Below are 57671 nucleotides of genomic sequence, written 5' to 3'. Positions count from 1 at the left end.
TTGCCCTGGCTGAGTTCTCCGCGGGCGAAGTCGAGGTTGGCCTCCGCGGCGGCCAGCTCCGCGGGCGCGCAGCGCAGGGCACCGCCACGGCGGGCGCGCTCCACGTCGGCGGTGAGCACCTCCGTGTCAGCGCGGATCTTGTTGCCGCTGACGCAGGAGAGGGAGGCGAGGAGCAGGGTGAAAAGCGCGGACTGGGTCAGACGCTTCATCGGAGAGCGCTCGGGCGTCACGGGTTCTGGGGGCGGCCCTGGGAGTCGCCGCTGTTGGCCGCGGACATGGCCTTCTCCCGCGCCTCGTTGGCGAAGCGCGAGGCCTTCACGGCGAAGTCCACACCGGCCTGGTAATCCGAATAGCCGACCTCCTCCCGCGCCTTCTGCAGGTAGAGGTTGGCGGCCGTCCACTCGTAGGGGGCTTCCTTCTCCGCCCCCGCGGTGCGCGCGGCCTGGATCTGCACTTCTGCGTCGAGGATGTTGGACGTGGACTTCACGGGGCCACATGCGGTCAGCACGCCCGCGAACGCCAACAGGAGCGACTGCTTCGTCATCACGGGGGCCTCGGTCGACAGAGCGGAGACAGACTGGTCGCCGGTCGTATCAATCGCCTCCGGGGGGGTCAAGAATCGGGCGGTTGGCGTGAAGCAGGGGGCCGGGCGGAGGGGTGGACTTTGACGGCGGGGGCCGTGCTTGCCATCGTTCCGCCCCTGTGCGTCCACCGTCCGTCCGTGCCCTGCTCGTCGTGCTGCTGTTGCCCCTGACCGGCCTCGCTGGCCCTGGGGCCGCGTCCAAGAAGGCCCAGGGCCGCGCGGAGGCGGACACCGTGCTCGCCCAGGTGGCCAACGGTGCCCCCGTGCCTCCCGCCACGTCGCGCCTGCGCTTCCTGCGCCAGGAGGCCTACGCCGCCGAGGAGATTGGCCCGCTCTTGCGCACCACGTACGAGGAGCGCACCCGCCGCAACCTCGTGGCGCTGCTGGCGTCGCTGGGCGCGCGCACGGGTGAGTCCACGCTGGCGAAGCTGGCGTCGGATGGCGACAGCACCGTGCGCATGTACGCGGCACAGGGGCTGGCCCGGCTGGGCAGCCGCAACACCGCCGCCGTGCTGCCGCTCCTCCAGGACAAGAGCAGCGGCGTGCGCCGCGAGGCCGCGCGGGCCCTGGGCGCGTCCAAGAACCCGAAGATGGGCAAGCCGCTGATGGCCGCCGCCAAGGACGAGCAGGAGCTGGAGGTCCGCGCGGCGCTGCTGGAGGCCGCGGGCGCCACCGGTGACGCGAAGCAGAAGGCCGCGCTCAAGACGTACCTGGACAGCGATTCGGAGAGCACGCGCTTCGCCGCGGCCCGGGGCCTGTGCCGGCTGGGCGCCCCGGAGGGCTTCGCCTTCGCGCAGAAGCTCCTGGGCAACACGGACAAGTTCGTGCGCCGCCAGGGGCTGGTGCTCTTCGAGGGCGTGCCGGCGAAGAAGGCCAGCCCCGTGCTGTCGCCGCTCTTGAATGACGCGGACCGCACCCTGGCCGCCACCGCCGCGCGCCTGCTGCACCAGGGCGGCGATGCCGCGTCGCTGGACTGGCTGGTGCTCGCGTCGTGGAACGCCAAGGGTGAGGAGAAGCTCGTCTACGAGAAGGAGCTGGAGACGCTCCAGCTCGCGGACGACCGCCGCAAGGCCATCCTGCGCAAGGCCGGGGTGGCGCCGTGAGCATGTGGGGTGTGTGCGCGCTCGCGCTCCTGTCCCAGGCTCCCGTGAAGCAGGCCCCGACTCCGGTGCCCCCTGCGCGCGCGGTGCCCACGTCGGCGCAACCGGCGGTGGCTCTGCCCGTGCGGGAGAACGGCTGGAGCGTGCTTACACCCGAGCAGCGCGCGGCCCTCATCTCCGACAAGGCCGAGTCCCCGCTGGCGGAGCGCCTGCTGGGCATGAGCGAGAAGTTCCTCAACACGCCCTATGTCCTGTCGCCGCTGGGCGAAGGGCAGGGCGTGGACCCCGACCCCACCTTCCGCCTGGACGCGGTGGACTGCCTCACCTTCGTGGAGGAGTCGCTGGCCCTGGGCCTGGCGCGCGGCGAGCCGGAGGTGCCGGCGCTGCTGGAGCGGATCCGCTACGCGAGCACGCCCACCTACGAGGACCGCAACCACCTGATGGAAGCGCAGTGGCTGCCCAACAACATCAAGAAGGGCCTGCTGGTGGACGTGACGCGCAGGTACGCGAAGGCGGACACCGTCTCCGTCACCAAGACGCTCACCGCGCGCACCTGGCAGTCGAAGTCGTCCATGGCGCTGCAGCTGCCCAGCGAACGCCAGCCCGTGGGCACCTTCACCCTGGACATGATTCCGTTGGACAAGGTGCTCGAGCACGCGCGTGGCGTGGCCTCCGGCACCATCCTCGTCGTGATGCGCGAGGACCTGCCGCTGAAGGCCACGCGCATCACCCACCTGGGCTTCGTGGTGCAGAAGAAGAAGCGCACGTACCTGCGCCACGCGTCCAGGGGCGGCTACAACCGCGTGGTGGACGAGGACCTGGAGACGTTCCTCGCCCGCAACGCGCGCTACGACAAGTGGAGGGTGACGGGCGTAAGCCTCTTCGAGGCCCGGCGTCCGCCCGCCACGCTCGCGTCCCAGCCCGCGCCCGCTCAAGGCAGCGCGGACGTGGGCTCGCCCTGACGGCGGTGGGCCGCTAGTACGCCGGGGGTGCGCTGTTGTCGGTCGACGCCTGGCGAGCCCGCTCGTCCTCGAGCTCCTCTTCCTCCGCCGCGCGGCCGGCCTCGTCCCCGTAGACGCGCGTCTGGATTCTATCCTCCTCCAGGAGCAGCGCGGCGCGGACCTGCTCGGTGTCCGGTACCAGGAGTTCCCACCAGGGCAGCAGGTTGCCCGTGGTCAGCTCGTCCACCACGCCCGAGCGGCCGGGGCGCACGATGAGCGGGATGCGGTGCTCGTCCAGCACGTCCACGAAGACCTGGGCCGTCACGGGATCGTCCGCGACGCCCGCCCTCACGAAGCGGCGTTGATCCAGCTCATGAGGCAGGGGCAGCCCCCGCTCGTGCATCTCCTCCGCGGACACGAGCGGTGGGTGGTTGGGGCAATCCGTGCAGTCCACGACACTGTCTTGATACTCCGAGCCACACCGTGCGCAGTACCTCATGGGGCCCTCCTGGGCGATGGCTGGAATGTTAGGAACGGCTCGCGCGGATGGCAGGCTGTGCGCCGCGCGAATTTCCGTCAGTGCCGTGCCGCGTCTCCCAGCTCGCCCACCATGCGGCTCAGGCGCTCCACGTCGATGGGCTTGCGCAACACGGCATCGCAGTAGTCCGCGCCCTCCACCTGCGCGTAGCCGGAGACCAGGACGACGCGGGCCCTGGGCTCGCGCTCCTTCACCTGCTGCGCCAGCTCCGTGCCGTTCATTCCGGGCAGGGATTCATCTGTCACGACGACGTCGGGGTGTGTGGCCTCGAACGCCTTCAGGCCCGCCACCCCGTCCGACGCGGTGGTGACCTCGAAGTCGTCCTCCAGGAGCTCCGCCAGGAGCTCGCGGCTGTCCCCGTCGTCCTCGACCAGCAGGACCTTGATTCGCTCGCCATCCATGCGACTAGAGCAACCCGGTGCCGCGCGGGATTCGTCCATCGTGTCCCGGGCGCGGTGACGTCCGGCTGGCTGCTTCGGGGGAGGGCAGGCGGGAAGGCTTGCGAAAGCCCCTCACGGGCGGGCGGGGGACTGCCCATGTTTGTGCCCGGAGGTGAATCCATGAAGGTGCAGCTGCGGGGAGTACATCTGGGGCTGACGGACAACCTGAAGCAGTACGTGGACACGCATCTGGTGGCGCATATCGAACGGTTCGCCGAGGACGAGGCGTCGGAGATCGAAATCGCGCTCGTGGACATCAACGGGCCCAAGGGAGGCGTGGACAAGGAGTGCCGGGTCACGGTGCGCATGCCTGGAATGGAATCCGTGCACGTGACGGAGACGTCGGAGACGTTGTTCCAGGCCATCGACGCAACGCGTGACCGCCTGGAGAAGGCCATCAAGCGCGCGCTGGAGCGCCGCCGCCAGGTCAAGACGAACGGCCTGCCGTACGACCTGAACGCGGACGCGACGAACTACTAGGCGGCCGGTTGTAGCGGGTGTGACAGAACGAAGGGCCCGGGAATTCCGGATGCCAGTCAGGCATACGGCCCCCGGGTTCCTTCGGGCCAGTTCCTTGCTGGGGTCGAACGGTGGACGCTATAAGCGGACCCCTCACCCCTGGGCTAAAGGACGGCGATGGTCCGCCTCAAGTTCCTGCTGTTCGCACTCCTGGTCCTCGGACTGGGCCTGGCTCACCTCCCGACGCTGTCGGCGCCTCAGCGTGCGCGCGCGGTGGAAGGTGCGTCACTCCAGGCCGCGTCGGGTACCGGCGAGGTCGCGCGTCGCGTGGATGCACGTCGCGCGGAAGTGCAATCCCTGGCGCTCAAGCTCGCCGGCAGCCCCCAGATGGCCGCCGCCGTGCGCGCGCTGACTCCCGCGCCCGCTCCGAAGTCTCCGCGCGACCGCTACGGTTCGAAGGACGCGGACGAGACGGCCGGATTGTTGCCGCTCACCGCGGAGCGCTTCGGCGCGCTGCGCACCGCCGCGGAAGCCGGTCTGCCCAAGGAGCTCCAGGGCGCGGTGGTGGCGGTCGTGGCCGGCGACGTGGTCTTCCACGCGCGCGCGGGCGCCGAGCCTTCCTCGGACACCGCGGCGTTGGATGTCGCGGCGCTCGCCAAGGCGGGCACGTCCGTGGTGGACGCCTTCGGGGCGCCGCATGTGTTCACGTCCGTGCCGCTCGCGTGGAGCGGTGAGGGGACTCCTGCTCCGGCGGTGACGCTGGTGGTGGGCGTGCCCCTGGCCGCGGATGCCGCGCTGCAGGGTGCGCTGGATGCGTCCGGCGCGGCCGCGGTGGGGCTCGTGCAGGGCGGCGACAAGGTGGTGGGTGGCGTTGGCGCGGAGAAGGCGCGGCTGGAGGGCTCGCTGCCCCGGCTGACGGTGGGGGCGAAGGACACGGTGCTGGAGTCGGGTTCGCTCCAGGCGCTGGGCCCGGTGCAACTGCCCGCCTTCACGAGTGGCGACGCGATGGGCGGCCAGGCGCCGCTGTTCGTGGGCTCGCGCCAGGCGCTGACGGGCACTCCGTATGAAGTCGTGGTCCTCGCGGGCACGGCGGCGACGCTGGCTCCGCTGGCCGCGTACCAGCACACCGCGCTGCTCGCGCTCGCGGGCCTGTTCGTGCTGAGCCTGGTGTGGACGGCGCTGATGGGCGGGAGCAAGAAGGACTCCGGCGAGGAGACCGTGTCGGGCGGTTCGGACACGCTGGGCTGGGGCGCGGCGATGGCCGCGCAGCAGTCCGCGCCCGCCGCGCAGCCCGTGGCCAACACGTCGCCGCCGGCTCCGGCCGCCGTGGCGCCCGTGGCCGCTGCTGCCGCGGATCCGTTCGGGTCGGCCGCTCACTCGGAGCCCCTGTCCAACCCGTTCGGGTCGGCCGCTCACTCGGAGCCCCTGTCCAATCCGTTCGCCTCGGTCGCTCCGCCGGCCGCTGCTGCCGCGGATCCGTTCGGGGACGCGTTCCCCTTCCCGGGCACTCCGGCTCCGGCCGCGGATCCGTTCGCGATGCCGCCTCCGGCCGCCGCTCCGTTCGCGATGCCGCCTCCGGCCGCCGCTCCGCTGGCGGATCCGTTCGCCGGGGTGGAGTCGTTCCCGTTCCCGTCTCCGCCCGCGGCCTATCCGCCGCCGGCCGCGGAGTCGTTCGCGCCGCCTCCGGCGTACGCGCATGGCGGCGCGATGCCCTTCGATCAGCCGGTCCCGTCGGCCGAGCCCCTTGCTCCGGCGGCGCCGCGCCACGCCGCGTTCGCCTTCGAGGATCAGCCCACGGCGGCGTACTCGCTCCAGCAGGCGGCCAATCCGTTCGCGCTGGCGGCGGCGCAGTCCTCGGATCCGGAGTCCCCGGAGACGACGCGCGTGGCGGCGATTCCGCGCGAACTGCTCCAGGCCAGCACCCGGCCCACGTCGGAGGCCATCCCGATGCCGGCTCCGCGCTCCAACGCGGTGCCGCTGCCCATGCCGGGCGTCAACGGCGCGGCGGCCGCGGCGCTGTCGGAGGAGCAGCACTTCCAGGACGTCTTCCGCGAGTTCGTCACCACGCGCGAGCGCTGCGGTGAGCAGGCGGACGGCCTGACGTACGACAAGTTCGTGCAGAAGCTGCGCAAGAACAAGGAGCAGCTCGTCACGAAGTACGCGTGCAAGACGGTGCGCTTCCAGGTCTACGTGAAGGAGGGCAAGGCCGCCCTCAAGGCGACGCCCGTCAAGGACTGACGGCCGCGCTCCACCGTGTGGTGCCCGAAGGCCCGGGACCTCTTTCACGAGGTGCCGGGCCTTCTTGCGTGGGGGGCTCAGCTCGCGCGGGGGAGCACGACGCTGAAGCGGGCGCCCTGGCCCGGCTCTCCGCCGACTTCCAGGCGGCCGCCGTGCTCCTGGAGGATGCGCGCGGCGATGGCGAGCCCCAGGCCGGTGCCGCCGTCCTTGGTGGTGAAGTAGGGCTCGAAGATGCGGGCGCGGTGCTCCAGGGGGATGCCGGGGCCTTCGTCCTCCACCTCGACGATGGCGTCCGCGTCGGTGCCCTTCACTCGCACGCGCAGCGCGCCGCCCTTGCCCGTCATCGCTTCTTCCGCGTTCTTCACCAGGTTGACGAGCACCTGGGTGAGTTGGTCGCGGTCCGCGCGGGCCACCACGCCCGTCTGGAGCGTGGGGACCATCTGGATGCCTTCGGGGGGCGCGGCGTACAGCGACAGGACGCTCTGGGTCAGCTCGCCCAGGTCCACCGGGGCGAGCTGGGGCTTGGGCAGGCGCGCGAAGCGGCTGAACTCGTCCACGATGCGCCGCAGCCGCTCCACCTCCTCCAGCACCACTCGCGCGCTCTCCTTGAAGAGGTTGGGGAAGCTGGGGTGGCGCGCCTCGTGCGCGGCCATCAGCGTCTCCAGCGACATGCGGATGGGCGTGAGGGGGTTCTTGATTTCGTGCGCCAGCCTCCGGGCGACCTCCTGCCACGCGGCGATGCGCTCGGTGGCCATCAGGCGCTCGGTGGTGTTCTTCAGCTCGGACGTCATGTGGTTGAACGTCCGGACGAGCTCGCCCACCTCTCCGGTGGCGCGGGCCGTCACCTGGACGTCCAGCGCGCCTTCCGCCACGCGGCGGGCGCCGGAGGTGAGGGCCTCCACGGGGCGCGTCATCCAGCGCGACACCAGCAGGCCCAGGAGCGCCGCGAAGCCCAGGCCCAGGCCGGCGAGGAGGAGGAACGCGCGCATGACGCCCTCCTCGGCTTCGCGTGCCGCGGCGCGGCTGAAGGTGAGGCGCACGGAGGCCGCGTTGCCCAGCGGCAGTAGCTGCTCCACGGTGGGCGGGGCCGCGCTGCCGGCGTGCGCGACCTGGGCGCCGCCGGACAGGAGCGTCACGTCGGATTGGGTGAGGCGGGCCAGGTGCTGGGCCAGGCCGTCGTCCAGCACCACGCCGCCCACGGCCCACAGGCGCACGTCGCCGTAGTCCACGGGGCGCGCGGTGACGAGCGCGGGGACCTGGCGCAAGCCCGCGTCACCCCGCACGTCCACGCGCACGGTCACGGGCCTGGGGGACTTCTCCTTCGTCACGGCGAAGAGGGCGGGGTCCGGGTCGCCGCGCCGGGCGGGCAGGTGGCCGGAGGACAGCACGGTGCCGTTGCGGTCGAAGAGCGTGAGCACGGTGAGGCCGCGGCTCTTCATCAGGCCCTCGGCGGTGTTGGCCTGGATGACGCGCAGGGGGGCGGTGCGCGCGTCGCGCACGAGGTCCTCCATGGCGGGGCTCTCCACCAGTTCCTCGACGGCGCGGCGCGCGTTGGCGGCGGAGCGCTCCAGGGACTCCTGCGCGGAGGCGGTGGCGGCCGTCATTCGCGCGTCGAGCTCGCGCGACAGCGTGTCGCGCAGGCGCGTCAGCGTCAGGGGAACGACGACCGCCAGCGGCACCAGCGCGAGCAGGGCGAAGGCGAGCGCGAGCCGGGTCCTCAGGCGCATGCGGGCCGGTCCTTCCTGGGGGCTGCCGCGTGGGTGGGACTCACGGCCGGCCTCCGCCGCCAGAGGCCTCGACGGGGGCGAGCCAGGCGCCTTCGAGCACGGGCAGGCCCTGGGCATCCAGCACCAGCCCCGTCACCTCTGGCGCGACGCGCAGGGCGAGTCCCTGGGCGTACAGCGGGATGAGGGGCACGGAGGGCGCGAGCGCCAGGGCTCGTTCGCGGCTTCGCGCATCCCGGGCTCCGGCGTCCGTCAGGGCTCCGATGGGCGGCAGCTCCACGCCGAGCAGGTCGCGGCGCCCGCCGGCTTCGAGCACCACCGCCAGCGCGGGGCCGGGAACGGGCGGCAGCAGGAACGCGCTCAGCATCAGCTCGAAGTCGCCCTTCGCCTGACGGCTTCGCAGCGCGGCGCGCGACTGGGGCTCCAGCGCGACGGTGTAGCCCTGGTCGTGCAGCTTCACCTGGATGCGTTCGGCCACGGCGCGTTGATCCGCCAGCGCGGCGTCATAGACGAGCGTCACCTTGCGGGTCGCGCCTGCCGGCGGTGCATTGGGCCGGGGCCTGGGGCCCTGGGGCATCAACGCGGGCGGCAGCAGGTTCGCCATGGGCACCGCGGGGCCCTTCACGAACAGGCGCGTGAGGTCCTCGCGGTCGATGGCGCTCTCCACCGCCTGGCGGAAGTCCGCGGGCACCTTCCGGGGCGAGTACGCCAGATAGGTCGCGTACAGCGCGGCGCCCGTGAGGGTGTTGTCGTCGGGCGGCGTGCCCAGCTCCACCTGCACCTGCCGAGCGGACCACAGCCGCGCGAGGCCTCGTTCATCCGTGGCGGTGAGCGCCAGCCGGTCCAGGTACGGACGGCCTTCGGGCCACGCGACTTGGGCCTCCAGCACGCCCCGGCCCACGGCACTGAACGGTCCCGACGCGGGCGACGGCGGCGTCGCGAGGGCAGGGTGGCACAGCGAGCGCTCCAGGTCGGGCCACGGAAACGCCAGCGCCAGGTCCAGCGTGGCGCCGGTGGACGTCACCTGACGGCCATCGCCGCGCAGGGGATACAGGAGCGCGCGGTACGGAGACTGCGACTCCGTGGAGGACAGTCGTGTCCACGCGCGGGCCACGGCGGTCGCGCTGGCCGCGGAGGGCATCGTCACGCGCAGGGCCTGCGGTACGGGGCGCGACAGCTCGCGCGCCAGCGTCGGGTGTACCTGTCCGCCGGTGTCCACGCGGCATACGGACCGGGTCAGCAGGCCCAGCAGCGCAGCCTCCATCGGCGTGTCCGCGAGCGCGGGCTCACCGATTTCAGGGGGCCCCGCGTGCGCCACCCGCAGCTCACCGCCGTAGCGCGGACGACTGGCCGCCAGTGCCGGAGTGGAAGACAGAAGCACGAGGCCCGCGAGTGCGGAGCGGATCTTCACGGTGCACCCTGGCGCAGGAGGAACAGCTCGCTCGTGCCGTCCGGCTTCCACGAACCCACGATGACTTCGCGGCGCTTGTCGCCATCGAGGTCCGCCGTCACCACGTACAGCGCCCGGCCCGGCGGGAGCGCTCCCTGCCACAGGGGCTCGTGCGCCATCGGCGCGTCGGAGTTCAACGACAGCACCCGCAGCACGTCTGGCGACGGCTGGAGCTGCGGTGACGTGGTGAGCAGCTCCGGCACCCCGTCCCCATCCAGGTCTCCCAGCGCGCTGCCCGCGCCCAGCCCGGACACCTTCAACGGCGCGGACGCGGGACGCGTGTAGAGCGACGCCGTGCTGTCCGCGTGCACGAACAGCATGCGCGGCGCCGCGAAGCTCGCCGTACCGAAGGGCGCGGGCACCGTGAGGCTTCGCCCGTCCGCCAGCCGGACCTCGGGCGCGAACACCGTCTGTCCCGGCACGAACGTCCCGCGCTCCGCTGTCCCCAGCGGCGCTGCGTCCAACGTCCCCGACGGACGCAGCGTTCCCTTTGCCTTGTCCAGCACCAGCACCTCGCCGCGCGCATACCGCGTGCTCCAGGCCGCCAGTCGAGGCGGCCCCGTCAGCACCGCCAGCGCTCCGAAGGGCTCGCGCGTCGTCGCCGTAGCCGCCGCCCCTTCCAGCTCCCGCCGCGCGAGCACCCGCCCGTCCGCGCCGAACACCACCACCTCGTGCTCGGTGAGCGCGGCCACTTCATCGCGGCCATCGCCATCCAGGTCGCCCGCGGCCAGCGCCGCAAGCGGCGTCTCCAGCCTCGCGAACACCGCGCCCAGCAGTCGCACCGGCCGCCGCTGCTGCGGTCCCGGACCCGTCACTCCCGACGACGGCGTCCCCACCGCCGCCAACGCCAGCACCGCGGCATCGGCCTCCACGCCCTCGGCCACGGCGGCGGCGGGCTTCGGTGGACGCGTGGGCGTGCGGCCGGACCAGAAGTTCACCCACGTGCCCAGCACGTCACCCCGCGCCACCAACTCGCCGCCCTCCACGTCCAGCGTGAGCCGCGCCAACGAGCGGGCTCCCTGTTCGCGGGCGGCGGCTTCGGCGCGCTCGGGCGGAACGTCCAGCACCACCGGCCCCAGGTTCATCGCGGAGAGCCGTGCGGCGAGCAGCGTCCCGAAGGCCCGGCGCAACTCCGGAGAGCTTCCGGACAGGGAGAGGGCCACGGGCGCCTCCGCAGATGCACCGCGGATGGCGTCGGCCACGGCCAGGGCCAGCCGGGCGGAGGCAGGGGGCGCGCTTTCGTCCGACTCCGCTTGGGCGGGCAGGGCGAACGCGAGCGCGAGGACCAGCGGAAGGAGCGAGCGACTCACAGCCCCCTTTTGCCACCTTCCTCCAGGAAGTAGTTGTCCGGCGTCACCTGTCCGGGCGGCGGGGCCTCGGCGGTGGGCTGGGTGCCCTCCAGGTAGGGCTCCATCCGGCCCGGAACGGCGTTGCCCGCGAGCAGCCCGGTGACGGGGTCGATGCGCACCTGGGTGACGCCCGGAGGCACCTCGAAGTCGCGCGCGGGCAGGCCCTCCTCCGCCACGCGCATGAAGTTGAGCCACAGGGGCAGCGCGGCCCGGCCGCCCGTCTCGCTGCTGCCGAGGGGCGAGTTGTCATCGAAGCCCACCCACGCGCTGGCCACCCAGTCCATCGTGTAGCCGTTGAACCACGTGTCCTTGGACTCGTTGGTGGTGCCCGTCTTGCCCGCGGCGGGCCGGTTCAGCTCCCGCACCGCGCGCGCCGAGCCGTCCTCCACCACGCTGCGCATCAGCGACGTCGTGAGGTACGCCACCGCCGGGGGCAGCGTCTCCTCGAAGGCCGGCTGGTGCTCCTCCAGCACCGTGCCCTTCGCGTCGCGCACGCGCAGGAGCGTCAGCGGCTCCGCGTAGCGGCCGTTGGCCTGGAGCGTGGCGTACGCGTTGACGGCCTCCAGCATCGTCACCTCACCGGTGCCCAGGGCCAGCGTGAGGTTCTCCGGCAGCGCGGAGCGGATGCCCGCCCGGCGCGCGAAGTCGATGGCGGTCGCGGGAGTGACGGACTCGATGAGCCGCACGGACACCGTGTTCTTCGACTTGCTCAGAGCCGTGCGCAGCGTCATGGGACCTTCGAAGCGCCCGTCGAAGTTCTTGGGCCGCCACGTCTTGCCCGTGTACGGGTCGCGGATGGACTCCGGCGCGTCGTTCACCGTGGAGAGCGGGGTGAAGCGGCCACTGGCCAGCGCCGCGCCGTAGATGAAGGGCTTGAACGACGAACCCGGCTGCCGCTTCGCCTGCGTGGCGCGATTGAACGACGAGCGCTCCGCGTCATAGCCGCCCACCATGGCCACCACGTTGCGGTTGGCCGGGTTGATGACCACGAGCCCGCCCTGCACCACGGGCACCTGATCCAACGTGGCCTCCACGAAGGCCGGCGCTGGAGGAGCCTTGAGCACGCGCACGAACACCAGCTCCCCGGGAGTGAACACGTCCGAGATGTCCTTGGGCGCCTTCTTGCCCTTCTGCCGCGCCCAGGTGGTGGAATCGAAGGACACCTCCGCGGTGCGGCCCACCAGGTCCACGCGCGCCACGTTTCGCTTCGTGTCCACCTCCGTCACATAGCCGGTGAGGCGCAGCCCCTCCTCCATCGGCTTGAGGATGACCTGGCCCACGCGTGCACGCTCCGGCGACTGGGCCTCCTCTTCCTCCGAGTCCGTGTCCGCGGCCAGGGCAGCGGGGCGCTGCTCCTCGGCGCCTTCCACCTCCTGCGCGGTGGGCGTCTTCGCCGGAGCCGGGGCGGCGAGAGGCTGCGCCAGCGGCGCCAGGTCCGCGACGTAGCCCTGGTCCTTCTGCCGACGGCCGGCCTCCTCGATGCGCTGGACGATGAGCTCGCGGTAGCGCTTCCACTGCGCCTCCTCCAGCTTGCCCTGCGCGCCCCGGTAGCCCTGGCGCCGGTCCACGGCTTCCAGGCCGTCACGCACGGCCTGCTCGGCGGTGGTCTGGAGCTTGGGCACGAGCGCGATGTCCACGCGCAGGCCGCCCTCCATCACCGTCTTCTCGCCGTAGCGTTCAATCAGCGTGCGGCGGATTTCTTCCGCGTAGTAGGCGCCCGCGCTGACCGTCTTGCGCGGCGCGAGCACGATGGGCTTCTCCTTCTCCGCGTCCACCACCGCGCGCGGCACGAAGCCCTGGCCCGCCATCTGCTCCAGCACGTAGCGCTGGCGCGCCTTGGCTCGGGTGATGTTCGCCACCGGGTTGATGCGGTGGGGAGACTGCACGGTGCCCGCGAGCACGGCGGCCTCGCCCACGGTGAGGTCCTTGGCGTGCTTGCCGAAGTAGTAGAGCGCCGCCTCTTCCAGCCCGTAGCGGCGCTGCCCGAAGTACACGCCGTTGATGTAGAGGCTGAGGATCTGATCCTTCGTGAGCGCCTGCTCCAGGCGCGGGGTGAGGATCCACTCGCGAATCTTCCGGCCCAGGCTGCGCTCGGGAGTGAGCAGCATGTTCTTCACGACCTGCTGGGTGAGCGTGGACGCGCCGGACTTGCGGCTGCCGGGGATGAGGTTCTTCACGCCCGCGCGCAGGATGCCGAAGGGGTCCAGGCCCTCGTGTTTGTAGAAGTCCGCGTCCTCTGCGGCGAGGAACGCGTTGCGCACGTGCGGGGGCAGGTCCTCCATGCGGACGAGCGTGCGGCGCTCCAGCGCGTACTCCGCGCAAAGCGAGCCGTCCGCGCACGTCACCTTCGTCACCTGCGGCGGCTTGTAGTTGCGCAGCGACTCCACGGAGGGCAGGTCGCGGCTGAAGTAGACGTACGTGCCCACGCACACGCCGATGACGAGCACCAGCCCGACGGCGCCCAGCACCAGGAGCCGCTTCGTCCAACGCCACAGCGCGGCGCCGAAGCCGCCCTTCTTGGGCGGCGGGGCTCCGGTCGGGGCCGGGGAGAGGGGCTCGGGAGAAGGAGGCATCGGTCGGGCCGGAGTCATGACGCTCGTGAATGCGGGGATGAAGGACTGGAGGTTAGACCGGGGGGCGGGCGGGGAGAACCCGCCTGGGCCATCCCCCCGGGAACGGCGCTGTTTCCTGGTCGCCCGCCCTACGGCGCGACGGGCGGGAGCGGCTCCGGCAGGGCAGGACCCGCCGGGTCGGCGCGGGCGACGCGGCCCACCCGCTCCGCGTTGACGCGGGCCTGCACGTAGCGGGGCGACAGGCGGGTGGCGGCGGCGTAGGCGGCGCGGGCCTCCTCCATCCGGCCCAGACGCTCGCAGGCGACGCCCAGGTTGTTCTGCACGTAGGCCACGTGCGGCAGGAGGCTGGCGGCCTGGGTGAGGACCTCCACGGCGCGCGCGTTGTCGTTGGCGCGCAGGTAGGCGAAGCCCAGGTTGTTGAGCGCGTGGCCGTGCTCGGGGTCCAGGTGCACCGCCTGCTGGAAGCGCAGGATGGCGGAGGTGAGCTCATGGGCGCCCAGGTGCGCGCGGCCGAGCACCTGGTACACCTCCGCGTCCTCCGGGTCGCGCAGGAGCGCCTCCTCGCCCACGCGGACGGCGTCCGGGAAGCGGCCCTCCGACACCAGCAACCGCGCCTGCTGCACCAGCGCCCCCGCGTCAAAAGGCTCCGCCTGGCCCAGCCGGGCGTACGCGTCGATGGCGAGCTTCATGTCCCCGGCAACCCGGGCCGTGCGCGCCAACTGCGCCAGGGCGTCCGTGGCGCCCGGGTCGTCGTGCAGCGCGCGGCGCAGCTCCGTCACGGCGCCAGACAGGTCCCCCAGGTCGCGCAGGCCCAGGGCGCGGGCCACGTGGTCCACCCGGCGGGCGTGCGTGTGCGGCAGCGCCAGGGCGTCACCGGAGACGGGGGCGTCGGCGGAGGGCTCCATCGGGGCGGTTTCGTCCACGAGGCGCGGGGCGGCCATCATCGAGAGCTCGTGGCCCGGGGCCTCCAGAGGCAGAGTGGGAGCGGCGGCGACAGGGGCCTGTCCGGCGCGGGCCTCCATGGCGTGGGAGAGCCAGGGCTTGAGCAGGCGGGGCAGGGGGACGTCCTCCCAGGCGGCGAGCCCCAGGGCGGCGAGCGCGGCGGGGATGAGGGCCTTGCGAAGCGCGGGCGGCACGGTGAAGCGCCGGAAGGAGGCGGTGCGACGGGGCCGGCTGCGCGTCTTCGGGTTCATGGCACTCCCCTATTGCGACCGGTGTGCCAACGGATTTCCCCTCGGGAGGCCGGCGGGTGTGTCCCTGGGGCCACAGGCGCGAGGGGAAAAGCGTGGCAGGGGCGTGGGCCGCGTGCGACGGTCCGCGCCGCATGCGAATCGCGACCTGGAACGTGAACTCGGTGAGGGCTCGGCAGCAGCGGTTGGTCAACTGGCTGAAGAGCGCCCAACCCGACGTGCTGTGCCTGCAGGAACTCAAGTGCACCGACGCGGACTTCCCCTTCGACGTGGTGAAGGAGGCGGGCTACTTCGCCGCGGTGCACGGGCAGAAGACGTACAACGGCGTGGCCATCCTGGCGAAGACGGAGCCCACGGACGTCATCCGGGGCCTGTCGGACGGGGTGGATGACACGCACGCGCGCTTCATCAGCGCGACGGTGAACGGCATCCGCGTGGTGAGCGCGTACGCGCCCAATGGGCAGCAGGTGGACTCGCCCGCGTACGTCTACAAGCTGGAGTGGTACCGGCGGCTGCGGAACTACCTGGACACGCGCCACAAGCCGGACGACCTGGTGGTGATGGGCGGGGACTGGAACATCGCGCCGGACCCCATCGACGTGTACGACGTGGCGCAGTGGGAAGGGCAGACGCTCTTCACGTTGCGCGAGCGGGACGCGCTCCAGCAGGTGTGTGCCTTTGGCCTGACGGACGCGTTCCGCAAGCTCTACCCGGACGTTCAGAAGTTCTCCTGGTGGGACTACCGGATGCTGATGTTCCCCAAGAACAAGGGCGTGCGAATCGACCACCTGTTCCTCACGGCGCCGCTGGTGCCCCGGCTCACGGCGTGTGACGTGGACCGCGAGGAGCGCAAGGGGCAGCAGCCGTCGGACCACGCGCCGGTGTGGCTGGAGTTGAAGGACTGAGTAGAGTCAGAGGCATGTCCGTCCTCCGACTTGGAAGACCCTGGAGATGAAGTTCTCCGCGTGGGTCCTGTGCCTGTTCCTGGCAGGGTGCGCCTCGGCGCCGGTGCCCGCGCTGGAGCCGTGGAGCAGCGCGGAGCACTCCGACGGGGATGACCCCTGCGAGAGCGCTGACCGGTGCGTGACGCTGGTCTGCGCCGACGGTCTGTGCGGGCTGTATCGCTGCGAGGACGCGGGTGCCCTGCTGGCTCGCGGCGGAATCCGCCCTCCAGTGGCGTCGGCTGCGCCCGGCTCCGGGCCTCGGCGCCACTGGGGCAGTGCCCAGCCGCTTCCGGGCGACCGGGAGGCCATCTTCGTCATCCGTTGGTACAACCACCCGGCGCCAACGCCGACTGATGGGCGGAAGCCTTCAGGCTCGGGATGGGTTCGACATCATCTCTATCCGCAGGAAGCCCTCCTCGCGACGTTCTTCAAGCGTCGAGCGAACATCAACGTGCATGACTTCACGATGGTGATCCCGCGTGCTGAACATGTGAGGTTGCACGGCGTAGGAGGACGGGGTGGCCCCTGGAATCAGACGTGGCGCGACTTCGCCGAGACACACCGGAACGCATCCCCGAAGGAAATCCAGGACCAGCTGGCCCGGATGATCGTCGACTTCAACATCACGGGACCCATCGTTCCCTACTATTTCATGCGTTGAGTCCCAGGAGGACTGCGTGAAGTTCTTCAGGCTTCGCCCCGCGGAAGGCCCTCGCTTCACCGGCTTCCTGGATGGTGTTCATCAGTGGGGGCTTCCTGGTGGGCTCTGCCCGGTATGCGAGGCCAGTCCCGGAGGCCTGGGCGAGGCCTATCCATCCGTGGACCTTTCGGGCTGGACGCATCGGCGGGAGCTCGCGGAAGCAAGGCAGGTACCCCTTGAGGAATATGAACGCCTGCGTGAGTTGCTGAGGCCTCACACTCCGCCCGGTGCCCTCCTCCTGCCAGATGCGGAGTTCGGCATCCTCCGAGCGAAAGCCTCGGGCCGATGGGGCGCACTGCATCTACCGTACGCGTGGTTGCTGGTGATGCAACGCGAGGCACTTGTGCGGGTGCGCGAAGCAGGGTTCGACCTCCTCGCGAGCGACATGGACCTGCACTTTCGAGGCAAGGCTCCGGCCGTGGAGTTGGTGGAAATCGAGCTGCATCCTCGGGGCCGCCTCCACGACAGCTGCTTCCCCGGCGGACGTGAGCGCCCGTGTCAACGGTGTGGACGTCAGGGGGGCCGCTTGCCGGATGAACCCGTGCTGGATGGGAGCACCCTGCCCACCGACATGGACCTGTTCCGCCTCAGTGACTACACCACGGTCATCATCGCCAACGAGCGGTTCGTGGACGCCGTGACTCGGCTCGAGCTGGAGGGTGTCGTGTTCAAGGAACTGCCAGTGCTCTGAGCGGAGGCCCCACGCTCATCCACTTGTTCCTCACGGCTCCGCTGGTTCCAAGGACTGAGTAGAGTCAGAGGCATGTCCGTCCTCCGACTTGAATGCACGAAGTGCGACCAGACGTTTACGCCGGGCAAGGTGTGGAACCTGTGCACGGCGTGTCAGGCGCCGCTGTTCGCGCGCTACGACCTGGAGCGCGCGGCGAAGACGTTGCGCAAGGAAGCGCTGCCCGGACGTGAGCGCTCCATGTGGCGCTACCACGAGGTGCTGCCGGTGGATGACCCGGCGCAGCGCCTGACGTTGGGGGAGGGCTTCACGCCGCTGCTCCCCACGCCCCGGTTGGGCTCACGGATGGGGTTGAAGCACGTCCTGGTGAAGGACGAGAGCGGCAACCCGACGGGCTCCTTCAAGGCGCGGGGCCTGTCCGCCGCGGTGTCCATGGCGAAGGCGCTGGGCGCGAAGGCGGTGTGTCTGCCCTCCGCTGGGAACGCGGGCAGCGCGCTGGCGGCGTACGCGGCGCGGGGCGGGCTGGAGGCGCACGTCTTCGTGCCGAAGGACATCGCGTCGCTGTTCCTGATGGAGACGCGGGCGTACGGGGCGCACGTGGAGACGGTGGACGGACTCATCTCCGACGCGGGCCGGGTGTGCGCGGGGCTGGCGAAGGAGCATGGCTGGTACGAGTGCGCCACGCTGAAGGAGCCCTACCGGGTCGAGGGCAAGAAGACGATGGGCTACGAGCTGGCGGAGCAGCTCGGGTGGACGCTGCCGGACGTCATCCTCTATCCGACGGGTGGAGGCACGGGGCTCATCGGGATGTGGAAGGCCTTCGAGGAGATGGAGGCGATGGGGCTCATCGGCTCGAAGCGGCCGCGCATGGTGGCGGTGCAGGCGGAAGGCTGCGCGCCCATCGTGAAGGCTTACGCGGAAGGCAAGCCGGACGCGCCCATGTGGCAGGGCGCGACGACGCACGCGCACGGCCTGCGGGTGCCCAAGGCGCTGGGGGACTTCCTCATCCTGCGCGCGGTGAAGGACAGCCACGGCACGGCGGTGTCGGTGACGGAGGAGGAGATCGTCCAGGGCACGAAGGACGCAGCCGCGGCGGAAGGGCTGTTCATGGCGCCGGAGGGTGGCGCGTGCGTGGCGGCGCTCAAGAAGCTTCAGGCCGCCGGGGACGTGAAGCCGGAGGAGACGGTGGTCGTGTTCAACACGGGCACGGGCTTCAAGTACGTGGAGAACATGGCGCCCCTGTGGTGAGCGCCGGGTTTCTGGATGGCTGGGATTCAAGAATGAGAATCCAAGAACCTGGTTGGCGCGGCGCGAGATGAACATGTGTCGCGAGGCGTTGGCGCGGTGTGTTGAATGAAAGCCGGATGTATTGCTTGTCTTTGTGAAGGCAGTTCGTACGATGGGTGAATGCACTTCGTTCAGATCGAGATGGGCAACGAGCGCCTGGCCGAGAACGTGAAGTACTCGGTGTTGGACAACAAGCTGGCCCGGTTTGTGACCATCGTGGGCAGCACCCGGAGCTTCACCGTTGAAAATGGCATCAAAGACACGAAGGCCTTCGTGGTGACCTTCCAGACGGAGAAGCTGGAGGAGATCAAGACGATGATGACGGACCCGACGCTCAGGGTCGCGTCGATGGCGGCCTGGGAAATGTCGGCCTGAGGTGAGCAGACCCCTGGGGCCGCCGCCGCGTCCGCCCGGAATGCCGCCTCCGCCAGAAGTCCCGGAGGTCGAACCGGTGGGCTCGGCGCACATGAAGCCGGACGGCACGCTGGAGCTCCGGATGTCCGCACGCGGTCCCGGGGCCATCGCGGGAGAAGCGCTGTTCATCCTCAAGCCGGATCATCCCCGCTACGCCGGGGTGCTCGACCACCTGGGCCCGATTGAGCCCGGTGGTTACGCGAGGGTGATGCCGTTTCCCCCGGGCGTGTTCTGACTGGGGATTGATATGAAGGCGCTCGATGCGAGCGAGCGCCTTCGTATTGTTCGTGCTGCTGACGTCCTTCCTTGGGGGCTGCGCATCCGCCCCCTTGCCCGCCCTGGAGGATTGGGGCGCGGCGGAGGACGACGCCTGCGAGGGGCACGACCGGTGCGTGGCGCTGGTCTGTGCCGACGACCTCTGTGGGCTCTACCACTGCGAGGACACCGGTGTGTTGCTAGCGCGAGGAGGCATCCGGCCTCCCGTGTCATCAGCGGCACCCGGTTCAGGTCCCCGGCGCAATTGGGGCAGTGCCCAGCCGCTTCCGGGTGACCGCGAAGCCATCTTCGTCATCCGCTGGTACAACCATCCCGCGCCTCCTCCTCCACCGGATGGCAGGAGGCCTTCAGGCTCCGGATGGGTCAAGCATCATCTCTACCCGCAGGAGCCGGGTCTCGCGATCTTCTTTAAACGGCAGGGCGGTATCAACGTGCATGACTTCACGATGATCATCCCCCGCGCGGAGCACGTGCGGCTGCATGGCGTGGGGGGGCATGGCGGCCCCTGGAATCAGGCGTGGCGCGACTTCGCTCGCAGCAACACGCGGGCCACCCCGAAGGAAATCCAGGATCAGTTGGCTCGGATGATCGTTGACTTCAACATCATGGGTCCCATTGTTCCCTACTACAGGCTTCAATAGGTGCCGGGAGGACGCGTGAAGTTCTTTGAGGTGCACCCAGCGGAAGGTCCGCGCTTCACTGGTTACATCAATGGTGTGCACCGATGGGGGCTTCCGGGGGGACTCTGCCCGGTCTGCCATGCGAGCCCGGGTGGACTGGGAGAGGCGTATCCGTCCGTTGATCTCTCGGGCTGGGCCCATCGTCAGGAACTCGTGGAGGCCCGGCAGGTTCCGCTCGAAGAGTATGAGCGATTGCGTGAGCTGGTTCGGTCCCAGGTTCCCTTCGACGCCCCGTTGTTCCCAGGTGCTGAGTTCGGGCTCCTCACAGGAAAGGCCTCCGGCAAATGGGGAGCGATCCATCTGCCAGAACCATGGACCCTCGTGATGCGGCGTGACGCACTGGAGCTCATGCGCGAAGAGGGCATCGCGCTTCGTGCCAGCAAGATGGACCTGCGGTTCCTGGGCCGGGCGGAAGTGGAGTTGCTGGAGATCGAAGTGCATCCCCGTGGCCGAGTGCACGACAGTTGTTTCCCTGAAGGACGAGAACGTCCGTGCGAACGGTGCGGACGTCAGGGAGGCAGCTATCCGAATGAGCCCATCCTGGACGGACACACCTTGCCCAGGGATCAGGACCTGTTCCGGCTGACGGACTACACGACCATCCTCTTCGCCACGGAGCGCTTCGTGGAGGTTGCCGAGCGCCTTGGCCTCGAAGGCGTCGTGTTCAAGGAGATACCCGTCCTCTGACCTACGGAGCCACGTCCAGTCGCGTCCAATCCGCGGCGACCTGGAGCTCCAGCACACCGTCTTCAAAACGGTGTGACAGGGCTCCGGTCACCTTCCGCACGGACGTCAACCCATACACCCGGAGGGTCTCCTCCGTCCGGGCTCGCGCGAGCGTCCCTGTCTCGCTCCGCTCCAACTGAAACACCCCCGCCGTGACTCCGCCGCGCAGCTCCGTGAGCCGTGACTCTCCGTAGCCGTCTCCCGCGTCCTCGTAGAGCCGGCCGTATATCTCCACCGCTGCGTGCACGTGCCACTCCAGGTGCTTCCAGTTCGCGTCCGTGGTGTGCATCGCGGGCCGTGTAAGCGCCACCGCGCCTCCCGCGCGCAGCCACACCGGCACCGTGTCCAGCGGCCCATCCGCGATGACGTGCTGTCCTCCCTCGCGCACCTCCCCCGTCCACTCCAGTCCTGGCCACTCCAGCCATTCCCCCGCTGGCAGATACGCCAGCCGCTTCGTCTGTCCAGGCCGCACCACCGGCGCCACCAGCAGGTCCCTTCCGAACAGGAACTGATCGAACGCACCCGCCGCCTCCGCGTCCCCGGGCGCCTCCATCAACAGCGGCCTCAGCGGCGCGATCCCCGTCTCCGACGCTTCGTGCATTAGCGTGTACAGCGTGGGCAGGAGCCGGTACCGCCGCTCCAGCGCCGCTCGCGCCAGCGTCAGGTAGGGCTCTCCGAACCGCCACGGCTCCTGCGGCGACGTTCCCTTGCCCGCGTGATTGCGCATCAGCGGGTAGAACGTACCCGTCTGCATCCAGCGCACCAGCAGCTCGCCGTTCGCCCGGCCGATGAAGCCCGGGATGTCCACCCCCGTCAGCGCCACCGCCGCCAGGCCCAATCCCATCAACATGGGAAGTGATGTCTCCAGCTGCGTCCAGTGGCTGGAGTTGTCCCCCGTCCACACCGCCGAGTAGCGCTGGATGCCCGCGAACCCCGCCCGCGTCAGCAGGAACGGCCGGGACTCTGGACGCAACTCGCGCAAGCCTTCGAACGCGCCCTTCGCCATGCCCAGCGCGTAGACGTTGTGCACCTCCAGGTGCCGCTTCTCCCCGTGGCGCGCGTCGTACGGCAGCGTCTTGCCCTCCACCTGGCCAATGCCTTCCGCGCGCTCGCTCGTCAGCGTGAGGATGCCCACGTCCGGCTGCACCCCGAAGCACGATGGCTCGTTCATGTCGTTCCAGAACCCCGCCACGCCCATCGCCACGAAGTCGCGATGCAGGCCTCCCCACCAGCGCTGCACCTCCGGCCGCGTCAGGTCTGGGAACACCGCGGGCTTGGGCCACACCTCGCCCACCAGCACGCCGCCCCGGTCGTAGCGCACCAGGTAGTCGCGCGCCTTCGCGTCCTCGTACACGTTCCAGCCCGGCTCCAGCTTCAAGGCCGGGTCGATGATGGGCACCAGCCGCACGCCCTGCGCCGCCGCCTCGCGCACCAGGCCGGCAGGGTCCGGGTAGCGTGCGCTGTCCCAGGTCCAGACCTTGTACCCATCCATGTAATCGATATCGAGATACACGCAGTCCAGCGGCAGGTTCCGCTGCCGGTAGCCCTGGATGACGCCCCGGATGTCCTCCGCGTTCTCGTAGCCCCAGCGGCTCTGCTGCGCGCCCAGGCTCCACAGCGGGGGCAGGGGAGGCCGCCCCGTCAGCGCCGCGTACCTTCCCACCACGTCCGCGGGCATGGGCCCCGCGAAGAGGTAGCAGTCCAGCTCCGGCCCCCACGACTCCCATGCCACCCTCGACGCGTCCGCCAGCGCCACGTCCACCTCCGAGCGCCAGGACTCGTCCAGGAAGAACCCCCACGCCACGCCGTCGCGCAGGCCCACGAAGAACGGGATGGACTGGTAGAGCGGATCCGTGTCCGGATGGTGCGGCACCACGTCCGTGTTCCAGAACGTGAAGTGCATGCCGCGCTTGTCCAGCGGGCCCACCTTCTCGCCGAACCCCAGGTAGCGCTCTCCCTCCGGCGCCCGCAGCTTCATCCGCGCGCGGTGACGGCTCATCGGATACGCGGCCTGCACCTCACCGGACACGTCCACGCAGCGCGCCAGCTCCCGCCCCTTCGCGTCCTGGAAGCGCCACGTCCCCGACTCCGTATCCACCTCCAGCGACACGCCCTCCGCCGTCACCCGCGTGCGCTCGCCGTCGCGCTCGACCTTCAAGGGGTGGCCCCCTTCGGCGATGACGGACCAGGATCGCTTGCCGGGCAGCTCGGGATGGAGGAAGCCGATCTCCGACGACACCGGCGCGTGCCTCAGCCGCAGCGCTCCGGGCAGCGGACACGACACCTCCAGGACGGCATGCCGGCCGGACAGGCGCAGCCGGTGGGGTTCGACGTGGGCGTCAGTGACGTGCATGCCTCTCAATCTAGGGAGCGCGCGCGGCCTGCACCCGCCTTTCCTCCCGGGCCCGTGCGATGCTGTGCACTGCCATGACGCCGCCCCCTGATCCGCTGCCGTTCCCGGACAGTCTCTGCCACCGCTGCGCCGCGCCGCCCCGCTACGTCCAGACGCGGACCTCCACCTTCATCATGTGTCCGCTCCTGCCCCAGAAGTACGCGCCCCAGCCCGTGCGCGCGTGCTCTCTCTTCCGTCCCATCGAGCCCGGCGCCACAACCGAATAGCTCTCTCAGGCTCCAAGGACGAGCAGGCAGCGGGGCGGCAAGGCCATTCCCCGCGCGGCATCCGTACCTTTGTCACAAGCAAAGGAGCCTTCATGGCCAGCCGTCGGAAGACCCACGCCGCCCCCCGGCGCAAGCACGCCGCCGCCACGCCCGCGAAGCGCGCCGCGCGCAAGAGCCACGCGTCCGCCAGCGCCAGCGGCCGGTATACGAATCCCGCGCTGCGCGAGCGCCTCAAGAAACGCATCATGAAGAGCGACAAGGGCGGCCGCGCCGGCGAATGGAGCGCGCGCAAGGCCCAGCTCCTCGCCGCTGAATACAAGAAGGCCGGCGGCGGATACCGCGGGGCTCGCGGCACCTCGCAGCGCCACCTGTCGTCCTGGACGAAGGAGGAGTGGGGCACCCAGGACGGCGGCACCCGCGCCCGCCACGGACGCACCACCGCGCGCTACCTGCCCAAGAAGGCCTGGGCCCACCTGAGCCCGGCCCAGAAGAAGGCCACCGAGCGACGCAAGCGCACCGGCTCCCGGGCCGGCCGCCAGTTCGTCGCCAACACGCCCGCCGCACGCCGGGCGAGGAAGCAGGCCACGAAGCGCTAGCCCGCGCCTCCTGGCCCTCCCTTCATTCCGGAGGCGTGCGACAGGTCCCGCCAGGCCGGCTCGCGCTCGTGGCATAGAGTGCGGACCTCCTGGAGGCGGGAAGCTCACACGCTCCGGGAGACGGAGAGGACGTCATGGACTGCGACTGGCTCATCATCGGCTCGGGGTTTGGCGGCAGCGTCAGTGCGTTGCGGCTCGCCGAGAAGGGCTATCGCGTGGTGATGCTGGAGAAGGGCCGGCGCCTCCAGGGCCAGGACTTCCCCAAGTCCAACTGGAACCTGAAGCGCTGGCTGTGGATGCCGCAGCTCGGGTGGCGCGGCCTCTTCAAGATGACCTTCTTCCGCCACGTCACCGTGCTGTCCGGCGTCGGCGTGGGCGGCGGCTCGCTCGTCTACGCCAACACGCTGCCCATCCCGCGGGACGACTTCTTCGACGCCACCTCCTGGGGCCACCTGGCGCCGTGGAAGGAGGAGCTCGCGCCGCACTACGTGACCGCGCGCCGCATGCTGGGCGCCACCGTCAACCCGCTCAACACGTTCCCCGACCAGGTCCTGCGCGAAGTGGGAGAGGACCTGGGCCGCCCCGACTTCCAGTCCACCACCGTGGCCGTCTACTTCGGCGAGCCCGGCGTCACCGTGAAGGACCCGTACTTCGGTGGCGAGGGCCCGGACCGTACCGGCTGCAACGCGTGCGGCGGCTGCATGCTGGGCTGCCGCAACAACGCCAAGAACACGCTCGACAAGAACTACCTCTACTTCGCGGAGAAGAAGGGCCTCACCCTCCACGCGGACACGGAGGTGACGTGGGTGCGCCCCCTGCCCGGCGGCGACGGTTACGAGGTGACGGCGAAGCAGGGCACCGGCTTCTTCAAGAAGACGCGCCGCTTCACCGCGAAGCACGTCATCTTCGCGGGTGGCGTGCTGGGCACCATGGATCTGTTGCTCAAGCTCAAGGACGCGCCGGACGGCCTGCCCAAGCTCTCCGAGCGCGTGGGCGACGGCGTGCGCACCAACTCCGAGGCGCTCATCGGCGTCATCAGCGGCAAGAAGCAGAAGGACCGCGACCTGTCCCGGGGCATCGCCATCGGGTCCATCCTCCACACCGACGAGCACTCGCACCTGGAGCCCGTGCGCTACCCGGCGGGCTCCGGCTTCTTCCGCCTGCTCATGGCCCCCCACGTCCCTGGCGCCACCGCGTGGTCGCGCGTGGCCCGGCTGGTGGGGCTGCTCGCGCGCCGGCCCCTGCGCTTCCTCCAGGCCTTCTTCGTCCCGGACTTCGCGCGCCGCACGATGATCCTCCTGTACATGCGCACCATGGAGGGCCACCTGCGCATGCGCCGCGGCCGCGCGCTCACCACCGGCTTCCGCTCCGGCCTCACCACCGGCCTGCAGGAAGGCCCCGCGCCCACCGCGAACATGCCGGAGGCCTTCGACCTGGCGAAGCGCGTGTCCGACAAGCTGGATGGCTACCCCATGACCATGGTCAGCGAAACGCTCATGGGCATCCCGACCACCGCGCACATCCTGGGCGGCGCGTGCATGGGGGACTCGCCAACGACAGGCGCCATCGACGCACGACACCGGCTGTATGGGTATGAAGGGCTGTACGTGGTGGATGGCGCGGCCATCTCCGCCAACCCAGGCGTGAATCCCTCACTCACCATCGCCGCGCTCGCCGAGCGCGCCATGACCTTCATCCCCGCCGCCCGGGAGCTGCCTCGGGGCGACACGGACGCCACGCTCGAAACACCCTCGCGCGCCCACGCCGCCATCTCCTGACACGCGCCCGCGGGGCGTGTACGCGAATGCCCCCTGTGCCCCCTTGGGACCTGGGGGCGGGCACCATTGGTCAGACGTGAGCGCAGGCCTTGTACTCCAGTCCTGATTTCGGCGTGTCCGGTGGACGCAGGAATGCCCCGCTTGTCATTGTTGGCTGCGAATGCACGGGCTGGCGCCACCCCGGCGCTGTCCCTCTCCGTCGGTATTGGAGCCGACAGTGTTCAGGCACCGGCACTTTACGTGCCCCCAGGCAGCATGGCTGGCCTGGAGAGTTCCGTGTAGTTCATATTTTACATGATTATCCGTTTTCGCCACCAGTCCGGTCAGGTGAAGAGATGACTTCGTTCATGTCAGCCTTTTCCATTCATGTTCCGGTGAATGTCTCACCAGGCCTGGAGGGCCGGGCCGCGGCGCTTCTGGCATTGCAGTTGCGCGAGTCGCGCAAGCGGGTGGATGGCCTGTTCACCTGGCTGATGTTGGGGCAGTGGACGGCGGCGGTGCTGGTGGCGGTGTTCGTGTCTCCCTATGGGTGGGAGGGCAAGGTGCGCGCGCTGCACCTGCACGTGCAGACGGCGGTGCTGCTGGGCGCGGCGCTGAGCGTGTTCCCGGTGATGCTCACGCGGCTGCACGCGGGGGAGACGGCGACGCGCCACGTGGTGGCGATCAGTCAGATGCTCTGGTCCGCGCTGCTCATCCACCTGACGGGGGGCCGCATCGAGACGCACTTCCACATCTTCGGCTCGCTGGCGGTGCTGTCGTTCTACCGCGACCCGAAGGTGCTGCTCACCGCCAGCCTGGCCATCGTCGTGGACCACTGCATGCGGGGCGCGCTGTGGCCGGAGTCCGTCTACGGACAGCCGCACCCGGAGTGGTGGCGCTTCCTGGAGCATGCGTTCTGGGTGGCAGCCATCGACGTGGTGCTGGTCGTCGCCTGCCGGGACGCGCTGCGCGAGCTGGGAGAGCGGGCCGGGCGTCAGGCCCTGGCGGAAGTCACCCTCGAGGAGGAGCTGGCGCTGCGAGCGGGACAGCTGGACGCCGCCGTGCGCGAGGTGCACGCCGTCCGGGGCCACGTGGAGCAGATGGAGCGGCTGGCGTCGCTGGGGCAGCTTACCGCCAGCGTCAGCCACGAGCTGCGCAACCCGCTGGCGGCCGCGCGCACCGCGCATGCGTTCGTCCAGCGCCGGCTGCGTAAGGTGGAGACCTCCCCCACGGATCCGCGCATCGCGCGCTTCCTGGACATCATCGACCGGGAGCTGCAGGCGTGCTCGGTCATCATCTCCGACCTGCTGGACTACGCGAAGGGCCGGCCTCCGCGCCGCACGCCCTGTCCGCTCAAGCCGCTGGTGGAGGAAGCCATCAGCGTGGTGCCGTGCCCCGAGGGCGTGCGCGTGAACAACCAGGTGCCGGACGGGCTGCCGGTGCCGCACCTGGACCGCGAGCAGTTCCGCCAGGTGCTGGTCAACCTCATCCAGAACGCGGTGGAGTCCATTCCGGCGGAGCGCTCCGGGACGGTCTGCGTGCACGCCGATGCGTTGGGGGAGGGCGGCTGGAGCCTGCGCGTGACGGACGACGGGCCGGGCATCCCCGCGTCGCTCCTGGAGCGCATCTTCGAGCCGATGTTCACCACCAAGCTGCGCGGCACCGGGCTGGGGCTCGCCATCGTGAAGCGGCTGGTGCAGGGACATGGCGCGCGCATCCAGGCGGAGAGCGACTTCGGCCATGGCTCGCGGTTCACCGTCCTCTTCCCTGAGGCGTCTCTTCTCTGAGGCGTACGCGCCGGCTGCCGCGGCGCATCCCTGAAGAGAGCAGCAGCACGTTGGCGATTCGCATGTGGGGCGTGGGCTCACGCGATAACGGAGGCAGGCATGCAGGCACAGGCGAAGCCGTACCCGGAGGCGGGTGCGGTGGATGCGGACTGGGCAGTGCGGCGCATGGCGGCGACGGAGCTGGACACCGCCCGGGGGATGTTCTTCCTGGGGGTACTGGAGACGGTGCGCACCGGCGTGGGTGAGGAGGCGGTGGCCGCCTGCCGGGCGGTCACCGACGAGCGCCGCTTCGTGGGTTTCTTCAACTACCCGGTGGCCACCTTCCTCAAGCTGGCGCAGGTGGCGGCGCGGCAGTTGTCACCCCGGTGGGGCGGGGTCGACGAAGCGCTGCGGCAGATGGGGATGCAGGCCACGCGAAGCTTCCTGGAGTCCGCGGTGGGGCGCACGTTCCTGCTCCTCGCAGCGGGTGACCCTCGCAAGCTCGTGACGAACCTGCCGTCCGGCTACCAGATGGCGGTGAGCTACGGGGAGCGCACCGTCGACTGGAAGGGAGAGGGGGACGCGCTGTTCGTCATGCGGCGTGACTTCATGCCGCCGGCGTATCACGAGGGGGTGCTGCGCGAGGTGCTCGCCATGGTGGGGACTCGGAACCCGCGGGTGCAGGGGCGCAAGCTGGGCCTGCTGGACACCGAGTACCACATCACCTGGGAGGTGCCCGCCTCGCTGCCCACGGAACCCCCCAGGCCATCCCGCTGGCGGGTGTTCCAGTAGGGCGCGTGGGGGACCGGGAGTTGGGGCCCGGTCCCCCGGGCGTCGGGCTCTGGATGGCGCGGGAACTTGCGCCTCCGGTGCGGGGGAGCACGATGGCGGGGCTCTCCTCGCACCGGGAGGTCTCTTCCTCGTGAGCAGCAGTGACAATCAGGAACGGACGGAGCGCTGGCGGCGGCTCCTGTCGGACACCCGCGTCGGGTCGGGACCTCGCTCCTCGCAGGCGGAGGATGCGCACCGGCAGCTCGACGAGCGCAATGACTACTCGCGGGACTACGACCGCATCGTCTTCTCCAGCGAGTTCCGCTGCCTGCACGACAAGACGCAGGTGTTCCCGCTGTCGACGAGCGACTACACGCGCACGCGCCTCACGCACAGCATCGAGGCATCCTGCGTGGGCCGCTCGCTGGGCCATCAGGCCGGCCTGGGGTTGAAGCTGCAGGGCGTGGAGTTGGACCCATCGCACCTGGGCACCATCGTGGCGGCGGCGTGCCTGGCGCACGACATCGGCAACCCGCCGTTCGGCCACTCCGGAGAGGCGGCCATCCAGCACTGGGTGGGCCAGCGGCTCTCGCGGCCAGGGGAGGGGACGAAGAGCCCGTTCGCGACGGAGGCCGAGTGGCGGGACCTGTGCGACTTCGAGGGCAACGCTCAGGGCTTCCGCATCCTCAACCGGCTCCAGTCGCGCGAGCGCCGGGGCGGGCTTCGCTACACCGCCGCGACGCTGGGGGCCATGAGCAAGTACCCGCGTCCGTCGGTGCTGCCCGGCTCGCGGCAGAAGACGAAGGGCGTCGTGTCGGAGAAGAAGTTCGGTTACTTCCAGGACGACGTCGACCTGGCGTTGGAGGCGTACCGCGCCACGGACCTGCGCGAGCGCGAGCCCGGCGTGTTCAGCCGCCACCCGCTGGCCTTCCTCGTCGAGGCGGCGGACGACATCTGCTACGCGGTCATCGACCTGGAGGACTCCGCGAAGCTGGGGCTCGTGTCCATGGAGCGCGCGTGTCAGCTCTTGGAGTCGGTGCTGCCGGAGCCCACGGTCCGCAAGCCGCCCCGGCACCTGGAGACGCGGATGGCGCAGGCGCGGGCCCGGGCCATCGGGAAGCTCATCCCGAAGTGCGTGGAGGCCTTCGTGGAGCACGCGCACGACCTGGAGGCGGGGCGGACGGAGACGTCGCTCACCGCGCTCAAGCCGGACGTGCGCGCGCAGCTGGAGGAGATCACCGACTTCACCCGCGAGCATGGCTACTGGAGCGAGCGCGTGCTCCAGATTGAGAGCGCGGGCTTCAAGACGCTGGGCGGCCTGCTGGACATGTTCGCCCTGTCGGTGGTGGCGGAGTCCCCCAACGCGGAGGAGAAGAAGCTGCGGCAGCTCTTGCCCATGGAGTGCTTCCAGCGCCCGGAGTTCGCGGCATCGGATGAAGCGGCGCCGAGGCCGCTGCGCAGGGACGAGGCCATCCAGCGGCTCACGCCGTACCAGCGGCTCTTGTGCGTGACGGACTACATCACCGGCCTGTCGGACAGCCGCGCGGTGGAGCTGTACCAGCGCCTGTCTGGCATCCAGCTGCCCACGTAGGCCCTCGGGCGTCCGGAACGTGCGGTGCCGGCCGCCGGGCGCTACGCTTGCGCCCATGTGTGGCCGAGTCACCGTCCGGACCTCCCCCGCGCAGCTCGTCGCCGAGCTGGAGCTCGCGGGCGCGCGCGCGACGCTGGAGCGCGAGCGTTTCAACCTCTGTCCCACGCAGCTGTTGCCCGTGGTGCCCAACGACGGCGCCCGGCTGCTGGACGTGTTCCGCTGGGGGCTCATCCCGTCCTGGGCGAAGGAAGCGTCCATCGGCAACAAGCTCATCAACGCGCGCGGTGAGACGGTGGCGGAGAAGCCCAGCTTCCGCTCGGCGCTGAAGCGCAGGCGGTGCCTGGTGGTGGTGGACGGCTGGTACGAGTGGAAGCAATCCACGAAGCCCAAGACGCCGTACTTCTTCCACCACCGCGACGGGAAGCCGCTGGCGCTGGCGGGCCTCTGGGAGGAGTGGACGGCGCCGGACACGGGCGAGGTGCTGCGCACCTGCACCATCATCACCACGAGCCCCAACGCGCTGATGGCGCCCATCCACGACCGGATGCCCGTCATCCTGTCGCCGGAAGGCCAGTCCGTGTGGCTTCGCCCGGAGCCGCAAGAGGCGTCCGTCCTGCTGCCACTGCTCGTCCCCGCGATGGACGCGCCGCTGGACGTCTACGAGGTGGCGCGCGGGGTGAACTCGCCCGCCAACGACAGCCCGGAGTGCGTGGCCCGCATCGCGGCTTGAGCCGCGCTTTCTATTCCCCCGTGGGCGCGCAGTAGGGCGCCACCGCCTCCTTGAACAGCTCCATGTGCAGGGGCTTCTGCAAGGTCCCGACGACGCCGGCCATGTGCTCCGTCTGGAAGCTGGCGGTGAGCACGAAGACGGGCATCCCACACAGCGTCGCGTCGTCGTTCATCCGGCGGAGGAATCCGTGTCCGTCCATCACCGGCATCATCAAATCCAGTAGGACGATGCAGGGCTTGCGGCAGGAAGCCAGCGCCAGTAATCCCTCCTCACCATTGGTCGCCGTCAGCACGGAGTAGCCTTCGAATTCGAGGTAACGGGCCATCACTTCCAGCTCTGGCTCGTCATCGATGAGGAGGATCAAGGGCGGGGTTGTCGCGTCGGGCACGGCTCTCTCTTCCGTGTGGTCAAAGGAAAGCTAGGTCGCCCGAACACCGCACTGCCCAGGGCCCACCAATGATTCCGGGCCGGCGGTTCCATCCACGGCCAGTGAGGCAGGGGGCTGGCTGGCCGTCTGCCCTGAAACAGTGGCGCCGCGGCCCGGGACACTTCCTGGGTGCTCTGGAAAAAGCCCTCTAGGATTCGCGCCATGACGTCCTCCGACAGGGTCGCGCCAGGCAGGCGCCGGCGCATCGCCGTGGCCTCCCTGACGGGGCTCGCCGTACTGGCCGGTGCCGGCCTGTTGGCAGTGGAGGCATGGTTTCAGGGGAGGTTCGAAACCCCGCTGCGTCTGCACCGCGAAGCGCTGGCCGCGAACGTGGACGCCTACTGCGCCGAAGAGGCCATGCTGGGCGCCGATCCCTGGTTCCATGAAGGCCGGACGGAAGGGGACGCGGGGCTGTTGCTCAACGCCTGGCTGCCCTGGTCGCGCGACCTGAAGCGGCCCCCTCCAGAAGGCTCGCCGCTCGTCCTTCCCGAGTCGCTTCGCGAAGAGGCCCTGGACCTGAAACAGGGCCGGTGGCTCACCGCGAACATCGACGTGTCTCGCCTGGACTTCGACTGGATGGTCCGGCTGCTGGCCTATGACCGGTGGGACCTGTTCAACGGCAGCCCCCTGAGCGCCGAGGGCCGCTTCAACTGGGCCGCCGGTGAGGTCCCCGACCTCTTCCTCCTCCAGCGCTGGGCGAAGTTCCGCATGCTCCACGGCTTGAGGACAGGCCACCCGGTGGAGGCCGCGCAGCAGGTGCGCCACCTGGCGTGGCTGAGCCTGCGCACGGACTCGCTCGTGGGCGGCTCGCTCGCCGTCAACCTGCTCGACATCGAGCGGCTCGCGCACGACGCCATGCCTTCGCCCCCGGAGGACTGGACGCCCATGCCCGCCGAGCAGACGGCCCGGATGAACGCCCTGCTCCAAGCGGCCCCCCAGTTCGCGGGACTCGCCGCCCCGCCGGACGTGGCCCGGAAGGCCCGCGGCTGCGCGACGGAGGCGAACCGGTGCATCGCCCTGACGGAGACCGCCTTCCACGCGCGGCTCTTGGAGTCCTTCGCGGCCCCCTCCCTGGATGAGGCCACCGCCGCGCTCGACCGCGACCTGGCGGACGCCGGCTGCCCCACGCTCGCAGCGCATGAGGTACGCACGCGAGGTGTGACGTTGGAGGACCCTGCATCAGAAATGTCCTCCCTGGCCTCCTCCGTGGCATGGATCCCCTGGACCCCCGGCCAATGGGCCCGCTCACGCATCGCCCGGGGCGTCCTCGCCAGCACCCTGGGTGACCTCACGCCGCTGCATGGAAACAGAACGAAACATCCCGCCCCCCTGCATGGCCAGGCAGGCCTTCCAACCCCCTGAATCGCCGTCCCGGGAGCACCGGGAAAAGGCCTGCGCCTGCCCACCTCCACGGTTTTCCGTGGATGACATGGAACTGGCGCCTCGACTGACCTACAGTTCTTGAACGGAGGGGGAAGTTTGCCCGAACTGCCACCCAGCGCGTATCCGGCCTTGTTCGAGCACACGCGTGACGGCGTGCTCGTCCTGGACCCGACCCTGCGGGTCGTGGCCGTGAACCGCGCCGCGGAGGCGCTGCTGGGCCCTCGCGACCTGTGGGTGGGGCAGTCCGTGGAGGGCGTGCTGCCGGGTTGGACGCCCCCCCAGGTCTCTTCCCCGGGCGACGCTGCCCTGGAAACGGAACTCCCGGTGGGCCCGGTGCGCTCCGTGCGGGTGCAGGCGGTGCCGCAGGACGGCGGCTGGCTGCTGCTGCTGAGGGGCCTGGACGCGGCCCTGGCGGCCGAGTCCATCCTCCGGCAGCAGAAGGAGTTCTTCGAGGCGGTGGTGCGCCACAGCCCGGTGGCCATCGTCACCATCAGCCGCGCCTTCGAGGTGCTGTCCTGGAACCCCGCCGCGGAGCGGCTCTTCGGGTACGCGCCGCAGGAGGCGCTGGGCCGCAACATCCTCAAGCTCGTGGCCAACGTGGACGACATCCGTCCGCAGGCCGAGGAGACGTCGCGCGAGGTGCTGAGCAAGGACCGCGTGCACGTCGTCACCAAGCGCGTGCGCAAGGACGGCACGGTGGTGGACGTGGAGCTGCGCGCCATGCCGGTGACGGTGGCCGGCCAGTCCATGGGCTTCATCGCCATCTACCACGACGTCACCGACCTCCAGCGGGCGCGCCAGTCCGCCGAGGACGCCAACCAGGCCAAGAGCCTGTTCCTGGCCACCGTGAGCCACGAAATCCGCACGCCGATGAACGCCATCATCGGCATGGCGGGGCTGCTGATGGACACGGCGCTCACGCCCGAGCAGCGCGACTTCGCGTCCACCATCCGCCAGAGCGGGGACGCGCTGTTGGGGCTGCTCAACGACATGCTGGACTTCTCCAAGATCGAAGCCGGCCGGGTCGAACTGGAGCAGCAGCCCTTCAACCTGCGGCAGTGCGTGGAGTCCGTGTTGGACCTGCTCGCCATGCGCGCGAGCGAGAAGTCCCTGGACCTGGGCTACCACGTCACGGACGAGACGCCCGTCAGCGTGGTGGGCGACGGCGCGCGCCTGCGGCAGGTGCTGCTCAACCTGGTGGGTAACTCGGTGAAGTTCACCGAGCGCGGCGGGGTGTCCATCTCCGTGGACACGCCGCGCCAGCCGCTCGCGCCGGGCGGCCTCTTCGAATTGCACTTCTCGGTGCAGGACACCGGCCTGGGCATCACCGAGGCCGCGCGCGCGGGCCTCTTCCAGCCCTTCAACCAGCTGGACGAATCCGTGTCGCGCCGCTACGGCGGTACGGGGCTGGGGCTGGCCATCAGCAAGCGGCTGGTGGAGGCGATGGGCGGGCGGCTGTGGATGGAGAGCGAGGGCGTGCCGGGCAAGGGCGCCACGTTCCACTTCACCTTCCAGGCGCGCGAGGCCCCGCGCGGCGCGGAGGCCCTGCGTCCGGACGCGCTGAAGCTGCACGGCCGGCGCGTGCTGGTGGTGGACGACAACGCCATCAACCGCAAGCTCCTGGGCCGCCAGCTGGCCGCGTGGGGGATGGCCATCGTGGAGGTGGGCTCCGGCGCGGAGGCGCTGGCCAGGCTGGAGTCCGGGGCCCGCTTCGACCTGGCCATCCTGGACCACCGCATGCCGCTGATGGACGGCCCCACGCTGGCGGCGCACATCCGCCAGCAACGCGACGCGCGCGAGCTGCCCCTGCTGCTGCTCACCTCGTTTGATCAGCGCGACGCGCAGCCGCCCGGCCTCTTCACTGCGGTGCTGCCCCGGCCGGTGAAGGCGTCGCAGCTGCATGACGCGCTGATGACGTGCCTGGCCCAGGACCTCATCTCCGCCCGGCCCATGCCCGTCACGCCCGCGCCCGCCACGCGCGAGCGCTCCGTGTTCAACTCGCGCCCCGGCGAGCAGATGCCGCTGCGCATCCTGCTGGTGGAGGACAACCCCACCAACCAGAAGCTGGCGCTGCTGGTGCTGGACCGGTTGGGCTACCCGGCGGACACCGCGAACAACGGCCGCGAGGGGCTGAACCTCCTGGCGCGCAAGCGCTACGACGTCGTGCTGATGGACGTGCAGATGCCGGAGCTGGACGGCCTGGCGACGACGCGCCAGCTGCGCAGGGACATGCCCCTCGGCGAACAGCCGTGGGTCATCGCCATGACGGCCAATGCGATGACGTCGGACCGCCGCGAGTGCCTGGACGCGGGCATGGACGACTTCCTCAGCAAGCCCATCCGCGTGGAGGAGCTCATCTCCGCGCTGCGCCGCGCCTGGGAGCGCCTGCAGCGCGAGCCCGGGGCCGCCCCCTCCACCCGTGCACCAGTGGGCCCGCGCATGGGGGCCCCGCGCATCCGGGGCCTGGAGTCGGGCGCGCTGGAGCGGCTGTGGCAGTCCCTGGACGGGCAGGTGGAGCGGATGCTCCCGGAGCTCGTGGACACCGCGTTGGAGAGCATGCCCCGGCTGATGGAGGACGCGCGGGGGGCACTCGCGCGCGGCGAGCTGGAGAACCTGGCGCGCGCCGCGCACACGCTCAAGTCCAACGCGGCCTACTTCGGCGCGGCCATGCTGGAGTCGCTGTGCTGGGACATCGAGCAGCGCGCGGACGCCCGGGTGCTGGACGGGATGGAGCCGCTCGTCGCCCACTGCCAGAAGGCGCTGGACGAAAGCCGCCAGCTCCTGGAGCAGCTCAAGGGCACCGTGGTGTCCGGGCCAAGGCCTGACGCCTTCTAGGCGCGTTGGGGCGCGTTCGGGTCGCTGATGGTGAGGGGCTGCCGCTGACCATCCTTCGCGACGAGGCTCGCGGTGAGGGAGAAGTCCGGCCCCATGCGCAATTCCAGCGTGGTGGGGCCCGGGTGGGCCACGCGCCAGTCCGGCTCGATGCGCACGGTGCCCAACAGCTCGCGCTCCACGGTGGTGCGGTCCAGGGCCTCGAAGAGGGCCACCGGCACGGGGCCCGGCCAGGGCGGCAGCTCCAGGTCCACGGAGCGAGTGCCGGGCACCGGCGTGTTGGCGGGGAGCACCTCGTGCTGGCCGCCGCCGGGCACCATGGCGCCAATGGGCATGGGCACCACGTCCGACAGGCCGCTGATGCCGCGCGCCAGGTTGCGCCCCAGGATGGCCGCGCCCACGGCCACGCCCAGCTCCGGGTGCACTTCTTTATCCGACGACAGCTTCTTGAAGTGGGCCAGGCGCTTGCGGATGGCGGGCATGCGCGTCTGGCCGCCCACCATCACCAGCTCGTCGATGGCGTCCGGCTTCAGGCCCGCCTTCTCCAGCACGTCGTCGCACGCGGCGGCGGTGCGCTCGATGAGCTGGAACACCATGGCCTCCATCCGCTCGCGGGTGAGCGTGACGTTGAAGTCCACGAAGGCGCCGTCCTTCTGCGTGATGCAGGGGATGCGGATGGGGACGGACGCGCCGCTGGAGAGCGCCATCTTCGCGGACTCGGCGGCGAAGACGAGGCGCTGCATCACGACCTTGTTGCCGCGCAGGTCGATGCCGTGCTGCTTCTGGAAGTCGTCCACCAGCGCTTCCACGATGGCTTCATCGAAGTTGGCGCCGCCGAGGAACGCGTCGCCGCCGGTGGCCAGCACCTTCACCACGCGGTTCTGCACGGACATGAGCGTGACGTCGAAGGTGCCGCCGCCCAGGTCGAACACCATCACCGTCTGCTCGGGGTTGCGCAGGTTGGCGTAGTAGAGCGCCGCGGCGGTGGGCTCGTTGACGATGGCGCGCACGCGCAGGCCCGCCTTCTCCGCGGCGCGGCGGATGGCCTCGCGCTGGCGGATGGTGGCGTGCGCGGGCACGGTGAGCACGCACTCCTTGAACGGGGTCCCGGCCGCGTGCGTGGCCAGCGTGTTGAGGTGCTTGAGGATGAAGTGCGCCACGTCGATGAGCGGCGTCACCTTTCCGTACACCTCCACGGCGGTGTAGCCGTCCGGGCCCTCCACCAGCTCGAAGGCGAAGCGGTTGCGGTGGCGGGCCACGTACTCGGACTGGAAGCGGCGGCCCAGGAAGCGCTTGGCGCCGAAGATGGTGTGGCGCGGGTCGTCGATGATCTGCCGCCGCGCCGCGGGGCCGACGATGGCCTTGTCGCCCGCGTGGAACCACGCGATGGAGGGCAGCGTGAGGCTCTTGTCCGCGATGGGCACCACGCGCAGCTTGTTCGCCTTGTCGAAGAAGGCCGCCGCGGTGTTGGTGGTCCCGAAGTCGATGCCGAGGATGGGGGCGGCGCTGGTGCTCATGGGGGGCCTCCATCCTCGCACGTCCCGCCGCGCCGGGGCACCCGGCACGGCAGGCGGGATGTGCTCAGGGGTGCTCCCGGACAGCGCCATTCGCCTGGGCGCGGAGGTCGGTTGAACCCACCGTGTCAGGTCCTGGGCGGCGTGTTGTAGCCGGCGTCGCCGTAGGGCTTCAGGCGCTCCAGCCACATCTCCTCCAGCACCTTCAACTCCTCCACGGGCGGAGGGCCGCCGGGCTCCTCGCGAGGTGGGAGCTTGTCCAACACCTCGAAGGAGAAGGCCGCTTCGCCGTGGCGCTCCCAGTCCGCCTGCAGCTCGGGGACGCGGTGCATGCGCTGGGCGAACTCGAACCGGATGCGGTTGAACATCGCGCTCAGGTTGAGGGCATGGCCCACGAACAGCTTGCCGTTGGCGTGGCAGCGGATGGCGTAGATGCCCATGGGCACCTCCGCTTCCTTGTAGGCGCGCTTGCGTTCCGCGCGGGCCGCGCGCGAGTCATCACCGGACGACATGGTGACCTCCGAAGCCCAGCGAGACGAGCTTCGCCTCCAGCCGCTCCTTCGCTGCAAGGTCGCGCGGGCGCACCCAGTCGCGGCCCATGCGCTCCCAGTCCACGTCGCGCGAGTCGATGCCCAGTGCCTGGAGGAAGTCGGCCTCGCAGATGAAGCACTGGTCTCGGAAGGGGAAGAGGAAGCCGCCCTGCGCGTCGAGTGAACGCGAGGCCTCCTCGTAGGTGGAGAACCACCGGTTGAGGAACGGGCTCTGGCCCTTCTGGAAGAAGGCGCGCGTGTCCAGCGCCCGCGCACCGCCCTCCAGGGTCTGCTTCAGCTCCGTCCATGTGGTGTGCCCTGCTTCGCGCGCGACGACGGCGAGCCCGTGCTTGTGCTGCACGGCGTCCCGGCGCGCGAGCACCTCGCCCAGGGACAGGGCCGCGAAGAAGGGCAGGGCGCGCATCCGTTCCGCGGCGCGCGTGGCGCGGGCCGTGTCGGACGAGTCCAGGTCCTTGAGGAGCAGGGACGCGCGGACCTTGTATTCATGAAGCGTGACGGGGAGGGTGCTGCCGGTTCCCATGACGAATCCTCCGGTGCTGGCCCTCACCCGTTGGGGGACCGTGGAAGGACTTCATCGGGGCTCTGGCGACAGCGGGTGAAGCGAGGGTGACGTCGTCTTTCCGGGCGGCGGGCACCCCTCGGCACCCGTGGGACGAATAGAGCAGACGCGTCCCACGGTCGTCAAACGCAGCCGGGATGCTCGTTACGACTCGGACTGACCGCGGCGCAGGCCCAGGGCCTTCATCTTCTTGTAGAAGTGCCCTCGCTCCAGGTCGAGGATCCGCGCCGCCTCCGTCACGTTGTCATGCGTGTGGGCGAGCACTCGTTGAATGATCTCCCGCTCCGCGTCCTCCACCTGCTCGCGGAAGGTCTGATCCACACGCGGCTTCCAACCGCCCGGGTTCGCGCCGGTGGGCTCAGGCGCGGCGGGCGCGGGCAGGGGCGCCGCGACGGCGGGCACGTCACCGCCCACGGTGGGCTCGGGCATGGGGGGCAGGGGACGGCCCCGGGGCAAGAGCTCCAGCGCGTCCGTGCGCGAGACGACCGGCCCCTCGCAGAGGATGGCCAGCCGCTCCACCAGGTTGCGCAGCTCACGCACGTTGCCCGGGTAGTCATACGCGCTCATCACCGCGAGCGCGTCCGGCGACAGCGCCAGGGGCCGCCGCCCGTTCTTCGCGCACGCCTCGCGCAGGAACGTGTCGATGAGGTCCGGCAGGTCCTCGCGGCGCTCGCGCAGCGGCGGCGAGTGAATCTGCACGACGTTGATCCGGTAGTAGAGGTCCTCGCGGAAGCGCCCCGCGGCGATCTCCTTCTCCAGGTTCTTGTTCGTCGCGGCGATGACGCGCACGTCCACCTTGAGCGTCTCCGCGCCGCCCACGCGCTCCAGTTCTCCCTCCTGGAGCACGCGCAGCAGCTTCGACTGCATCGCGGCCGGCATGTCGCCAATCTCGTCCAGGAAGAGGGTGCCCTCGTGCGCCAGCTCGAACTTGCCGCGCCGCACGCTCACCGCGCCGGTGAAGGCGCCCTTCTCGTGGCCGAACAGCTCGCTCTCGATGAGGTCGTGCGGCACCGCGGCGCAGTTGAGCTTCACGAACGGCCCGCCCTTGCGCCGGGAGTTCTGATGCAGCGCCCGCGCGATGAGCTCCTTGCCGGTGCCGTTCTCACCGGTGATCAGCACGCGCCCCTCACTGGGCGCCGTGCGCTGGATGAGGGAGAAGATGCGCTGCATGGCGGGCCCGCCGCCCACCATGTCGAAGCGGCCCAGCTGCGCGCGCAGCTCCTCCAACTCCTCCATCGCCGCCTGGTGCTTGAGCGCGTTGCGCAGCGCCACCAGCAGCTTGTCGCGCGCCAGCGGCTTCTCCAGGAAGTCGCGCGCCCCCAGCTGCGTCGCCTTCACCGCCGTGTCGATGGTGCCGTGGCCGGACATCATGATGACGGGCAGGTCCGGCTTGAGGGCCGTGAGCTTCGCCAGCACCGTGAGGCCGTCCATGTCCGGCATCTTCACGTCCATCAACACCGCGTCCACCGGCCGCGCGCTCACCACGTCCAGCGCCACCTGCCCGCTGCTGGCCAACTCCGTGCGGTAGCCGGCCAGCTGCAACGACTGGCTCAGGGTGAGGAGGATGTTCTTTTCGTCATCAACGATGAGGACCGCAGCGGGCATGGGCAAACCGTTCACACTCTCACGGAAATAATCGGGGCATCAAGGGTCTCGTGTTGCCCCCGGGTCCGAGGAAAAGACAAATCTTTTGACTCTTCCCGGTGGGTGCGACTAGACGCGACAGCCTCGGCCCACCGCCTGTGGGCCTCTCTTTTCCCGTGGTTGCTGTCGGAGGAATGATGCGTCGGATTTCGCTTTGGGCCGGGTTGGCCCTCGCCGTGGCCGTGCTGACCGGGTGCCCGCCCACCTACCCCAAGTGCAACAACGACGAGCAGTGCCAGGAGAAGGGCGAGGTCTGCGTCCAGGGCCAGTGCCAGGAGTGCGCGACGGACGCGAACTGCCGCGAAGGCTTCACCTGCCAGGCCAACAAGTGCGCGCCCAAGCCTCCTGAGTGCACCACGGACGCGGCCTGTGGCACCGGCCGCATCTGCGAGGCCGGCAAGTGCGCCGAGGCCCAGTGCAAGGACGACTCCGCGTGCAACGGTGGCAAGTGCCAGGCCGGCCGCTGCCAGGCGCCCCGCGACACCTGCACCGCCAGCACCGACTGCGGTGAGGGCCAGGAGTGCCAGTCCGGCAAGTGCGTGACGGCCGACGCCAGCTCCAAGTGCGACTACTCGCCGGTGCCCTTTGGCTTCAACGAGTCCACCCTGGACTCCAGCGCGCAGTCGCGCCTGGGCGAGCTGGCGGCCTGCATCAAGGCGAGCCAGGGCAAGATCACCCTGGGCGGCCACGCGGACGAGCGCGGCACGGAGGAGTACAACCTCCAGCTGTCCAACCGCCGCGCCGCGGCCGTGAAGCGCTACCTGGTCGACCTGGGCGTGCCGTCCAACCGGCTGTCCACGGTGGGCTATGGTGAGACCCGCCCGGTGTCCAGCGCGGGCACCGAGGAAGGCTGGGCGGAGAACCGCCGCGTGGAGTTCCAGCGCTAGTTCTGGGGTAGGCTCTGGCGCGCATGGCCGCCCTAGAGTCGGAAACGCGTCAGTCCTACCTTGTCTTCGCCTGTGGAAGCAGTTGGTACGCGGTGCCTGCGGAAGCCGCGGCGGAGGTCGTTACCTTCCCCGAGCTGACGCGGGTACCGGGTTCCCCGCCCCACCTGTTGGGTGTGTTCGCGCACCGGGGTGAAGTCATCCCCGTCGTGGACATGAGCCTGCTGGTGGGCGGGGTTACCGCCGGGTCCCGCCGCGCCGTCCTGGTGCGGCTGTCCCGAGGCACCCTCGCCCTCACCGCCAGCAGCGTCGCCGGTGTGTCCGCGCTGATGGGACCGCTGGAGCCCCTGGGCCCCTCGGGGGTGCACGTCCATTTGCGCGGCCCCGTGAAGAGCGGCTCGCGCGACGTGGCCGTCATCGACCCGGAAGGCCTCTTCGACCACCTCAGCCAGGGCGGCTAGCCTCATGCTTCCCGCAGGCCGGGTCGAGGGGACGCTCCTGTGCCACGTGGGGCCGCACCGCATCGCCTTCGAGGCGGGTGAGGTGGCCTCCATCGCCGCGCCGGACGCGGGCACCGTGTCCGCCCACCGGGCCTTCCTGGGGGCCGGTGGCGCCCAGCGCGTGCTGGTGACGGCCACCGGAGGCACGGTGGGCGTGGACGGGCTGGAGATCGACTCGGAGGTGCTGTCCGTGCTGCCGCCCTCGCCGGTGGTGGCGGGGTCCTCTGGAGGCAGCCTGCGCGGCTTCGTCATCACTCGCGGGGTGCTCTGGCCGCTGTTGAGCCTGGACGCCTTCCAACGCTACCTGCGCGGGCTGGACGGGGAGGGCGCATGATGGCGCCGCTGGAAGTGCGCTCCCTGGGCCGCTGGACGACGCGGCCGCGCATCCCGGGCAGTTGCCTGGGCGTGGCCATCGCGTTCCTCCACATCCACCTGTCGCACACGCTGCCGGAGACCGGGCGCACGCCGCTGACGTGGCTGATGTTGGGCGCGCTCGTGCTCTTCATCAGCGTGGGGTACGCGCGCGACACGCGGGCCCTGCGCACGCTCTTCGCGCTGGGCGAGGGCCGGCTGCCCGCCACGTCCGAGCACCTGCTGGTGGCGGTCCAGGAGGTGGCGGCCATCCCCGGCCGCAGCTTCTGGTTCGTGATGCAGGGCTGGCTGGGCGGCACGCTGACGGTGGCCCTGGCCTTCCCCACCCTGGCGGACGTGCCGTGGACGGAGGGTGTGCGGGTGATGGTGCTGGGGCTGTCCATCGGGCCCCTGAGCGCCATGCTCACCTACCTGATGGTGGTGCGCCGCGCGCGGGCCACGTTGGACCGGCTGGTGTCGCTGGGGCCGGCGCCGCTGGAGGTGCTGGCCGCGCTGCCACCCCGGCGCATGCACATCCGCCGCAGGCTGGTGGTCTTCACCGCCATCGCGGTCCTGAGCCCGTCGCTCTTCATCCTGGACGTGGCCTTCACGCGCACGGTGACGGTGGTGGACGCGTGGACCCAGGCCACCACGCCGGAGGCGCGCATGGAGGTGATGGCGCGGGCGCGCGAAGGAGGCGGGCCGCCCCTGGGGCTCATCGCGGGGATCGTCACGCTGCTCATCCTGGGCACCGCGGCGCTCGCGGGCACGGCGCTGTCGGAGCCCCTGCGCGCCATCACCGAGGACGCGACGCGCATCGCGCGCGGCGAGGTGCGGCCCCCGCGCGTCATCCACGCCGAGGACGAGGTGTGGGCCACCTCCGCGGCCTTCACCCAGATGCAGGTGCAACTGGTGCAAGCCCTGTCGCAGCTCAAGCGGGCGGGCATCCAAATCTCCTCCACCACCGAGCAACTGGTGGCCACCAGCACGGAGCAGGAGGTGGGCGCGGACGAGCAGGCCGGGGCGCTCAACGCCACCAGCGCCACCACGGAGGAGCTGGCCCGGTCCGCGCAGCAGATCGCCGACAACGCGGAGTCCGTGTCCACCATCGCGGAGACGACCTTCGGCGCGGCGCAGTCCGGCCAGCGCGGCGCCACCGCCTTCCTGGGCGCCATGCAGCGCATGAAGGAGGACAACGAGGCCATCGCGGAGGCAGTGGTTCGCCTCAACAAGCGCGTGCAGCAGATTGGCAAGGTGGTGGAGTTCATCAACGAGATCGCCGACAAGTCGGACCTGCTGGCGCTCAACGCGGAGCTGGAGGGCACCAAGGCGGGCGAGGTGGGGCGGGGCTTCTCGCTGGTGGCGGCGGAGATGCGCCGGCTGGCGGAGAACGTCATCCGCTCCACGAAGGAGATTGAAGGCCTCATCGGGGAGATCCGCGACGCGACGAATGGCGCGGTGATGGCCACGGAGGCGGGCCTGAAGACGACGGAGCTGGGCACGCTGCTGGCGGCACAGGTGGACGACAGCCTGGGCCTCATCCTGGAGCTGGCGCGGCAGACGTCGCACGCGGTGCGCAGCATCTCGCTGGCGACGCTGCAGCAGCAGACGGGCACGGATCAGCTCGCGGCGGCCATGGGGGACATCCTCCGCGTCACCGAGCAGAACGCCGCGGCCACCAAGCAGATGGTGGCGGCCAACGCGGACCTGTCCGCCCTGGCGGCGGACCTCCAGCACGTGGTGCGGCGCTTCCATGTCGAGCCGACTGGCGGCGAATCCACCGGAGCTTCCGGCGGGGCTCCTGGCGCGACGGGAGGCGGGTGACATGGACCACTCCTCGCGCTCGGACTCCCGGCGGGCCGCCTTCAGTCAGCAGCTGATGTTCCCCGTGCCGCTGGCGAACCTGGTGGGCTCCACGCTGGGGCTGCACTTCGCGTCGCTCGTGGTGGGCAGTCCGCTGTCCCAGAAGCTGGGGTCGCTCGTCGTCCTGGTGGTGGGCGTGAGCGCGCTGCATATGCTCCTGGGGGTGGGCGTGTCCTTGCGCCGCTTCCCCCGGCTGCGGGCCCTGGAGCGCGGAGTGCTGCCGCCCACGCCGGAGCACCTGGCGACGGCGGTGGGCGAGGTGGCGCGCGCGCCGGGCGAGGCGTTCTTCCGCTCGCTGGGATTGTGGGCGCTGACCAACGGCGTTGTGGCGATGGCGCTCTGGTCGGCCATGGACCTGCCTGGGCACGTGACCCTGCGGGTCGCGGGCCTGGGGGCGCTGTTCGGTCCGCTCTCGTCGCTGCTCGTGTACGGGCTCGTCACGTTGAGGGCGCGGCGCGGCGTGCTGTGGGTGGCGGAGCAGGGGCTGACGCACGCGCAGGTCATCGCCGCGCTGCCCCGGCGCTCGCGCATCCGCGCGCGGCTGGTGGCCTTCACCGCCATCTGCGTGGTGACGCCCGCGGTGATGTGCGCGCAGGTCGTCACGGCGCTGACGGACCGGCTCTTCAACCGGCTGGTGGACGGGGGCAGCCCGGCCGCGCAGGGCGTGCTGGTGGACGCGTTCACGTCCAGCGCGCTCCTGTGCGCGGTGGTGTTCGGCCTGGCGCTGGCCACGGCGTACCTGGGCGGAACGTTGCTGGGGCGGCCCATGCGGGAGCTGTCCGGCGAGGCGCGCCGCATCGCCGCGGGCGACCTGGCCAGTCCCCGGCTGGTGCCCGCGGAGGACGAGGTGTGGGCGGTGTCCGCGGCCTTCACCACGATGCGCACGCACCTGGCGGACGTGCTCGCGGAGCTTCAGCGCGCCGGCTCGCAGATTTCGGCCACCACGGAGGAGATCCTCAGCACCTCCGGGCGCTACGAGGCCGGCGCCGCGGAGCAGGCCAGCAGCCTGGATGAGACGAGCGCCACCACGGAGGAACTGGCGCGCTCGGCGAAGCAGATCGCGGACAACGCGAGCTCGGTGGCGGAGATCGCCCAGCGCACGCTGGCGGCGGCCCAGGGCGGACAGCGCAGCGCGGAGTCCTTCCTGGGGGCCATGTCGCGCATGCGCCAGGACAACCACGCCATCGGTTCGGCGGTGGGGCGGCTGGACAAGCGTGTGCAGCAGATCGGGAAGATCGTCGAGTTCATCAACGGCGTCGCGGACAAGTCGGACCTGCTGGCGCTCAACGCGGAGCTGGAGGGCACCAAGGCGGGCGAGGTGGGGCGGGGCTTCTCGCTGGTGGCGGCGGAGATGCGCCGGCTGGCGGAGAACGTGCTGGAGTCCACGAAGGAGATTGAAGGGCTCATCGAGGAGGTGCGCGAGGCCTCCGCCGCCGCGGTGACGGTGACAGGCGGCGGCGTGCGCGCGGTGGAGACGGGGACGGGGCTGGCGGAGCAGGTGTCCGAGTCGCTTCGCCAGATTGTCGACCTGGCGGGGCGGACGTCGGACTCGGTGCGGATCATCTCCCGGTCCACGCAGCAGCAGCAGGCGGGCACGGATCAGCTCGCGGAGACGATGGCGGACATCCTGCGCATCACCCAGCAGAGCCTCAACGCGACGAAGCAGGTGGGCGCGGCGAACGGGGACCTCCTGGGGTTGGCGCAGGACCTGCGCGGCGTGGTGGAGCGCTTCCAGATCCACCAGGCGACCCTGCGCAAGGGGGGCGGCGGGTGAACCCCAGCGAACGGCTCCTCAAGCAGTTCCGCGACCTGGTCACGGTCCGTCTGGAGCGCATCAACCGCTCCCTGATGGAGCTGGAGTCCGGGGGTAATCTGGAGGCCGGGCAGCGGGTGCTGCGCGAGCTGCACGGGCTCAAGGGCGAGGCCCGGATGATGGGCTTCGGCGAAATCAACACGCTCGCGCACGAGATGGAGGAACTGGTCCGGTGCGCGGAGCCGCAGCGCTACCGGTTGTCGTCGGAGTCCACCGACGCGCTGCTCGCCACTGCGGACACGGTGCTCGCGCTGTCGGGTGCGCTCCAGGGGGGTGAGCCGCTGCTGGCGGTGGAGACGCTGGTGGCGACGCTGCAGCAGCGGGTCATCGTGGAGTCCGCGCGGCCGGTAGAGGGTGGCCGGGCTTCGAAGTCAGAGGGCGCGTCGCACCTCATCGTGTCGGACCGCCGGGATCCGTCCGGGGCCGTGGTCGTGCCCGCGCACTGGGGAACGCCCGCGTCACGCCCGGACGCACCGGCGGGAGGCGCATCGCCGGGAGCGGCCGCATCGCAGTTCCTCGCCACGGCCCTCCGGACCGAGTCCTCCGGGAGTCCGGCGGGAACGCACGGGGAGACTCCTGTCTCGGGCCACTCGCACCTCGTGGCTCCGGTGACGGGAAGCCCGGGGAGCCCTCACCTTGTCGGCCCCGCGATGGGCACGTCCTCGAATCCAGCCGTGTCGCCCAGCACGCGGATGGTCGACACCGCTCGTTCGCGCCCGCCCGCCGCGTCGAAGCACGGAACCGCTACGGTGCGCACCGGCGACGTCCGCATGGACACGGCCGTGCGCATCGGCGTGGCCAGCCTGGACATGCTCACCAGCGCGGTCACCAACCTGGGCCAGGTGGCCCGCCGCCGGGAGCTGGCCACCGCTCGTCGCCTGGAACTCGTGCGCGAATTGAGCGAGCTGGCCCGGTCCGCGGAGGACCTGGGCCCCGCGGGCATCGCGCTCGCGGAGCGCCTGGGCCGCGCCAAGGAGCTGGCCGCCACCCTGCACCGCGAGGCCAAGCTGCTCGCCAACGCGGAGCTGCGCGACCTGGATCAGGTGTCGGAGGAGATCCAGGGCCTGCGCATGCTGCCCCTCTCCGTCCTCTTCGAACCCTATCCCCGCATGGTCCGAGACCTGGCGCGGGAGCTGGGCAAGGAGGTGGAGCTCGTCGTGGACGGCGAGGACACCCGCGCGGACCGCTCCGTCGTGGAGGCCCTGCGCGAACCGCTCATGCACCTGGTCCGCAACGCGCTGGACCACGGCCTGGAGACGCGCGTGGACCGCGTCGCCTCCGGCAAGCACCCCCGGGGCTGCCTCACCCTGCGCGCCGCACGCGAGGGCAGCCGCATCATCCTGCGCGTGGAGGACGACGGCGCGGGCATGGATCCCGCGCTCCTGCGGCGCGTGGCCGTGCGCCGGGGCGTGCTGGACGAGCCCGCCGCCAACGCCCTGTCCGACGCCGCCGCGCGCGAGCTCGTCTTCCTGCCCGGCTTCACCTCGCGCGAGGTGGTCACCGACCTGTCAGGTCGGGGCGTGGGGCTGGATGCCGTGCGTACGTCCCTCCAGGCGCTGGGCGGCGACGTGGGCGTGGAGTCCGCGCCCGGCTGGGGCACCATCTTCACCCTGCGCGTCCCGGTGTCCCTCACCGTGGCGCCCCTGCTCTTCGTCCAGGTCTTCGACGAGACGCTCGCCCTGAGCGCCGTCCACGTCTCCCGCGCCCTCAAGGTGGACGCCTCCGAGGTGGGAGAGGTCGCCGGCCGCCCCATCCTCCGGATGGAGGGACGCGTGCTGCCCTTCGCCTCGCTGGCGGCGCTCCTGGGGCTGGCCACCGAGCGCCCGGCCCGGGAGGGAGAGCTGGTGCTGGTGGTGAAGGGCCAGGGTATGGAGGCCGCACTGGCGGTGGACCGCGTGCTGGAGGAGCGCGTCCAGGCCATCCTCCCCTTGAAGGGCATCCTCTCGCGCTACCCGCACCTCACTGGGGCCACGTCGCTCGCGGACGGGCGGCTGGCCATGGTGCTGTCCGCGGCGGCGCTGGCGGCGGCCGTGCATGGCACCGCGCCCCTGAAGCTCGCCCGGCCCCCGGTGCGCGCGCCCGCGCCTCGCCGCCGCCGCATCCTGGTGGTGGACGACTCGCCCCTCACCCGGGAGCTGGTGGCCAACCTGCTGGAGGCGGTGGGGTACGACACCCTCCGGGCGGCGGACGGCCCCTCGGCGCTGGAGCAGCTGGGGCAGGAGGGTCCCCCGGTGGAGCTGGTCGTCACCGACCTGGAGATGCCGGAGATGGACGGCGTGGAGCTCACCCGGCGCCTGAAGACGGACCCGGCCCGGCGCGGGCTGCCCGTCGTCATCCTCACCACCCGGGGAGGGGAGGCGGACCGGGCGCGTGGGTTGGCGGCCGGGGCGGACGGCTACATCACCAAGGGCGACCTCGTCCGCCAGGACCTGGTGGACGTCGTGGGGCGGCTCCTGGCCTGAAGTCCCCGAAGGCTCGGGAGGCTCGGCGCCGCCCGGAGAGCCGCCGGGAGACGCCCGGGGGGCCATCGCATTGCTATACTCCCGCGGCGCGTACGGGGTATTGAACGGACATGGGCAAGAAAGTGACGGTGCTGGTGGTGGATGACTCGGTCATCTGCCGTCAGCTCATCAGCGCGGCGTTGAGCGACGACCCGGACATCCAGGTCGTTGGCACCGCCGCGAACGGCCAGGAGGCCGTTGCCCTCACGAAGGAGCTGCGCCCCCACGTCATCACCATGGACGTGGACATGCCCGTCATGGACGGGCTCACGGCCGTGGAGCACATCATGGCCGAGTGCCCCACGCCCATCCTGGTGCTGACGGGCGATCCGCGCTCGCAGGCCCCCGCGCTGACGTACCGCGCGCTGGAGCTGGGCGCGCTGGCGCTGCAGATCAAGCCCTCCATCGACGCGGTGCCGGAGGCGTGGAACCTCACGAAGGAGGTGAAGCTCATCTCCTCCGTGCGCGTCATCCGCCACGTGCGCGGCCAGAAGCGCGGCCCGCCGGGGACGCCCCACACTCCGGTCGCGGTGCTGCCCGCGGCCTCCATGGGCATCGTCGCGGTGGCCGCCAGTACGGGCGGCCCGCAGGTGCTCTACCGGATGCTGTCGGAGCTGCCGGCGGACTTCCCGGCGCCCATCGTCATCGTCCAGCACATCAACGCCGCCTTCTCGGAGTCGCTGGCCAGCTGGCTCGCCAACGCGAGCAAGCTCAAGGTCCGGCTGGCCGTGGACGGGGACACGCTGCAGCCGGGGCTGGTGCTGGTGGCGCCGCCGGATCAGCACATGGTGGTGCCCGTGCGAGGCCGCGTGGCGCTCAAGCCCGGCGTGGAGCGCGACGGGCACATGCCCAGCGGCACCGTGCTGCTGGAGAGCGTGGCCAAGGTCTACGCCCGGCGCGCGGTGGGCGTGGTGCTCACCGGCATGGGCGCGGACGGGGCGGACGGGCTCCTGGCCATCAAGCAGGGCGGTGGGCTGGCGCTGGCGCAGAACGAGGAGTCCTGCGTGGTGTTCGGCATGCCGGGCGCGGCGGTGGAGCGCAAGGCGGTGGACCACCTCATCCACGGCGATGACGTCGCGGCCACCCTGTCGCGCCTGGCGCGCGGAGAGTCGCTGGCCGCAAGCCGCTGACCTCGCGCGCCATGACGTCCTCCTCCGAGCGCTGGACTCCCGTCCACGCCTGGCTCCAGGCCCACACGGGCATGGCGCTGAGCGGGGCCCAGCAGCGGCGGCTGGACGCGCGGCTGGACGCGCTGGGAAACGGGCAGAGCGCGACGCGGCTGGTGGCGCACCTGCGCACGCCCACGGGCGCGGCGGACCTGGCGCGGCTCGTGGACGCGGTGGCGGTGCACACGTCGGAGGTGTTCCGGGACGAGGTGCAGCTGTCCGCCTTCCGCGAGCACGTGCTGTCGCCCCGGGTGCAGCGCTCCAAGACGCCGCTGCACGTGTGGAGCGCGGGCTGCGCGGCGGGAGAAGAGGTCGCCACGCTGCTCCTCCTGATGGCGCAGGAGGGAGCGGATCCCTCCAGCCGCGTGCTGGGCACGGACATCTCCGAACAGGTGCTGACCCGGGCGCGCGAATTGAGCTTCCTCGCGGATGGGCTCCGGCGCGTGCCGGAAGCCTCGCGCTCGCGCTACTTCGAGCCGAAGGGTCGGCGCCACGCGCTGGTGGCGTCGCTGCGCATGCAGGCGGAGTTCCGGCGCCACAACCTGATGGAGGCCCCGTATCCGGAGGCCCCCGGGGGCGGCGGGTTCGACATCATCTTCTGCCGCAACGTCCTCATCTACTTCACCCCGGAGGCCTTCCAGCGCACGGTGCGGAGCCTGAGCGAGCGGCTGGCGCCCGGCGGAGTGCTGGTGCTGTCCGCCGCGGAGCCGCTGCTCCAGGTCCCCCCGGAACTGCGGCTGTTGCCCAGTGAGCACGCGTTCTTCTACGTGCGCGAGGACGCCGCGCCCGTGGAGCCTGCCCGGCCCAAGCGGGACTCCGGCCGGTTCCCGAGCATCGCCACCGGGCCCGTCGCGCCGAAGCCGGAAGCTCCGGCGCCCCCGTTCCCGCCTCCGGTTCCGGACGAAGCCGCGATGGCGCAGGCGGACTGGCTCTTCTCGTGCGTGCTGGACGGGGCCTCCACGGGCGTCCCGGACGAGAAGTCCGAGAGCGACCTGCGCCGGTGCCTGGACCTGGATCCGGACCACGTCGCCGCCCGCTACCTGCTGGGGCTCCTGCTGGAGCAGTGCGGCCAGCCCGGCGCCGCCCTGGAGGCCTACCGCCGGGCCCTGCGGGCGGTGGAGTCCGGGCGGGCGCGGCCGGTGCCCTTCTTCCTCAACCTGCCCCGGCTCCGGGTGGCCTGCGCCCGGGCGGTGGAGCGGCTGGAGGCGGAAGGGGCTCGCTGAAGGGCAGGGGGGCGGCCGGGCGCGATGGAAACAGAAGCGGCGCGCGGGGCACTTTGGACCTAGGATGCGCGGCCCATGCGCAGGCTCGTGCTCTTCGCCTTGTTGACCGCTGCTGTTCCCGGCTGTTTCTACCCCGCCGACCGCGGCCGTGCCCTGGAAGCCAAGGTGGACCGGCTGGGCGCGGACAACGCCAAACTGGCCACGGAGCTGAAGGAGGCGCGCGACCAGCTCGCCGTCACCCAGCCGAAGCTCGACGAGAAGATTGCCCAGGTGACGCAGGCCCTGCAGAGCCTGGACACCGCCGCGCGCCGCAAGGACGCGGACATCGGCGTGCAGTTCCAGAAGACGGTGGAGGACCTGGCGCAGCTGCGCGGCCAGGTGGAGACGTACCTCTACAAGATTGGTGAGCTGGAGGCCGCGCTCGGCAAGAGCACGGAGGAGACCAACCAGCGGCTGCTGGCGCTCCAGGGCACGGAGGCGGTGAAGGAGGCCGAGGCCAGGAAGAAGGCCGAGGAGCTCCAGCGCCCCACGACCGCGAAGGACTTCATCGCGCTCGCGCAGGACAAGGCGAAGGCCGGCGACACGCTGATCGCGCGCCAGCTCTACAACGAGTTCGTGAAGAAGTGGCCCAAGGACGCGCTCGTGGGCGAGGCCCACTACGGCCTGGGCGAGACGTACTTCACCGAGTCCAAGTGCCGCGAGGCCCTCTTCGAGTACGGCAAGGTGGTGCAGGACCACACGAAGACGCCGTCCGCGCCGGATGCGTACCTGCGCTCCTCCGACTGCTTCCTGAAGCTGAAGATGAAGGAGGAGTCGAAGCTGGCGCTGGAGGAGCTGGTGAAGAGCTACCCCAAGTCGGACGCGGCCAAGACGGCGAAGACGAAGCTGGCGGAGCTGGACAAGAAGCCCGCGCCCGCCCCCGCGCCGAAGAAGGCGAAGAAGTGATGAGCCCCCGCGCTCCCCGGCTCGCCGCCCTGGCGCTGCTGTTGCTCCTGCCGCTGGTGGCGGGCGCCGCGCCGAAGAAGCTCGTGCTGCTCTTCACCGGAGACAACGGGGGCGAAGTCGCCCCCTGTGGTTGACGACACAACCCGTCTGGCGGTCTGGCCAGACGAAAGACGGTCCTGACGGAGGAGCGCGCGAAGGGCGTGCCGGTGCTCGCACTGGACGCGGGCAACGCGCTCTTCAAGACCCTGGCGGATGGCCAGGAGGCGAAGCCTCGCGCGGAGCTGCTCCTGGAGCAGTTGGACGCGCAGGGCTACGCGGCCATGGCCGTGGGCCAGCGCGACCTCGTGCTGGGCGTGGACTTCCTGAAGAAGAAGACGAAGGGCGCGAAGCTGAAGCTCGTGTCCGCGAACCTCGTGGACGCGAAGGGACAGCTGCTCTTCCCCGCGTCGGTGGTGACGACGGTGGGCGGGCTGAAGGTGGGCATCATCGGCGTGTCCCCGGCGTCCGCGGACCCCAAGGCTCCGGCCGGCGGCTCCGAGGGCACGGCCTTCCTGCCCGAGGGTGTCCGGGGCCTGCCGGTGGGACCGGCGGTGACCGCCGAGGTGAAGCGCCTGCGCCAGAAGGAGCAGGTGTCGCTGGTGGTGTTGCTCGCGGCGGTGCCCTACGTGGAGGCCGTGAAGCTGGCCCAGGGCGCCGAGGGCGTGGACTTCGTGCTCCAGTCGCACGACGGCCGGGGCGTGGGCATGGCGCAGCGCCAGGGCGTGGCCACGCTGGTGCCGCCGGGAGAGCGGGGCCGCCAGGTCGCGAAGCTGGAGCTGTCCGTGGAGGGCACCGGTCCCTTCGCGGACCTGTCCGAGGCGAACCGCGCCCGGGAGAGCCAGCGCATGGTGGAGGCGAACATCGCGCGGGTGCAGGAGCGCCTGAAGGTGGAGAAGAACGAGGACGCGCGCCGCTCGCTCCAGGAGACGCTGACCTCCTTCGAAGCGCGGCGTGACGCCCTGGCCCGCACGGCGGCGGCGCAGGGCCCCACGACGGGGCGCACGTACCTGCTGACGTACCTGCAGCTGGGTGCGGACGTGGCGTCGGATGCCACCGTGCAGAAGCAGGTGGAGCGCGTCGAGCCGCCCGGCTCCGCGGGTCACTGAGCTTCCTCGCTCGCGGCCAACCCCGTCCATCCTGGGACGGGGGCTGAAACACCTGTTTCATCCCCTGTCGCGGGATGTGTCACGCCCGTTCCAGCCCTGCTGGAGAGCAGGCGGGCCCGGGGGCGTGGAACGCGTGGCAGGTCGCTCTTCGACCGAATAATGTGATCAACAGGTTTCTGGCCTCCCCCACGCTGCTCGCACGACGAGTGGCAGGCCGCGCGTGATCGACATTTGCCGGCACTGACCCGAGGGCCCTGCGTCCAGATTTCCGGGCGTCCCTCCGGGCCGTGTCGCGTCCAGAGTTCGGAGTCATTTCGATGAGCAGCAGCGGTGATTTGTCGAAGCGGATCGCGAATCTGTCGCCGGAGAAGCGCGCGGAGCTGCTGAAGAAGATGGCCGCGCAGAAGCAGGCGGCGGGGACTCCGGCGCGGGCGGCGTTCCCGCTGAGGGACCGCTCGCGGCCGGCGGAGCTGTCCTTCGCGCAGCAGCGGCTGTGGTTCATGGACCAGCTGGCACCGGGAAGCCCGCTCTACAACGTGCCCGTGGCGGTGCGGCTGGAGGGCGCGGTGGACGTGCCCGTGCTGGAGCGCTCGCTGCTGGAGGTGGTGCGGCGCCACGAGTCGCTGCGCACGACCTTCCAGGGCGGGGACAGCGGGCCGGTGCAGCACTTCGCGGAAGCGCCCGTGCTGGAGCTGGAGCGGACGGACGTGAGCGCGTTCGCGGCGGAAGCGCGGGAGGCCGAAGCCTGGCGTCGGGTGAGGGAAGGGGCGCTGCGTCCTTTCGATCTGGCCACGGGCCCGCTGATGCGCGCGCTGCTGGTGAAGCTGGGGGACGCGGATCACCTGATGCTGGTGGCGATGCACCACATCGTGTCGGACGGGTGGTCGCTGGGCGTGCTCGTGCGCGAGGTGGCGGTGCTCTACGCCATGTTCCTGCAGGGCCAGCCGTCGCCATTGCCGGAGCTGGCCGTGCAGTACGCGGACTACGCGGCCTGGCAGCGGGAGACGTTGCAGGGCGCGGCGTTGGAGCGGCAGCTGGCGTACTGGCGTGAGCAGTTGTCGGGCGCACCGCCCGCGCTGGAGCTGACGACGGACAAGCCCCGGCCCGCGACGCGTGGCTTCCGGGGCGCGCGCACGCTCATCCAGTGGCCGCGTGAGCTGACGGACTCGCTCCGGGCGCTGGCGCAGCGGGAAGGCGCGACGCTGTTCATGGTGCTCCTGGCCGGGTGGCAGTCGCTGCTGTCGCGCTACTCCGGGCAGGACGACGTGAGCGTGGGCTCTCCCATGGCGGGCCGGACCCGCTCGGAGCTCGAAGGCCTCATCGGCATGTTCGTCAACACGCTGGTGCTGCGCGCGCGCCTCACGCCGGAGCTGTCGTTCCAGGGACTGGTGCGCCAGCTGCGCGAGACGATGGTGGGCGCGACGGACCACCAGGACGTGCCCTTCGAGAAGCTGGTGGAGGCGCTGCAGCCGGAGCGTGACTCGGGGCGCACGCCGTTCTTCCAGGCGATGTTCGCGCTGCAGAACGCGCCGCGAGGCCCGGTCGCGGTGCAGGGCCTGAAGCTCAACGCGATGGAGGTGGACACCCAGACCGCCAAGTTCGACCTGCTCCTCCAGCTCACGGAGGCGGAAGGGAACCTGAGCGGCTACGTGGAGTACGACACCGACCTCTTCCACGCCGCCACCGTCGCGCGGATGGTGGAGCACCTGCGCGGCCTGCTGGAGTCCGCCGTGGCCCACCCGGCGATGCCCGTGGCCCGGCTGCCCATGGTGAAGGCCGCCGAGCGCAACGTGCTGGCCGTGGACTGGAACCGGACGCAGGCGGCGTATCCGCGGGAGCGGCCGGTGCACGCGCTCTTCGCGGAGCAGGCGCGCAAGGCTCCGGACCGGGTGGCGGTGGTGCAGGGCGCGGATGGCCGGACGCTGACGTACGGCGAGCTGGACGCGAAGGCGAACCAACTGGCGCACCACCTGCGCGGGCTCGGAGTGAAGCGTGGCACGCGGGTGGGCGTGTACGTGGACCGCTCGTGGGAGATGGTGGTCGGGCTGCTCGGCATCCTGAAGGCGGGCGGCGCGTACGTGCCGGTGGACCGCAACTACCCGGCGGACCGCATCGCGCTGCTGCTGGAGGACGCGGGCGTCGAAGTGACGCTGACGCAGCAATCGCTGGTGGAGAAGCTGCCGGCCGGAGCGGGCACGCTGCTCTGCGTGGACGCGGCGTGGGAGTCCATCCGCCGTGAAACGGAGACGGCACCGGACGTGGAGGTGGGCGGCGAGGACCTCGCGTACATCATCTTCACGTCGGGCAGCACGGGGCGTCCGAAGGGCGTGTGCGTTCCCCACCGGGGCATCACCCGCCTGGTACTGGGCAACGATTTCATGCGCTTCGGGCCGGATGCCATCTGGTCTCAGACGGGGCCGGTGGCCTTCGACGCGTCGACGCTGGAGCTGTGGGGCGCGCTGCTGCACGGGGCGAAGCTGGTGCTGGCGCCGCCGCACGCGTTGACGCTGGAAGAGCTGGGCGCGCTGGTGAAGCAGGAGCGCGTCAGCGTCCTGTGGCTGACGACGGCGCTGTACGAGCAGATGGCGCTGCACCAGGGCGACGCGCTGGCGGGCGTGTCGCAGGTGCTGACGGGCGGTGACGTGATGCCGCTTCCGCGCGCACGGGAACACCTGGCGCGGCTGCCGGAAGGCGCGGTGCTGGTGAATGCGTACGGCCCCACGGAGAACACCACGTTCTCCACCACGCACACGATGACGGGTCGGACCGTGCTCGATGGGGCGGTGTCCATCGGCAAGCCGATTGGAAACTCGACGACGTACGTGCTGGACGCGCACGGAGACGTGGCGGGCGTGGGCGTCCCGGGTGAGCTGCACGTGGGCGGCGAAGGTCTCGCGTGGGGCTACCTCAACCGCGCGGACCTGACGGCCGAACGCTTCGTCCCTCATCCCTTCAGCACGGAGCCCGGCGCGCGGCTGTACCGCACGGGCGACAAGGCCCGGTGGAGGGAGGACGGCACGCTGGAGTTCCTGGGGCGCACCGACTTCCAGGTGAAGGTGCGTGGCTTCCGCATCGAGCTGGGAGAAATCGAAGCCGCGCTCCTCCAGCATCCGGACGTGGCGGAGGCCACGGTGGTGGCGCGGGGGCAGGGCGCGGACAAGCAGTTGGTGGGGTACGCGGTCGCGAAGCCGGAGCGGACGCTCGACGCGGCGGAGCTCAAGGCGCACCTGCGGCAGCGGCTGCCGGAGTACATGGTGCCCACGGCCCTGATGTCGCTGGATGCGCTGCCCCTCAGCGCGAACGGCAAGGTGGATCGCAAGGCGCTGCCCGAGCCGGAGGCCCCGCGCTCGGAGAAGGTCTTCGAGGCGCCTCGCACGGAGACCGAAGCGAAGCTGGCGGCCATCTGGGCGCAGGTGCTGCGCGTGCCCCAGGTGGGCGTGACGGACAACTTCTTCGAGCTGGGCGGTCACTCGCTGCTGGCGACGCAGGTGGCCTCGCGGATCCGAGCCGGGTTCGGCGTGGAGCTGCCGCTACGGGAGCTGTTCGAGTCCGCCACGCTGGAGGCCCTGGCGCTCCGCCTGGAGCGGGCCACCCGCTCCGTCGCCCCGCCGCTGGTGCCCGTCTCGCGAGAGCAGCCCCTGCCGTTGTCGTTCGCGCAGCAGCGCCTGTGGTTCATCGACCAGTTGGAGCCGGGCAGCCCGGTCTACAACGTCCCACTGGCGGTCCGACTGGAGGGCGCGCTGGACGTCGCGGCGCTCCAGAGCGCGCTGGATGCACTGGTGCGCCGTCACGAAGCGCTCCGCACGACGTTCACGTCGCACGAAGGCACGCCGGTTCAGGTGGTGCATCCGCCCTCGGCGATGCCGCTGGAGGTGGAGGACCTGCGTGGCGTCGAAGCGGGCGAGCGGGAGGCAGAAGCCCGCCGCCGGGTGATGGCGCAGGGACTGCGATCCTTCGACCTGTCGCGAGGGCCGCTGGTCCGCGCACAGTTGGTGTGGCTGGATGAGCGCGACCACCTGCTCGCGCTCACGATGCACCATGCCATCTCGGATGGTTGGTCGTTGGGCGTGCTCGTGCGGGAGATCGGCGCGCTGTACGCGGCGTTCGTGCAAGGCCAGCCCTCCACGCTGCCGGAGTTGCCGCTCCAGTACGCGGACTACGCGGCCTGGCAGCGCGGCTGGCTTCGGGGAGACGCGCTCGAACGCGAGGTGTCCTTCTGGAAGGGCCGGCTCGCGGGAGCGCCCGCCGCCCTGGAGTTGCCCACGGACCGTCCGCGTCCGGCGGTGCGGGGCAACGCGGGCACGATGCACTTCTTCCAGTGGTCCCCCTCGCTGACTCAGCGTCTTCGTGCGCTCGCGCAGCGCGAGGGTGCCTCGCTGTACATGGTGCTGCTGACGGGCTGGCAGGTGCTGCTGTCGCGCTACAGCGGGCAGACGGACATCAGCGTGGGTTCGCCCATCGCGGGCCGCACGCGGGCGGAGCTGGAAGGGCTCATCGGCTTCTTCGTCAACACGCTGGTGATGCGCGCGCGGGTGGATGGGGAGACGTCCTTCCGTGAGTTGCTGAAGCAGGTGCGAGGCACGGTGCTGGAGGCCTACGAGCACCAGGACGTGCCCTTCGAGAAGCTGGTGGAAGCGCTGCATCCGGAGCGCAGCCTGAGCCACACGCCGCTGTTCCAGACGCTGCTGGCACTCCAGAACGTGCCGCAGGGCGACCTGGGGCTGCCGGGCATGGCGCTCAAGCCGCTGATGATGGAGAGCCGCACGTCGAAGTTCGACCTGAGCGTCTTCTTCGTGGAGGAGGGCGAAGGGCTGAGGGGCTCGGTCGAATACAGCACCGAGCTGTACGACGCCGCGACGGTGCGCCGGATGGTGGAGCACCTGCGGGTCCTGCTGGATGCGGCGCTGTCGCGTCCGGAGGCTGCCGTGTCCCGGCTGCCGATGGTGGACGCGGAGGAGCGGCAGCGGATCCTCGACGGTGGCAACCGCATGGCAGCGGAGGCCGTGGGCACCACGCCAGTGCACGTGCTGTTCTCCGAGCAGGCCCGGAAGACGCCGGACGCGGTGGCGATCCAGGTGCATGACGGGCGGACGTTGACGTACGCCGAGCTGGACGCGAAGGCGAACCAGCTGGCGCATCACCTGCGGAGCCAGGGAGTGAAGCGTGGCACGCGGGTGGGCGTGTACGTGGAGCGCTCGCTGGAGATGGTGGCGGGGCTGCTGGCCATCCTGAAGGCGGGAGGGGCGTACGTACCGGTGGACCGCAACTACCCGGCGGAGCGCATCGCGCTGCTGCTGGGGGATGCGGGCGTGGGCGTGACGCTGACGCAGCGGTCGCTGGTGGAGAAGCTGCCAGCGAGCGCGGGCACGCCGCTGCTGCTGGACACGGTGTGGGCCGAAGCGGCCCGGCATCCGGAGACGGCGCCGCGGGTGGAGGTCAGCGCCGAAGACCTGGCGTACGTGATGTTCACGTCGGGAAGCACGGGCCGGCCGAAGGGCGTGAGCATCCCGCACCGGGGCATCACGCGGCTGGTGATTAGCAACGACTTCCTGCGCTTCGGGCCGGAGGAGGTCTGGCTGCAACTGGCGCCAGTGGCCTTCGACGCGTCAACGCTGGAGTTGTGGGGCGCGCTGCTGCACGGAGCGAAGCTGGTGCTGGCGCCGCCGCACGCGTTGGCGCTGGAGGAGTTGGGCGCGCTGCTGCGAAAGGAGCGCATCAGCACGCTGTGGCTGACCGCTGCGCTGTACGAGCAGATGGCGCTGCACCAGGTGGACGCGCTGGCCGAGGTCTCGCGAGTGCTCGCTGGCGGCGACGTGCTGCCGGCCCAGCGAGTGCGCGAGCACTTGAAGCGCTTGCCGGAGGGCGCGGTGCTCGTGAACGGGTACGGCCCGACGGAGAACACGACGTTCTCCGCGACGCACGTGCTCACACGCGACACGGACCTCACGGCCTCTGTGCCCATCGGTAAGCCGATTGGGAACTCGACGGCCTACGTGCTGGAACCTCACGGCGACGTGGCCGGAGTCGGCGTGCCGGGAGAGCTGTTCGTGGGCGGCGAAGGCCTGGCGTGGGGCTACCTGAACCGTACGGACCTGACGGCGGAGCGCTTCGTGCCGAACGCGTTCAGCACGGAGCCGGGTTCCCGGCTGTACCGGACGGGAGACAAGGCGCGCTGGAAGGAAGACGGGACGCTGGAGTTCCTGGGGCGCACCGACTTCCAGGTGAAGGTGCGCGGCTTCC

General features: G+C 70.8%; 48 protein-coding genes (1 of these 48 cut by a window edge). 33 read left to right on the top strand and 15 right to left on the bottom strand.

All coding sequences use genetic code 11. The features are described from left to right. Together D7Y04_RS25180 and D7Y04_RS25175 are read right to left on the bottom strand one after the other, a co-directional pair. On the bottom strand, positions 1 to 209 hold the beginning of the coding sequence (locus D7Y04_RS25180) for an OmpA family protein (protein WP_121760933.1). The gene continues 1219 nt to the left of window position 1, outside the view; only the first 209 of its 1428 coding nucleotides appear in the window; its start codon is at positions 207 to 209; its stop codon lies beyond the left edge, outside the window. A 17-nt stretch (positions 210 to 226) separates the two neighbouring features. Beyond that, the gene (locus D7Y04_RS25175) at positions 227 to 544 is read right to left on the bottom strand and encodes a DUF4398 domain-containing protein (protein ID WP_043321207.1); all 318 of its coding nucleotides are present in this window, start codon (positions 542 to 544) and stop codon (positions 227 to 229) included. 158 nt (positions 545 to 702) lie between these two features. Between D7Y04_RS25175 and D7Y04_RS25170 the strand changes: the two genes are divergently transcribed. Together D7Y04_RS25170 and D7Y04_RS25165 are read left to right on the top strand one after the other, a co-directional pair. Next, positions 703 to 1686 (top strand): HEAT repeat domain-containing protein, encoded by a 984-nt coding sequence (locus D7Y04_RS25170; RefSeq protein WP_233597410.1) that lies wholly within the window; start codon positions 703 to 705, stop codon positions 1684 to 1686. A gap of 2 nt (positions 1687 to 1688) precedes the next feature. After that, the gene (locus D7Y04_RS25165) at positions 1689 to 2645 is read left to right on the top strand and encodes an N-acetylmuramoyl-L-alanine amidase-like domain-containing protein (RefSeq protein WP_217277957.1); all 957 of its coding nucleotides are present in this window, start codon (positions 1689 to 1691) and stop codon (positions 2643 to 2645) included. Positions 2646 to 2658: 13 nt separating this feature from the next. On the opposite strand, the gene D7Y04_RS25160 is transcribed toward D7Y04_RS25165, so the two are convergent. Beyond that, positions 2659 to 3123, bottom strand: coding sequence for a hypothetical protein (locus tag D7Y04_RS25160; RefSeq protein WP_121760932.1), 465 nt, complete (start codon positions 3121 to 3123; stop codon positions 2659 to 2661). Between the two features lie 77 nt (positions 3124 to 3200). Then, entirely contained in the window at positions 3201 to 3563 is a 363-nt protein-coding gene (locus D7Y04_RS25155; RefSeq protein ID WP_014395148.1) for a response regulator, read from the bottom strand. 159 nt (positions 3564 to 3722) lie between these two features. Between D7Y04_RS25155 and hpf the strand changes: the two genes are divergently transcribed. Then, positions 3723 to 4082 (top strand): ribosome hibernation-promoting factor, HPF/YfiA family, encoded by a 360-nt coding sequence (gene hpf, locus D7Y04_RS25150; protein WP_120580510.1) that lies wholly within the window; start codon positions 3723 to 3725, stop codon positions 4080 to 4082. Between the two features lie 156 nt (positions 4083 to 4238). Then, the gene (locus D7Y04_RS25145; RefSeq protein WP_121760931.1) at positions 4239 to 6299 is read left to right on the top strand and encodes an MXAN_5187 family protein; all 2061 of its coding nucleotides are present in this window, start codon (positions 4239 to 4241) and stop codon (positions 6297 to 6299) included. Between the two features lie 77 nt (positions 6300 to 6376). Here the strand turns inward: D7Y04_RS25145 and D7Y04_RS25140 are convergent, their stop codons facing one another. The 5 genes from D7Y04_RS25140 to D7Y04_RS25120 form a co-directional block, all read right to left on the bottom strand. Beyond that, on the bottom strand, positions 6377 to 8026 hold the full coding sequence (locus D7Y04_RS25140) for an ATP-binding protein (RefSeq protein ID WP_121760930.1): 1650 nt from the start codon (positions 8024 to 8026) through the stop codon (positions 6377 to 6379). A 40-nt stretch (positions 8027 to 8066) separates the two neighbouring features. After that, the gene (locus D7Y04_RS25135) at positions 8067 to 9434 is read right to left on the bottom strand and encodes an ABC transporter substrate-binding protein (protein WP_121760929.1); all 1368 of its coding nucleotides are present in this window, start codon (positions 9432 to 9434) and stop codon (positions 8067 to 8069) included. Next, positions 9431 to 10783 (bottom strand): VCBS repeat-containing protein, encoded by a 1353-nt coding sequence (locus D7Y04_RS25130; RefSeq protein WP_121760928.1) that lies wholly within the window; start codon positions 10781 to 10783, stop codon positions 9431 to 9433. Before D7Y04_RS25130 ends, D7Y04_RS25135 begins: the two co-directional genes overlap by 4 nt. Beyond that, positions 10780 to 13395, bottom strand: coding sequence for a penicillin-binding protein 1A (locus D7Y04_RS25125; protein ID WP_199749726.1), 2616 nt, complete (start codon positions 13393 to 13395; stop codon positions 10780 to 10782). The genes D7Y04_RS25130 and D7Y04_RS25125 overlap by 4 nt, the downstream gene beginning before the upstream one ends. Before the next feature lie 128 nt (positions 13396 to 13523). Continuing rightward, positions 13524 to 14588 (bottom strand): lipopolysaccharide assembly protein LapB, encoded by a 1065-nt coding sequence (locus D7Y04_RS25120; protein ID WP_121760927.1) that lies wholly within the window; start codon positions 14586 to 14588, stop codon positions 13524 to 13526. A gap of 131 nt (positions 14589 to 14719) precedes the next feature. On the opposite strand from D7Y04_RS25120, the gene xth reads away from it, so the two are divergent. From xth to D7Y04_RS25080, 8 genes are all read left to right on the top strand, one after another. Further along, positions 14720 to 15490, top strand: coding sequence for an exodeoxyribonuclease III (xth, locus tag D7Y04_RS25115; protein ID WP_120581591.1), 771 nt, complete (start codon positions 14720 to 14722; stop codon positions 15488 to 15490). Positions 15491 to 15536: 46 nt separating this feature from the next. Next, on the top strand, positions 15537 to 16190 hold the full coding sequence (locus D7Y04_RS25110; RefSeq protein WP_120595884.1) for a TIGR02269 family lipoprotein: 654 nt from the start codon (positions 15537 to 15539) through the stop codon (positions 16188 to 16190). A gap of 16 nt (positions 16191 to 16206) precedes the next feature. Continuing rightward, a complete protein-coding gene (locus tag D7Y04_RS25105; protein WP_158627584.1) occupies positions 16207 to 16920 on the top strand; it encodes a double-CXXCG motif protein in 714 nt (237 codons plus the stop codon). Positions 16921 to 16992: 72 nt separating this feature from the next. Beyond that, positions 16993 to 18165 (top strand): threonine synthase, encoded by a 1173-nt coding sequence (locus tag D7Y04_RS25100; RefSeq protein WP_121760925.1) that lies wholly within the window; start codon positions 16993 to 16995, stop codon positions 18163 to 18165. A 159-nt stretch (positions 18166 to 18324) separates the two neighbouring features. Then, on the top strand, positions 18325 to 18579 hold the full coding sequence (locus D7Y04_RS25095; RefSeq protein WP_121760924.1) for a hypothetical protein: 255 nt from the start codon (positions 18325 to 18327) through the stop codon (positions 18577 to 18579). 1 nt (position 18580) lies between these two features. Next, entirely contained in the window at positions 18581 to 18853 is a 273-nt protein-coding gene (locus D7Y04_RS25090; RefSeq protein ID WP_147454555.1) for a hypothetical protein, read from the top strand. A 25-nt stretch (positions 18854 to 18878) separates the two neighbouring features. After that, positions 18879 to 19535, top strand: coding sequence for a TIGR02269 family lipoprotein (locus tag D7Y04_RS25085; RefSeq protein ID WP_121760923.1), 657 nt, complete (start codon positions 18879 to 18881; stop codon positions 19533 to 19535). Between the two features lie 15 nt (positions 19536 to 19550). After that, the gene (locus tag D7Y04_RS25080) at positions 19551 to 20261 is read left to right on the top strand and encodes a double-CXXCG motif protein (protein ID WP_158627583.1); all 711 of its coding nucleotides are present in this window, start codon (positions 19551 to 19553) and stop codon (positions 20259 to 20261) included. 1 nt (position 20262) lies between these two features. Here the strand turns inward: D7Y04_RS25080 and D7Y04_RS25075 are convergent, their stop codons facing one another. Further along, the gene (locus D7Y04_RS25075) at positions 20263 to 22653 is read right to left on the bottom strand and encodes a glycoside hydrolase family 31 protein (RefSeq protein WP_121760921.1); all 2391 of its coding nucleotides are present in this window, start codon (positions 22651 to 22653) and stop codon (positions 20263 to 20265) included. 74 nt (positions 22654 to 22727) lie between these two features. Here D7Y04_RS25075 and D7Y04_RS25070 point away from each other — a divergent pair, with 74 nt between their 5' ends. The 7 genes from D7Y04_RS25070 to D7Y04_RS25040 all read left to right on the top strand — a co-directional run bounded on the left by D7Y04_RS25070 (position 22728) and on the right by D7Y04_RS25040 (position 30130). Continuing rightward, a complete protein-coding gene (locus D7Y04_RS25070) occupies positions 22728 to 22919 on the top strand; it encodes a hypothetical protein (RefSeq protein WP_120595877.1) in 192 nt (63 codons plus the stop codon). A 92-nt stretch (positions 22920 to 23011) separates the two neighbouring features. Continuing rightward, the gene (locus tag D7Y04_RS25065) at positions 23012 to 23515 is read left to right on the top strand and encodes a hypothetical protein (protein WP_120595876.1); all 504 of its coding nucleotides are present in this window, start codon (positions 23012 to 23014) and stop codon (positions 23513 to 23515) included. Between the two features lie 134 nt (positions 23516 to 23649). After that, the gene (locus tag D7Y04_RS25060) at positions 23650 to 25293 is read left to right on the top strand and encodes a GMC family oxidoreductase (protein ID WP_121760920.1); all 1644 of its coding nucleotides are present in this window, start codon (positions 23650 to 23652) and stop codon (positions 25291 to 25293) included. Between the two features lie 347 nt (positions 25294 to 25640). Beyond that, a complete protein-coding gene (locus D7Y04_RS25055; protein WP_121760958.1) occupies positions 25641 to 27059 on the top strand; it encodes a sensor histidine kinase in 1419 nt (472 codons plus the stop codon). A gap of 99 nt (positions 27060 to 27158) precedes the next feature. Next, the gene (locus D7Y04_RS25050) at positions 27159 to 27830 is read left to right on the top strand and encodes a DUF2378 family protein (protein WP_120595874.1); all 672 of its coding nucleotides are present in this window, start codon (positions 27159 to 27161) and stop codon (positions 27828 to 27830) included. A gap of 130 nt (positions 27831 to 27960) precedes the next feature. Continuing rightward, entirely contained in the window at positions 27961 to 29400 is a 1440-nt protein-coding gene (dgt, locus tag D7Y04_RS25045; RefSeq protein ID WP_121760919.1) for a dGTP triphosphohydrolase, read from the top strand. Positions 29401 to 29455: 55 nt separating this feature from the next. Beyond that, the gene (locus D7Y04_RS25040; RefSeq protein WP_121760918.1) at positions 29456 to 30130 is read left to right on the top strand and encodes an SOS response-associated peptidase; all 675 of its coding nucleotides are present in this window, start codon (positions 29456 to 29458) and stop codon (positions 30128 to 30130) included. A gap of 10 nt (positions 30131 to 30140) precedes the next feature. On the opposite strand, the gene D7Y04_RS25035 is transcribed toward D7Y04_RS25040, so the two are convergent. Further along, complete coding sequence (locus tag D7Y04_RS25035) at positions 30141 to 30518, bottom strand: two-component system response regulator (protein WP_233601567.1); 378 nt, start codon at positions 30516 to 30518, stop codon at positions 30141 to 30143. A gap of 201 nt (positions 30519 to 30719) precedes the next feature. Here D7Y04_RS25035 and D7Y04_RS25030 point away from each other — a divergent pair, with 201 nt between their 5' ends. Continuing rightward, entirely contained in the window at positions 30720 to 31919 is a 1200-nt protein-coding gene (locus tag D7Y04_RS25030) for a hypothetical protein (protein ID WP_120595871.1), read from the top strand. Between the two features lie 117 nt (positions 31920 to 32036). Beyond that, positions 32037 to 34775: a response regulator gene (locus tag D7Y04_RS25025; RefSeq protein ID WP_121760917.1), complete on the top strand. Its 2739-nt coding sequence runs from the start codon at positions 32037 to 32039 to the stop codon at positions 34773 to 34775. Here D7Y04_RS25025 and D7Y04_RS25020 read toward each other — a convergent pair. From D7Y04_RS25020 to D7Y04_RS25005, 4 genes are all read right to left on the bottom strand, one after another. Beyond that, positions 34772 to 36289 carry an Hsp70 family protein gene (locus D7Y04_RS25020; protein ID WP_120578852.1) on the bottom strand — a complete coding sequence of 506 codons (1518 nt, stop codon included), beginning with the start codon at positions 36287 to 36289 and terminating at the stop codon, positions 34772 to 34774. The genes D7Y04_RS25025 and D7Y04_RS25020 overlap by 4 nt on opposite strands. Positions 36290 to 36414: 125 nt before the next feature. Next, positions 36415 to 36798 (bottom strand): GIY-YIG nuclease family protein, encoded by a 384-nt coding sequence (locus D7Y04_RS25015; protein ID WP_121760916.1) that lies wholly within the window; start codon positions 36796 to 36798, stop codon positions 36415 to 36417. After that, on the bottom strand, positions 36785 to 37357 hold the full coding sequence (locus tag D7Y04_RS25010; RefSeq protein ID WP_121760915.1) for a hypothetical protein: 573 nt from the start codon (positions 37355 to 37357) through the stop codon (positions 36785 to 36787). Before D7Y04_RS25010 ends, D7Y04_RS25015 begins: the two co-directional genes overlap by 14 nt. A gap of 183 nt (positions 37358 to 37540) precedes the next feature. Then, positions 37541 to 39001, bottom strand: coding sequence for a sigma-54 dependent transcriptional regulator (locus tag D7Y04_RS25005; RefSeq protein WP_121760914.1), 1461 nt, complete (start codon positions 38999 to 39001; stop codon positions 37541 to 37543). A 176-nt stretch (positions 39002 to 39177) separates the two neighbouring features. Between D7Y04_RS25005 and D7Y04_RS25000 the strand changes: the two genes are divergently transcribed. The 12 genes from D7Y04_RS25000 to D7Y04_RS24950 all read left to right on the top strand — a co-directional run. Continuing rightward, on the top strand, positions 39178 to 39927 hold the full coding sequence (locus D7Y04_RS25000) for an OmpA family protein (protein ID WP_121760913.1): 750 nt from the start codon (positions 39178 to 39180) through the stop codon (positions 39925 to 39927). Positions 39928 to 39950: 23 nt separating this feature from the next. After that, complete coding sequence (locus D7Y04_RS24995; protein WP_120599992.1) at positions 39951 to 40385, top strand: chemotaxis protein CheW; 435 nt, start codon at positions 39951 to 39953, stop codon at positions 40383 to 40385. A 4-nt stretch (positions 40386 to 40389) separates the two neighbouring features. Continuing rightward, positions 40390 to 40758 (top strand): protein CrdC, encoded by a 369-nt coding sequence (locus D7Y04_RS24990; RefSeq protein ID WP_120563960.1) that lies wholly within the window; start codon positions 40390 to 40392, stop codon positions 40756 to 40758. Beyond that, positions 40755 to 42599 (top strand): methyl-accepting chemotaxis protein, encoded by a 1845-nt coding sequence (locus tag D7Y04_RS24985; RefSeq protein WP_121760912.1) that lies wholly within the window; start codon positions 40755 to 40757, stop codon positions 42597 to 42599. Before D7Y04_RS24990 ends, D7Y04_RS24985 begins: the two co-directional genes overlap by 4 nt. 1 nt (position 42600) lies before the next feature. Beyond that, a complete protein-coding gene (locus D7Y04_RS24980) occupies positions 42601 to 44412 on the top strand; it encodes a methyl-accepting chemotaxis protein (protein WP_120576039.1) in 1812 nt (603 codons plus the stop codon). Beyond that, on the top strand, positions 44409 to 46913 hold the full coding sequence (locus tag D7Y04_RS24975; protein ID WP_121760911.1) for a response regulator: 2505 nt from the start codon (positions 44409 to 44411) through the stop codon (positions 46911 to 46913). Before D7Y04_RS24980 ends, D7Y04_RS24975 begins: the two co-directional genes overlap by 4 nt. A gap of 110 nt (positions 46914 to 47023) precedes the next feature. Further along, a complete protein-coding gene (cheB, locus tag D7Y04_RS24970; protein WP_121760910.1) occupies positions 47024 to 48082 on the top strand; it encodes a chemotaxis-specific protein-glutamate methyltransferase CheB in 1059 nt (352 codons plus the stop codon). Between the two features lie 11 nt (positions 48083 to 48093). Then, entirely contained in the window at positions 48094 to 49341 is a 1248-nt protein-coding gene (locus D7Y04_RS24965; protein ID WP_121760909.1) for a protein-glutamate O-methyltransferase CheR, read from the top strand. A gap of 75 nt (positions 49342 to 49416) precedes the next feature. After that, positions 49417 to 50286: a tetratricopeptide repeat protein gene (locus tag D7Y04_RS24960; RefSeq protein ID WP_121760908.1), complete on the top strand. Its 870-nt coding sequence runs from the start codon at positions 49417 to 49419 to the stop codon at positions 50284 to 50286. After that, the gene (locus D7Y04_RS46400; protein WP_014395184.1) at positions 50286 to 50420 is read left to right on the top strand and encodes a hypothetical protein; all 135 of its coding nucleotides are present in this window, start codon (positions 50286 to 50288) and stop codon (positions 50418 to 50420) included. Before D7Y04_RS24960 ends, D7Y04_RS46400 begins: the two co-directional genes overlap by 1 nt. A 66-nt stretch (positions 50421 to 50486) precedes the next feature. After that, positions 50487 to 51431 carry a 5'-nucleotidase gene (locus tag D7Y04_RS24955; protein WP_171810877.1) on the top strand — a complete coding sequence of 315 codons (945 nt, stop codon included), beginning with the start codon at positions 50487 to 50489 and terminating at the stop codon, positions 51429 to 51431. Positions 51432 to 51748: 317 nt separating this feature from the next. Continuing rightward, positions 51749 to 57671, top strand: a 5923-nt coding sequence (locus D7Y04_RS24950) for a non-ribosomal peptide synthetase (protein ID WP_121760907.1), incomplete at its 3' end; no start/stop codon positions are given.

Source organism: Corallococcus sp. AB038B (genome assembly GCF_003668955.1).
GTDB lineage: Bacteria > Myxococcota > Myxococcia > Myxococcales > Myxococcaceae > Corallococcus > Corallococcus exiguus.
The sequence above is the reverse complement of the archived record's forward strand: the minus strand, read 5'-3'. Positions and strand labels throughout refer to the sequence as shown.

Bases quoted from the DNA above. Each gene is read 5' to 3' on its own strand.
- D7Y04_RS25175 (WP_043321207.1), bottom strand. From the start codon at position 544: ATGACGAAGCAGTCGCTCCTGTTGGCGTTCGCGGGCGTGCTGACCGCA.
- cheB (WP_121760910.1), top strand. From the start codon at position 47,024: ATGGGCAAGAAAGTGACGGTGCTGGTGGTGGATGACTCGGTCATCTGC.
- D7Y04_RS24985 (WP_121760912.1), top strand. From the start codon at position 40,755: ATGATGGCGCCGCTGGAAGTGCGCTCCCTGGGCCGCTGGACGACGCGG.
- D7Y04_RS25110 (WP_120595884.1), top strand. From the start codon at position 15,537: ATGAAGTTCTCCGCGTGGGTCCTGTGCCTGTTCCTGGCAGGGTGCGCC.
- D7Y04_RS25075 (WP_121760921.1), bottom strand. From the start codon at position 22,653: ATGCACGTCACTGACGCCCACGTCGAACCCCACCGGCTGCGCCTGTCC.
- D7Y04_RS24990 (WP_120563960.1), top strand. From the start codon at position 40,390: ATGCTTCCCGCAGGCCGGGTCGAGGGGACGCTCCTGTGCCACGTGGGG.
- D7Y04_RS24965 (WP_121760909.1), top strand. From the start codon at position 48,094: ATGACGTCCTCCTCCGAGCGCTGGACTCCCGTCCACGCCTGGCTCCAG.
- D7Y04_RS25050 (WP_120595874.1), top strand. From the start codon at position 27,159: ATGCAGGCACAGGCGAAGCCGTACCCGGAGGCGGGTGCGGTGGATGCG.
- D7Y04_RS25145 (WP_121760931.1), top strand. From the start codon at position 4,239: ATGGTCCGCCTCAAGTTCCTGCTGTTCGCACTCCTGGTCCTCGGACTG.
- D7Y04_RS24995 (WP_120599992.1), top strand. From the start codon at position 39,951: ATGGCCGCCCTAGAGTCGGAAACGCGTCAGTCCTACCTTGTCTTCGCC.
- D7Y04_RS25020 (WP_120578852.1), bottom strand. From the start codon at position 36,289: ATGAGCACCAGCGCCGCCCCCATCCTCGGCATCGACTTCGGGACCACC.
- D7Y04_RS25125 (WP_199749726.1), bottom strand. From the start codon at position 13,395: ATGCCTCCTTCTCCCGAGCCCCTCTCCCCGGCCCCGACCGGAGCCCCG.
- D7Y04_RS25120 (WP_121760927.1), bottom strand. From the start codon at position 14,588: ATGAACCCGAAGACGCGCAGCCGGCCCCGTCGCACCGCCTCCTTCCGG.
- D7Y04_RS25100 (WP_121760925.1), top strand. From the start codon at position 16,993: ATGTCCGTCCTCCGACTTGAATGCACGAAGTGCGACCAGACGTTTACG.
- D7Y04_RS25010 (WP_121760915.1), bottom strand. From the start codon at position 37,357: ATGGGAACCGGCAGCACCCTCCCCGTCACGCTTCATGAATACAAGGTC.
- xth (WP_120581591.1), top strand. From the start codon at position 14,720: ATGCGAATCGCGACCTGGAACGTGAACTCGGTGAGGGCTCGGCAGCAG.
- D7Y04_RS25095 (WP_121760924.1), top strand. From the start codon at position 18,325: ATGCACTTCGTTCAGATCGAGATGGGCAACGAGCGCCTGGCCGAGAAC.
- hpf (WP_120580510.1), top strand. From the start codon at position 3,723: ATGAAGGTGCAGCTGCGGGGAGTACATCTGGGGCTGACGGACAACCTG.
- D7Y04_RS25085 (WP_121760923.1), top strand. From the start codon at position 18,879: ATGCGAGCGAGCGCCTTCGTATTGTTCGTGCTGCTGACGTCCTTCCTT.
- D7Y04_RS25055 (WP_121760958.1), top strand. From the start codon at position 25,641: ATGTCAGCCTTTTCCATTCATGTTCCGGTGAATGTCTCACCAGGCCTG.
- D7Y04_RS25005 (WP_121760914.1), bottom strand. From the start codon at position 39,001: ATGCCCGCTGCGGTCCTCATCGTTGATGACGAAAAGAACATCCTCCTC.
- D7Y04_RS24960 (WP_121760908.1), top strand. From the start codon at position 49,417: ATGCGCAGGCTCGTGCTCTTCGCCTTGTTGACCGCTGCTGTTCCCGGC.
- D7Y04_RS25070 (WP_120595877.1), top strand. From the start codon at position 22,728: ATGACGCCGCCCCCTGATCCGCTGCCGTTCCCGGACAGTCTCTGCCAC.
- D7Y04_RS25160 (WP_121760932.1), bottom strand. From the start codon at position 3,123: ATGAGGTACTGCGCACGGTGTGGCTCGGAGTATCAAGACAGTGTCGTG.
- D7Y04_RS25040 (WP_121760918.1), top strand. From the start codon at position 29,456: ATGTGTGGCCGAGTCACCGTCCGGACCTCCCCCGCGCAGCTCGTCGCC.
- D7Y04_RS25155 (WP_014395148.1), bottom strand. From the start codon at position 3,563: ATGGATGGCGAGCGAATCAAGGTCCTGCTGGTCGAGGACGACGGGGAC.
- D7Y04_RS25140 (WP_121760930.1), bottom strand. From the start codon at position 8,026: ATGCGCCTGAGGACCCGGCTCGCGCTCGCCTTCGCCCTGCTCGCGCTG.
- D7Y04_RS24980 (WP_120576039.1), top strand. From the start codon at position 42,601: ATGGACCACTCCTCGCGCTCGGACTCCCGGCGGGCCGCCTTCAGTCAG.
- D7Y04_RS25060 (WP_121760920.1), top strand. From the start codon at position 23,650: ATGGACTGCGACTGGCTCATCATCGGCTCGGGGTTTGGCGGCAGCGTC.
- D7Y04_RS25165 (WP_217277957.1), top strand. From the start codon at position 1,689: ATGTGGGGTGTGTGCGCGCTCGCGCTCCTGTCCCAGGCTCCCGTGAAG.
- D7Y04_RS25000 (WP_121760913.1), top strand. From the start codon at position 39,178: ATGCGTCGGATTTCGCTTTGGGCCGGGTTGGCCCTCGCCGTGGCCGTG.
- D7Y04_RS46400 (WP_014395184.1), top strand. From the start codon at position 50,286: ATGAGCCCCCGCGCTCCCCGGCTCGCCGCCCTGGCGCTGCTGTTGCTC.
- D7Y04_RS25030 (WP_120595871.1), top strand. From the start codon at position 30,720: ATGACGTCCTCCGACAGGGTCGCGCCAGGCAGGCGCCGGCGCATCGCC.
- D7Y04_RS25065 (WP_120595876.1), top strand. From the start codon at position 23,012: ATGGCCAGCCGTCGGAAGACCCACGCCGCCCCCCGGCGCAAGCACGCC.
- D7Y04_RS25015 (WP_121760916.1), bottom strand. From the start codon at position 36,798: ATGTCGTCCGGTGATGACTCGCGCGCGGCCCGCGCGGAACGCAAGCGC.